This window comes from Hamadaea sp. (assembly GCF_013362815.1).
Lineage (GTDB): Bacteria > Actinomycetota > Actinomycetes > Mycobacteriales > Micromonosporaceae > Hamadaea.
The window spans coordinates 1-57,107 of the sequence record NZ_JABFVK010000052.1; the positions used below are offsets into that span (position 1 = coordinate 1).

A 57,107-nucleotide genomic window follows, 5' to 3' on the forward strand; every position below is an offset into this window, starting at 1 on the left:
AGAGGTCAGACGGGGTGCAGACCTATACGACATGCTCACCCACACCCACGGAAACCCTCGAAGAGCCCCGTTAGTTCATGATCGCGCGGAAAAGACGACGAGCGAAGCGAGGAGAAGCGCAGCGAAAAGAAGAGCCCAGTCCCCGAGCCCGAAGGGCGAGGGCCGGGCGACAGTACGAGGCGTACCGGAGTCGAACCCCCGAGCATCCATGGCTTGAGCAAGCCGGGTACCCCGGCGAATAGCCCCGACCAGCAGCCCGAACGCCGTTCCCGCGAACAGCGGGAAAAGGCGCAAGGGATTGCCGCCCGAGTCGATGCCCCGAGCGCGCCGGGCCATCGAGATGAGTCGCCATTCTTCGCTGAGCAGCCCGACCAGCCGGAACGCGGCGAGCGCCCCGATCGCGAACCGGGCCGGTGCCTTGACGTGCTGGATCAGCGAGTCGGCGAGGTCGGTCGGGTCGGTGGTGGCGTACACCAGGACCGCCGGCAATGCGAGGGCGAGCAGGCGCAGCGCGTAGCTCACCGACAGCGACAGGACCGAGCTGGTCACGAGGAACGGTCCGAAGTCGAGCAGCACGTCACCGCTGGGAGAAGCGGCGAACAGCGACAACGAGATCACGACGCTGGCCGCGCCCAGGAGTGCCGGCCAGGCCCGGCGCAGCAGCCCCCATGGTGTGAGCCCGAACAACGGCGTGATCAGCAACGTCAGCAGCACGATGCCGCCGAGCACCAAGGAGTCCAATGTGGTCAGCGCCGCCAGCGACAGCAACAATGCGGCGCCGAGTTTCGCGACCGGGGCACGCCGGGCAAGGATCACAGCGAGACCGTCCGATCGGCGAGCACCGAGACGAGCGAGGGGTCGTGGGTCACGGTCACGATGCCGTGCCCGGAGTCGCGCAGCGACGCGAGCAGCGCCACCAGCTCGATCCAGGTGCGCCGGTCCTGCCCGAAGGTCGGCTCGTCGAGAATCAGCAGCCGGGGCGCGGCGGCCAGCGCGGTCGCCACACTCAGCCGCCGCGCCTGCCCGCCGGACAGCGTGAACGGGTTCGCCCGGGCCAGCTGAGCCAGGTGCAGGCGGTCCAGCAGCTCGTCCACGCGGGCGGGCGGCGTACCGCCGAGGGCCAACTCGTCACGGACGGTCGAGGTCACGAACTGATGCTCCGGATTCTGGAACACCGACCCGATGCGCCGGGCCAGCACGGCCGCTCGCCACTTGTGCGGCGCGCCGTCCGGCGTCACCACCGCACCCGCCGCGGGCCGCAGCAAGCCGCCGAGGGCCAGGGCAAGCGTCGACTTTCCCACGCCGTTGGGGCCGGTCACGGCCACGGTTTCGCCCTCTCTGACTGCCAGATTCTGGTACGCCATAAGGCGTACCCGTAGATCCTGAGTGGAGATCAAGGCGCGACCGGGTGGCGCAGAAGCGCGCTGAGCCGGGACCGGATGGCCGGGGACCCACACGCCGGCGGCGGCGAGCTCGTCGCCGAGCCGACCCGTCAGCAGTGACGGGGGACCGTCCGCGCGGACGCCGCCGCCCGGATCGAGGACGACGACCCGAGTGATGAGCGGCAGGACTTCGTCGATGCGATGCTCGACCAGCACCACGGTGACCTCGGCCTCGACCGCCTCGCGCAGCGTCTGGCGCACCTGGGCCGCGCCCTGCGGATCGAGATTGGCCGTCGGCTCGTCCAGCAGGAGGAGATCGGGGCGGGGCGCGAGCGTTCCGGCCAGCACGAGCCGCTGCTGCTCGCCACCCGAAAGCTGATCCGTACGCCGATCCCGCCCATAGGGGAAGCCGACCGCCTGCATGACCTCGTCGACGCGCGGCCAGATCTTCTCGACGGGCCAGCCGAGGTTCTCCAGCCCGAAGGCGACTTCGTCACCGGAGCGCCGCATGACCAGCTGTGAATGCGGATCTTGGAAGACGATGCCCGGCCGGCCCTCGACCTTCAGTACGCCCTCGGACTCGCCCGAGGATGTCGGCAGCAGGCCGGCAAGTGCGGCGAGCAGCGTGGACTTGCCCGCCCCGGACGGGCCGAGCAGCAGCACCCGCTCGCCCCGTTCGATCCGCAGGTCGACGCCGCGGACCGCCCAGGCGCGGCGGCCGGCGTGCCGCCACCCGTACCCGTCCAGGGTCAGCATCAGACGAGCTCGCGCGTACGCCCGGAGGGGAACGGGTCCAGCACCCCGGTGCTGGACAGCCCCCTGGCCAGGGCGAACGAGCCAGCCCCCGCGATCAGCGCGCCGCTGGCGATCTGGATCAGCGCGTAGGTGATCTGCCACGACGCCGACCACTCGCCGTACGAGGTGGTGGTCAGATCGAGGATGGTCGCGGCGGCCCCGATGAGACCACCGGTGAGCAGCGCGTGCGGCAGCCCCCAGCGCTTGTAGCCACCGAGGGCGAAGCCCAGCTCGCCGGCCGCGCCTTGAGCGAGACCGTAGTAGAGCACCGTGACGCCCCAGGCCGAGCCGAGCAGCGCCGAGATGATCGCCGCCACGAGCTCGGCGAACAGGGCCGCGCCCGGCTTGCGGACGATCAGCGGGGCGAGCACGGCGGGCAGGAACCACACGCCGGTGATGGCCGCTCCGGCGGGCGGGAAGCCCGCGAAGGCGGCGCTGAACGGGCCGAACCACAGCTGGTTCCAGGCCCAGAAGACGACGCCGAAGGCGACGGCGACGACAGCGGTGACGACGATGTCGACCGTCCGCCACCGGTAGTTACTGCTGTTCATGACGACTCCTAGTTCGAGGGGGGAACCAGGAGAAGACGCACGCCATGCCCTCATGATCCCAAGTCGGGATTGATGGCATGGCGCAAACGATGAGGTGAAGACCGAACTCCCTACGCTGGCATCGGCGGCCCTCCCCAGGGCGACGCCTTGTCCAGATCAGGTTCGAGGGTCTGCGACCGCCTCCGATTTACGAGGCGGGACGCACTCTCAGCGCTGTGCGCTCCCCTGTCCGTCTGATGTTCAGTTGTATGTTCCGTTGTGGGGCGTAGGCTACACCGCTTTCGGGCCGGTAGCGTACGGGTTCGTGACGACCGTCTCCCCGACCCGGCCCCGAGCGCCGGAAGAAGCGCCGGCCGGACCGCGACGATGGCGGGTCGGCTCCGTCGAGGTGCTCGCCGTTCTCCTCGTGCTCCTGGTGCTGTTCCGTACGCAGGTCGCCGATCTGATCAACGGGCCGCGGATCAGCACTTGGACGACCGTTTTCGTGTCCGTGATGGTCCAGGCGACCCCGTTCCTCGTGTTCGGGGTGGTGCTCTCCGCCGTCATCGCGGTCTTCGTACCCCGGAGCTTCTGGGCGAAAGCCTTGCCGAAGCACCCCGCCTTGGCGGTTCCGGTAGCCAGTTGTGCTGGGGTGGTGCTCCCGGGCTGTGAGTGCGGCTCGGTGCCGATCGCGGGCTCGCTGATGCGCCGCGGGGTCACCCCGGCGGCGGCGCTCGCCTTCCTGCTGGCGGCCCCGGCGGTGAACCCGATCGTGCTCACCGCGACGGCCGTCGCGTTCCCCGGTCAACCGCAGATGGTGATCCTGCGCGCGGTCGGCAGCCTGATCGTGGCGACCGGGATGGGCTGGCTCTGGCTGCGGCTGGGCAAGCCGGAGTGGATCAAGCTCCCGGCCCGGCCCGACCTCGACGACGAGTCGAAGTCGCGGGCGTTCTGGGCGTCCTGCCGCCACGACATCATCCACGCGGGTGGCTTCCTCGCCGTCGGTGCGGCCGCGGCCGCGACGATCAACGTGCTCGTCCCGGAGAAGTGGCTGCTGGCGGTCGCCCAACGGCCGGTGCTGAGCGTCCTCGCGCTGGCGGTCCTCGCCGTGCTGCTGTCGATCTGCTCGGAGGCGGATGCCTTCGTGGCGGCCTCGCTCTCGCAGTTCTCGCTCACCGCTCGGCTGGCGTTCCTGCTGGTCGGGCCGATGGTCGACCTGAAACTGATCTCGATGCAGGCCGGGGTCTTCGGACGCCGGTTCGCCACCCGGTTCGCCCCGGCCACCTTCGCGGTGGCGACCGGGGTGGCCGGCGTCCTGGGGGTGATCTTCCTGTGAACCGGCAGGCCCAAGCCGTCATCATGCTGCTGCTCGGCGGGGCGGTGCTCAAGATCAGCGTAGGGGACCTCTATCTCCGGTACGTCAAGGAGGGGCTACGCCCGTTCTTGCTGCTCTCCGGAGCGCTGCTCGTCGTGGCGGCCGTCATGACGTTGTGGCACGAGTACCGCGTCCCCGAGTCGCATGCTTCCCACGAGCACGATGATCACGGGCACGCGCACGGGGGACCGCTCGTCGGCTGGATGATCATCGCGCCCGTGTTGGGCCTGCTGCTCGTCGCGCCGCCCGCCATGGGGGCGTACGCCGCCGGCCAGTCCGGCACCGCGTTGTCCACAGCGGCCGAGTCGGATTATCCGCCGTTGCCGCCGGGGGACGTCGTGCCGATCACCGTTCTCGACTACGCCTCGCGAGCGGTCTTCGACAAAGGCAAGTCGCTCGGCGATCGCCAGGTGAAACTGGTGGGCTTCCTGGTCACCAGCACCGACGGCAAGCAGGTCCTCGGCCGGATGATCCTGTCGTGCTGTGCCGCCGACGCCCGCCCGATCAAGGTGGCCTTCGCCGGGCAGGGCCCGACCGGGATGGCCGACGACTCGTGGGTCGAGATCGTCGGGACGTACACCGATCAGACCATGCGGGACGCGGTCAACGACGAGATCATCCCGTACATCTCCGTGGTCTCCTGGCGTCCCGTCGATCCCCCGAAGCAGCAGTACGAGTAGCTCTCCCCTCGTGCGTTATCCGGGATAACGTCCCCTCGGCGGGCGACGAGGCCGCGATATCCCGGGATAACGCACCCGAGTAAGACACCTACCGGCGGGTAAGACTGAGCAGTAACGTATAGGGCGACACCACTTGATCCCGTCCCACCGGGGGTGTACGCGAATGACCGCGACCGATGCCAAGCCGCAGGTGACCGCCGACCAGGCTCGGGAGATCCTCGAGTCCAGTCGCGACGAGTGGCGCAAGCCGAGTTTCGGCAAGCAGCTGTTCCTGGGCAGATTCCGGCTGGATCTCATCAGCCCCTGGCCGCAGCCGGATCCGGAGAAGGCCGCCCGGGCCGACGCGTTCCTGCCGAAGCTCCGGGAGTACCTCGAGAACAACGTCGACGGCGCGCAGATCGAGCGGGACGCCTTCATCCCGGACGACGTCTTCGCCGGGTTGGCCGGGCTCGGCTGCTTCGGCATGAAGATCGACCCGGAGTACGGCGGGCTCGGACTGTCCAATCTCCACTATTGCAAGGCGCTGATGCTGACCGGGTCGGCGAACCCGTCTCTCGGGGCGCTGCTGAGCGCGCACCAGTCGATCGGCGTACCGCAGCCGCTGAAGATGTTCGGCACGCCGGAGCAGAAGAAGCGCTTCCTGCCCCGGCTGGCGGCGGGCGAGGTCTCGGCGTTCCTGCTCACCGAGCCCGACGTCGGCTCCGATCCCGCGCGGATGCGCACCAGCGCCACTCCGGTCGAGGGCGGCTACAAGCTCGACGGCGTCAAACTGTGGGCCACCAACGGCACGGTCGCCACGCTGCTGGTCGTGCTGGCGCGCGTACCGAAGTCGGACGGGCGCAAGGGTGGCATCACCGCGTTCGTCGTCGAGAGCGAGTCGGCCGGGATCACCGTCGAACGCCGGAACGCCTTCCTGGGCCTACGCGGTCTCGAGAACAGTGTCACCCGCTTCCACGACGTCTTCGTCCCGGCGGAGAACCGGATCGGGGAGGAGGGCCGCGGCATGCGGGTGGCCCTCGGCACCCTCAACACCGGCCGGCTGTCGTTGCCCGCTTCCTGCGTCGGCGCCCTGAAGTGGTGCACCGGCGTCGCCCGGGGCTGGGTCAACGAACGCGTGCAGATGGGCGTACCGATCGCCAAGCACGAGGCCATCGCCACCAAGCTCGCCTTCATCGCCGCGACCACCTACGGCGTCGAGAGCATGCTCGACCTCTGCTGCATGCTGGCCGACGACGACCGCAACGACATCCGGATCGAGGCGGCGCTGATCAAGCTCTACGCGTCCGAGCTCGCCTGGCAGGCCGCCGACGAACTCGTCCAGATCCGGGGCGGGCGCGGCTTCGAGACCGCCGCCTCCCAGGAGGCCCGGGGCGAACGCGGGGTCGCCGCCGAGCAGATCCTGCGCGACCTGAGGATCAACCGCATCTTCGAAGGCTCGACCGAGATCATGCACCTGCTCGTCGCCCGCGAGGCCGTCGACCAGCACCTCAGCGTCGCCGGGGACATCATCGACCCCAAGGCCCCGACCGGCCGCAAGGTCCGCGCCGGTATGCGCGCCGCCGGGTTCTACGCCCGCTGGCTGCCCACGCTCGCCGTCGGTCGCGGTTCCTTCCACGGGTACGCCGATTACGGCGACCTGGGCCGGCACCTTCGGTACGTGGAGCGGTCGTCGCGCAGACTGGCCCGGCAGACGTTCCGGGGGATGGCCCGCTGGCAGGGCAAGATGGAGTTCAAGCAGAGCTATCTGAGCCGGATCGTCGACATCGGAGCCGAGCTGTTCGCGATCGCGGCGACCTGCGTACGCGCCCAGGCGTCGGGCCGGGCGGAAGAGCGGGAGCTGGCCGATCTCTTCTGCCGTCAGGCGCGGGATCGGGCCGAGCGGTCGTTCCGGCGGTTGCACCACAACACCGACGCCGACGACGTCCGGGGTTCGCGCCGCATCGCCGACGGCCGGTACGCCTTCCTCGAAGACGGCATCCTGCCCCCACCGGAGACGGGGGAGTGGGTCGCGACCTGGGAACCCGGCCCGTCCACCGAACCGGACGTACGCCGTCGCCTGCCCCACGTCCACCGACCTTCCCGTTGATCATGAACTAACGGTCGTGTTCGAGCGGTGTGTCGTGTCCGTCCGGCCCTGATCAACTCCGCGAGCGCGTGATCAACCCACGCGCCTGAGCCTGGGTGCGACGCTCCTCGCAATCGTCCTGGTCGGGCTGCTCTCGACCCCGGCGCAGGCCGCCGTCTGGTACTCGACCGACCGCTGGGGGACCTGGTCCAGCGGTGGTTACACGCTCTACAACAACGTCTGGGGCAACGGCTACGGCCCCCAGACGATCTGGGCCAACTCCGGCACGAACTGGGGAGTCTGGGCCAACCATCCGAACACCGGTGGGATCAAGGCGTACCCGAACTCGACGAAGTGGTCGGGCAAGAAGGTCAGTGCGCTCGGCACGCTCAGCAGTTCGTTCAACGTCTCCGTGCCGACCAGCGGCGTCGCCTTCACCAGCGCGTACGACGTGTGGTCGAGCGACAACGCGCACGAGATCATGCTGTGGATGAACAAGTACGGCGCGGTCGGGCCGCTTGGCTCCTTCCAGACCTCGGTCAGCGTCGGCGGCCACTCATGGAACGTCTACCGCGGCTCGAACGGCTCCAACCAGGTGTACTCCTTCGTGCGTACGAGCAACACCTCGTCGGGGACTGTCGACATCAAGGCGATCTGTAACTGGATCAAGAACCGGGGCTGGTTCGGTGACGTCACTATCGGCAACGTCCAGTTCGGCTACGAGATCACCTCGTCGTCCGGCGGCAAGGACTTCGTGACGAACAACCTCACCGTCACGGCTACCTGACCCTCCTTCGGACAACGCCGGCTCGGTCAGCGGATCCGTGTACGCAGACCGAGCCGGCGCAGCTCCAGTGCCGCCAGGCTGTCCATGGTGCCGGGATCGCCGGCCCGCCAACGGCTGGCGGTGTCATCGGGGAGGGTGGCGAGCCGACGCAGGGGGGCGCTCGTGAGAGCGCGCAGCGCCAGCAGTTCGACACCGCCCCGCCGACGGCGTAGCCGGCTCGCCGCGCTGGCGGTGCGAACCCAGCGGACGCGCAACGGTAGCCACAGCACGAGGGCCAGCAGGATGGGGATGCCGCCGATGGCCCAGCCCAGAATCAGAGCGAGGTCGTGCACCACGTCCTGCTGGCCCTGACCGGCTTCGGCGAGGGAACGGGCGGCCTCGGCCGCCTTGCCGAACGGGATGCCGAGCTTGTCGCCGACTAGCGGGATACCGTCCGCTTTGGACTGTGCGTCGGCGAGGTTGTCGGCCAGGCCGTTGCCGGCGTCCTCCATTTTGCGGCCGGGCGCGGCCAGCTTCATGATCAGCTCGAACACCCGGTGGCCCAGCCAGATCCACGCGACCGTCCAGGTCACCACGAAGAGGTCGGCGAAAAGCTGGCGGGCGAACCGGAAGGGCTTTTCCGCGTAGAGCTTCGGCATGCCGTCCATAGTGCCCATTCGGTACGTCGAATAGGCGTCACCGCGCGAGAGTGACACGGAACCGCGACCGGGGGAGGCGTCATGCTGATCGCGGAGCGGTTGATCATGGTGCTGCGGACGCGACACACCGGCCGATCACGACCGTTAGTTCATGATCAACGGGGCAGGGCGGGGTAAACGGGACGGGACGGGGGTCAACGGGACAGGGCGGGGTCAGCGCGACAGGGAGGCGCAGGCCGAGCAGGTGCCGAACAGTTCGAGTGTGTGGCTGACGTCGGAGTAGCCGTGCTCGGCCGCCACTTTGGACGTCCAGTTCTCCACGGCCGGGCCCTCGACCTCGACGGTCGCCCCGCATGAGCGGCAGACCAGGTGGTGGTGATGGGTGTCGCTGCACCGCCGGTAGAGGTGCTCGCCGCCGGGCGGCCGCATGACGTCGATCTCCTCGGCGTCGGCCAGCGCCTGCAACGTCCGGTAGACCGTGGTCAGGCCGATCGTGTCGCCGCGGTCGCGCAGCATCGCGTGCAGTTCCTGGGCGCTGTGAAAGCCGTCGACGTCCGCGAGCAGCGCGGCGACGGCGGTGCGCTGACGGGTGGTGCGCGGTGCGGTCATCAGCGGTCCACTTTCAGGAGCACGTCGGGCGGGTCGCAGGCCGGGTGACCGGTCGGGATCGACCGCCGCCGCCAGGCCCGCAGGCCTGCCGATCCTACCGCCACGACCAGGAACAACGCGATCGCGAAGAGCACGACCGTCGCACCCACGGCGGTGTCCGACGGCCCGGCGATCACGACGCCCAGGACCGCGCTGGTCAGCCCCAGCGCCATCGACAGCGCCATCGTCGTGCGGAAGCCGCGGGTGACCAGTTGCGCGGTCGCCACCGGCACCACCATCAGCGCGCTCACGAGCAACAGGCCGATCGAGCGCATGGCCGTGGTCACGGTCACGGCCGCGGTCACCGCGACGATCACATTGAGCGTACGCACAGGCAGGCCGGCGACTTTGGCATACTCCTCGTCCTGGCAGACCGCGAACAGCCAAGGGCGCAACCCGATCGAGACGACGAGGACGGCCACCCCGAGAACGGCGATGGTCACCATGTCGGCGTCGCTGATGGTCAGCGGCGAGCCGAAGAGGAACGCGTTGAGACCCTGACTCGCGCCGCTGAGCCCGATCAGGAAGACGCCGCCCGAGATGCCGCCGTAGAAGAGGATCGCCAGCGCGATGTCGCCGGAGGTCTTGCTCCGTTCCCGGATGATCTCGACCGCGACGGCGCCGATGATCGCCACCACCGTCGCGACGAGCACCGGCGACTTGTGCATCAGTACGCCGATCCCGACGCCGGTCAGCGCCACGTGCCCGATCCCGTCGCCGATGAGCGACAGCCGCCGCTGGACGAGGTAGACGCCGAGGGCGGGCGCGGTGAGCCCGGTGATCGCGGTGCCCAGCAGCGCGTACTGCATGAATTGATAGGCGAAGATGCTCATGCGATCACCGTCCTGCGGCCGGCGACCGCATGAGTGAGACTGTGCTTGCTGATGATCAGCCTGCGGCTGCTCATGGGGCTTCCCAGAGACTCGGCGGGGTGTGCGGCGGGTGCGGGTGCACGTGGTCGTGCTCCGGGTGGGCGTGGTGTCCCGCCGGTTCGGGCACCGGTCCGTCGTGCGCCACGAGCCCGTCGTGCAGGACGACTGCCCGGTCGATCAGCGGGGCCAGCGGACCGAGTTCGTGCGCGACGAGGGCCACCGAACCGCCTTTGGCCACGAAGTCGCCGAGCGCCCCGGCGAAGGTCTCCTGACTGGCGGCGTCCACGCCGGCCGTCGGCTCGTCGAGGATCAGCAGCTCCGGCTCCCCGGCCAGGGCGCGGGCGATCAACGTGCGCTGCTGCTGACCGCCGGACAACGTCGACACCGGATCGCGTACTCGATCAGCCAGACCGACCGACTCGATCGCCGCAGTCACCGCCGCCTTGTCCGCCGACGAGGCCGGGCGCCACCCCCGGCGGGCGAGCCGGCCCGCGGCGACGACCTCGCCGACGGTCGCCGGGACGCCGCCACCGGCCCCGAGCCGTTGCGGCACGTAGCCGATCCGCGGCCACTGGCGGAACCGGCGCAGCGGCGTGCCGAAGAGGCGGACCTCGCCGCCCGCCAGCGGCACGAGCCCGAGGGCCGCCTTGATCAGCGTGGACTTGCCCGATCCGTTCGCGCCGAGCAGGGCCACGACTTCGCCGCCGTGCACCGTCAGATCGACGCCGCGAAGGACGGGGCGATCGCCGTACGCGACCACCCCGTGCCGGACTTGCAGGACTTCCGTCACGAACACCCCAGTGCGCTCTGCAACGCCGTCAGGTTCTGCTTCATCACCGTCAGGTAGTCGCCGGTCGAACCGGACGGCAGTCCCTCGAGCGGGTCGAGGACGGCCGTCTTCGCGCCGACCTCCTTGGCGATCGTCTCGGAGATCTTCGGGCTCACCAGCGTCTCGGAGAAGATCGTAGTCGCGCCGTATTGCTTGGCCTTCGCCGCGATGTCCGCCAGCGCCTGCGCCGTCGGCTCTTGTTCGGGGTCGAGCCCGGTCAGCGCGATCTGCGTGAGGTGGTAGCGCTCGGCGAGGTAGCCGAAGGCGGCGTGGCTAGTGAAGATCTCCTTGCGCTGGCAGGTCTTCAGCCCGGTCGCGAACTCCATGTCCAGCTCGGCGAGGTCGGCCGCGAGTTTCGCCGAGTTGTCGGTGAACTGCGCCTGGTGCGCCGGGTCGGCGGCGGCGAACTTCGCCGAGACGGCCGCCGCGATGGTCGACAGCCGGGTCGGGTCGAGCCACACGTGCGGGTCCTTGCCTTGCAGCTCGGGGTGTTCGGCCGACTCCTCGCCGGTCGCGGTCAGCGTGGGGACCAGCGAGAGCACGTCGATCGCCTTGTCCTTGGCCTGCGCCTCGACCGCCTTGTCCACCTCGGGCTGCAGGCCCTTGAGGTAGACGACGACCTTCGCCTCCGCGATCTGGGCGAGCTGCTTGGGGCTGAGTTCGAGATCGTGCGGCTCGGCTCCGGGAGCGGTCAGATTGGTGACCTGCACGGCGTCGCCGCCGATGCGCTGGGCGACGAACTGAAGGGGGTAGAACGCGGCGACCACGGACAGCTTGCCGTCGGCGCCCGCACTGTCCTTCCCGCAAGCGGTCAGGCCCCCGGCGAGCAGTACGCCCGCCGTCGCGACCGTGAGGAGGTGGCGAAGTCTCATGGTCACCACTCTCCCCTAAATGAGAATGATTGTCAAAAGCGTTTTCATGTTGTGACCCATTACGCTGTACAACCGGAGGAGGACGATCTGGATGCTGGTCTTCAACAGGTTCGTGGTCAGCCCGGAGTCCGGCGACGGCGTCGAGGCTTTCGTCGGTCGTGCGCACGCTGCCCTGGAAGCGCTGGCGGCCCGGCCCGGCTACGTACGCGGGGAGCTGACCCGGTCGCTGGACGAGCCCGCGTCCTGGTGTCTCGTCACGGAATGGGCCAACGTGGGGGCGTACCGGCGGGCGTTGGGCGCGTTCGAGGTCAAGATGACCGCCACGCCGCTGCTGGCCGAGTCGCTCTACGAGCCGGTGGCCTACGAGACGCTCGCCTCAGCCCCGCCCGGCGGCCCCGTCGAGCCACGCACCAGCGATCGAGTTGTATAGAGTCGGTGACCGTGACGCAGCCCACGCTTGAGGGCGTCCCGCCCGGCCCCGGAGCCCGGCCGCCCTTCGTCGCGGCCCCGACCGAGGGGTCGTCCACGCGCCTCTGGTGGGGACTCGGCACAGGAGCGGCGGCCCTGCTGCTGTTCTGCGGCGGTGGTCTCGCCCTCCTCGTGGGGCTCGGGATCACCGGATACCGCGCGGCGGAGGACCAGGCCCGGCAGACCATGACGCGCTATCTCGACGCGCTGGAGCGAGGCAAGCCGGCCGAGGCGTACGACCTGGTCTGCGGTGACCTGCGGAAGCGTTACGACCTCGACGAGTTCCAAGCGCTGGAACGGGATGTGATCACGAGCACCGGCTACACCCTCGGCGACGTGAACGCGAACACGTTCGAGATGCCCGTGACCCTGGAGTACGCGTCCGGTCCCGACCGGAATGTGGTCTATCAGCTCGTGACGAACAGTTCGACGGGCCGGGTCGAGGTCTGCGGGACCACCTGATCCCTCGGCGCACGCGTCCCCGCGGCTCCAGTAGCGTTATTCGGGTGCCGGTCGCCGGACCGGCCCATATGGTCGTCTGGGTACGCCCAGCGGCAATCCCGCCGACATCCAGCCGGCGGCAGCCTCCATGGAAGGAGTCATTCTCATGCCTGCGGATCGCATCGACAAGGTCGTCAATCTCGCCAAGAAGCGAGGCTTCGTCTTTCCGTCCAGCGAGATTTACGGCGGCACCCGATCGGCCTGGGACTACGGTCCGCTGGGCATCGAGCTGAAGGAGAACGTCCGCCGGCAGTGGTGGCGGACGATGGTCCAGCTCCGCGACGACATCGTCGGCCTCGACTCGGCCGTCATCCTGGCCCGCCAGGTCTGGGAGGCGTCCGGCCACGTCCGGGAGTTCACCGACCCGCTGACCGAGTGCACCAAGTGCCACAAGCGGTTCCGGGCCGACCACCTCGAAGAGGCGTTCCTGGCCAAGAAGCCGGACGCGATCTTCGACCTCGCCGAGCTGAACTGCCCCAACTGCGGCAACAAGGGCACCTTCACCGAGCCGCGCATGTTCAACGGCATGATGAAGACCTTCCTGGGCGCCGTCGACAGCGAAGACGGCCTGCATTACCTGCGCCCCGAGACGGCACAGGGCATCTTCGTGAACTACAACAACGTCGCGAACTCGGCCCGCAAGAAGCCGCCGTTCGGCATCGCGCAGGTCGGCAAGAGCTTCCGGAACGAGATCACCCCGGGCAACTTCATCTTCCGGACCCGGGAGTTCGAGCAGATGGAGATGGAGTTCTTCGTCGAGCCGGGCAGCGACGAGCAGTGGCACGAGTACTGGCTTCAGGAGCGCTGGAACTGGTACACCGGCCTCGGCATCAACCCGGAGAACCTGCGCTTCTTCGAGCACCCGAAGGAGAAGCTCTCCCACTACGCGAAGCGTACGGTCGACATCGAGTATCGCTTCCAGTTCGGTGGCACCGAGTTCTCCGAGCTCGAGGGCATCGCCAACCGGACCGACTTCGACCTCTCGACGCACTCGAAGGCGTCCGGCGTCGATCTGTCCTACTTCGACCAGGACAAGGGCGAGCGCTGGTTCCCGTACGTCATCGAGCCGGCGGCCGGCCTCACCCGGGCGGTGCTGGCGTTCCTGCTCGACGCGTACGACGAGGACGAGGCGCCCAACACCAAGGGCGGCGTCGACGTGCGTACCGTGATGCGCTTCGACAAGCGGCTCGCGCCGGTGAAGGTCGCGGTGCTGCCGTTGTCGCGTAACGAGAAGCTGTCGCCGAAGGCGAAGGAGCTGGCCGCCACGCTCCGGCAGCGCTGGACCGTCGACTTCGACGACGCTCAGGCGATCGGCCGTCGCTACCGCCGCCAGGACGAGATCGGTACGCCGTACTGCGTCACCGTCGATTTCGACACGCTCGAGGACAACGCCGTGACGGTACGCGACCGGGACACCATGACGCAGGAGCGGGTGGGCCTCGACCGGGTCGAGAACTACCTTCTCGAGCGCCTTCCGGGCTGCTGACTCCTGTTTCTTTTGTTGCGTTATCCCGGGATATCGCGGTTATCGGCGTCGTCGAGGCCGCGATATCCCCGGATAACGCGAGCGGGAGCCATCCGACGCGGGCGGGAGCGCGCGCGGAAATCAAGGTGAGAGCGGGCCGGGGCAACGGATACCCTGGCAGTGCCATGAGCACATCCGAGGAGAGCCGGCCCGAGCGCCCGACGCAGCGCCGCGAAGACGGACAAACGCCGCGTAAGCCCGCTAATCGCCGCAGGGGGCCGCGCCGCCCGGAAAAGCGGGAGCGAAGGGGCCGTACGCCGGAGCAGCTCCAGCACCGGCGGGAGAGCGTACCGAAGATCCGGTATCCCGAGGAACTGCCGGTCAGCCAGCGCAAGGACGAGATCCTCGAAGCCATCCGCGACAACCAGGTCGTGATCGTCGCGGGCGAAACGGGTTCGGGCAAGACGACCCAGCTCCCCAAGATCTGCCTGGAGCTGGGCCGGGGCGTCGAGGGCATGATCGGGCACACCCAGCCGCGGCGGCTCGCTGCGCGTACGGTCGCCGACCGGATCGCCGACGAGCTCGGGGTGGAGCTGGGGGAGCAGGTCGGTTATCAGGTCCGGTTCGGCGGCAACGTCGGCGACCAGACCCTCGTCAAGCTCATGACCGACGGCATCCTGCTCGCCGAGCTGGCCCACGATCGGCGGCTCACGGCGTACGACACGCTCATCATCGACGAGGCGCACGAGCGCAGCCTCAACATCGACTTCATCCTCGGCTATCTCAAGCAGCTGCTGCCGAGTCGCCCGGAGCTGAAGGTGATCATCACTTCGGCGACCATCGAGACCGAGCGGTTCGCCCAGCACTTCGCGGGCGCGGACGGCAAGCCCGCCCCGATCATCGAGGTCTCGGGCCGCACCTACCCGGTCGAGCTGCGCTACCGCCCGCTCGTCGTCGAAGGGGATGAAGAGGACACCGACGAGGCCCGCGACCAGGTCACCGCCATCTCCGACGCGGTCGACGAGCTGGCCGCCGAGGGCCCCGGCGACATCCTGGTCTTCCTCTCGGGCGAGCGCGAGATCCGGGACACCGCCGACGCCCTCACGCGCCGTCAACTCCGCTTCACCGAGATCATCCCCTTGTACGCCAGACTCTCCACCGCGGAACAGCATCGAGTCTTCGCGCCGCATACGGGACGGCGGATCGTGCTCGCCACCAACGTGGCGGAGACGTCGCTGACGGTGCCCGGCATCAAATACGTCATCGACCCCGGCACCGCCCGGATCTCCCGGTACAGCCAGCGCTTGAAGGTGCAGCGGCTGCCCATCGAGCCGGTGTCGCAGGCGAGCGCCAACCAGCGGGCCGGTCGATGTGGCCGGACGAGCGACGGCATCGCCGTGCGGCTCTACTCCGAGGAGGAGTACCAGGCCCGGCCGGAGTTCACCGATCCGGAAATCCTGCGGACGAACCTCGCCTCGGTCATCTTGCAGATGGTGGCGCTGCGGCTGGGCGAGGTCGAGGACTTCCCGTTCATCGACCCACCGGACCGGCGCAACATCCGTGACGGCTACGACCTGCTCCACGAACTTGGCGCGCTGACCGCCGAGGGGACGCTGACCCCGGTCGGGCGGCGGCTGGCCCGGATTCCCGCCGACCCCCGATTGGGCCGGATGATCCTGGAGGCGGAGCGTACGGGCTGTCTGCGCGAGGTGCTGGTGATCGCGGCGGCGCTGTCCATTCAGGACCCTCGGGAACGGCCCCAGGACAAGCAACAGCAGGCGAGCCAGTCACACGCCCGGTTCGCCGACAAGGAGTCGGACTTCCTGGCGTACCTGAATCTCTGGAACTATCTGCACGAACAGCAGCAGGAACTCTCGGGCAACCAGTTCCGCCGGCTGTGCAAATCGGAGTACCTGCATTATCTCCGCGTACGCGAATGGCAGGACCTCTTCGGCCAGCTGCGCCGGGCGGTGGCGGAGAACGGGGATCGGCAGCAGGCGGTGACCGCAGCGCCCGACCCGGACTCCTCCGTCGACGGCGACGCGATCCACCAGGCGTTGCTGGCCGGTCTCCTGAGCCACATCGGTCTCTACGAGCAGGAGAAGCGCGAGTACGCCGGAGCCCGCGGCGCGAAGTTCGCGATCTTCCCGGGCTCGGTGCTCTTCAAACGATCCCCCCGCTTCGTGATGGCCGCCGAACTGGTGGAGACGTCCCGGCTCTGGGCCCGGACGGTCGCCAAGGTCGAGCCGGAGTGGGTCGAGAAGCTCGCCGGGCATCTGGTCAAGCGTTCCTACAGCGAGCCGCACTGGTCCCGGAAGGCCGCCGCCGTCCTCGCCTACGAGCGGGTCATGTTGTACGGCGTACCGCTGGTCGTGCAGCGCCGGGTGAACTTCGGGCAGATCGACGCGCCGCTGTCCCGGGAGCTGTTCATCCGGCACGCGCTGGTCGAGGGGGACTGGGACACCCGGCACGAGTTCTTCGCCAAGAACAAGGAGCTCCTGGGCGAGGTCGAGGAGCTGGAGAGCCGGGCTCGCCGCCGCGACATCCTCGTCGACGACCAGACGCTGTTCGACTTCTACGACGCCCGCATCCCGGCCGACGTGGTTTCCGGGCGGCACTTCGACAGCTGGTGGAAGGGCATCCGGCGGCAACAGCCCGAGCTGCTCACCTTCGATCCCGCCATGCTGGTCAACGCCGGAGCCGGCGGGGTCACCGAGGCCGACTTCCCGGACGTGTGGCGTACGGGGGATCACGAGTTCCCGCTGACCTATCAGTTCGAGCCGGGCACGGCGGCCGACGGCGTGACGGTGCACATCCCGCTTCCGGCGCTCGCGGGTCTCACGACCGAGGGCTTCGACTGGCAGATCCCGGGACTGCGTGAGGAACTGGTGACCTCGCTGCTGCGCGGGCTGCCCAAGGTGCTGCGGCGGCATTTCGTGCCCGTCCCCGATCACGCCAAGTACGCCTTGACCCAGCTCAAGCCGTACGAGGGAACACTGCTGGAGGGGCTCGGGCGGCACCTGCATCGGCTGGCCGCCGTCGAGATCCCGTATGACGCCTGGGATCTGTCGCGTATCCCCGACTACTTGCGGATGACATTCTCCGTGGAGGACGGCGGCAAGGTGCTCGCGACCGGCAAGGATCTGGTCGCGATCCAGGAACAGCTGCGTCCGAAGACCAAGGAGGTCTTCCACGAGGCAGTCTCCGATGTGGAGCAGTCCGGGCTGCGCGAGTTCCCCGAGACCGAGATCCCGCGATCGGTCGACCGCAAGCGCATGGGGTACACCGTCACGGCGTACCCGGCGCTGCACGACGAGGGCGACTCGGTCGGCGTACGCCTCTATGAAAGCGAAGCCGAGCAGCAGAAGGCGATGTGGCGAGGCACCCGGCGACTGCTGATGCTCAACCTGCCCTTCTCGCCGGTCCGTTATCTGTCGAGCCGCCTGGACAACGCCGCGAAGCTGGCGCTGAGCCGTGGGCCGCACGGCAGCGTCGCCGCCCTCCTCGACGACTGCGTCGCCTGTGCGGTGGACCGGGTCATCGCCGAGAGCGGCGGCCCGGCCTGGGAACCGCAGGCGTTCGCGAAGCTGCAGGAGACCGTCCGGGAGCGCCTGTTCGAGGCGTTCGAGGAAGTGGTCTCCAAAGTGCAGCTGATCCTCAAGGCGTCGTTCGAGATCGAGCGCCGGCTGAAGGCGGTGTCGAACATCGCGTACGTGGCGGCCGTCAACGACATCCGCAAGCAGCTCACCGGCCTGATCCGGCCGGGTTTCGTGGCGGAGACGGGCTGGTGGCTGCTGCCGCATCTCCAGCGCTACCTCAAGGCGATCGACATCCGGTTGGAGAAGCTACCCGGCAACATCCAACGCGACCGGTCCCACACGGATCTGATCCACGAGATCCAGCAGGAGTACGCCGACGTCGTCGCCCAGCTCCCGCCCGCCCGCCGGGCGGCCGACGCGGTCACCCAGATCCCCTGGATGATCGAGGAGCTGCGGGTCAGCTACTTCGCGCAGAGCATGGGGACGGCATATCCGATCTCGGACGTGCGCATCTTCCGCGCGATCGACGCCCTCTAACCGAATCGGGTGGGGGAGAACAGCGCGAGGTCGTAGGGCGGGACAGCGCCGGTGGCGAGGTCGGCCAGGATCTCCCCGACGACGGGCACGAACTTGAACCCGTGCCCGGAGAATCCGGCCGCGACCACCACCCGCTCGGAGAACGGGCCGATCACGAAGTTCTCGTCGGGAGTCAGCGTGTAGAGGCATTGCTTGCCGCCCAGGTATGCGGCGTCGGCCAGAGTGGGGATACGCGGTCGCAGCCAAGTGCGTACCGGCTGCTCTTCGTCGGGACGCGGAGGCGCGGCCCCGGCGTCGGCCTCGACCACCTCGGGCCGGGGCGTGGCATGGAAAGCGGCCTTGACCTGGCCCTGGTGCTCGGGCACCCCGTACGCCGTGAGCCCACCCGCCTCCCAGATCCAAGCCGGGAACTCGGCCGGAGTGAAGCCGGGACCCGGCTGCCAGAAGTGCTGCACGCGGCGCTCCACCCGCAGCGGCAACCCGGCGAGGAGGCCGGGAGCCCACCCGCCCGGCGCGATGACCAGGCGATCGGCGTGGAGTTCGTCGCCGTCGGCCAGCGATACCGATACGCCGGCCCGTGTCTCACGGTATGAGACGGCGACTGTGCCAAACCTGAGCTTCGCGCCCGACCGCTCGGCGAGCTCGAGAATCGTCGAGATCGCCGTCTCGGGGGTGAGGAACCCGGCGGCCGTGTCGAGCACCGCGACCTCGTCGTCGGCCGGATCGAACTGCGGGAACCGGCGGCGAACGGCCTCCGCGTCGAGCAGTTCGTACGCCAGCCCGTGCTCGCGGGCGCTGGTCAACGCCCCGCTCACAGTCGCACTGTCGGGCCGGCCGAGGTTGAGCCCGCCGGTCGGCGTGACGAGCTTCCGGCCGCTCGCCGCCTCGACGTCGCGCCATAACGCGTAGGTCCGGCGTAGGAGCGGAACGTACGCCGCGCCTTCGGCGTAGGTCATCCGGATGATCCGGGTGCCGCCCGCGTGCGCGCCGCGATCGTGCGGTGGCGTGAACCGGTCGACCCCCACGACGTCGGCACCGCGCACCGCCAGCGTGTACGCCGCCGCCGACCCCATGCTGCCCAACCCGAGAACGATCACTTCCGGCATCGGGTCACCTTAACCCCAGCGCTGACTGGGAGCGTTCCCACACTGTGACATCTGCATTGCTGGATCTTTATCGGCGTGATGCGCTTGCCGCACCTGTCCCCGTGCTGATCACCGGTCCGAAGGAGGAACAAGGTGAAGTTCAGACGCGCGACGGTGGGACACTCCATTGTGGTGGGATTGGTCGCGGCGGTCGTCGCGGCGCTCATCCCGGCCACGTCATGGGCACATGGTGCGCTGCTGACCCCGGGCAGCCGCACCTATCTGTGCTACAAGGACGGTCTCACTTCCACGGGCGAGATCAAACCGACCAATGCCGCCTGCCAGAACGCCCTCGCGGTCGGCGGCGCCCAGCCGTTCTACGACTGGTACGGCGTACTGCGGTCCGACGGCGCCGGGCGTACCACCGGGTTCATCCCCGACGGCACGCTCTGCAGCGGCGGCTTCTCGAAGTACGCGGGCTTCGACGCCCCCCGCAACGACTGGCCGCTCACCCACCTGACGTCCGGTGCGACCATCAACTGGTCGTACGCCGCCTGGGCCGCCCACCCCGGTTGGTTCTACCTGTACGTCACCAAGGACGGCTTCAACCCGAACCAGGCGCTGACCTGGGCCGACATGGAGACGACGCCGTTCTTGTCGGTGGACCACCCGCCACTCAACGGCTCCGCTCCGACCGGGAACTACTACTGGTCGGGCAAGCTGCCGAACAAGACCGGTAGGCACATCATCTACTCGGTCTGGAAGCGATCGGACAGCACGGAGACCTTCTACGGCTGCTCCGACGTCGTGTTCGACGGCGGCAACGGCGAGGTCACCGGCATCTGCCCCGGCTGCGGGGGCGGCAACCCGTCTCCGTCGCCTTCGGTGACGACCAGCTCGTCACCGAGCGCTTCGGCCTCGCCGAGCGCGTCCGCCTCGGTTTCGCCCAGCGCGAGTTCGCCCAACCCGACGGGCGCCTGCTCGGCCACCTATTCGATAGTGAACTCCTGGGGCGGTGGCTTCCAGGCCGAGGTGGTGGTCAAGGCCGGCTCAGCGGCCGTGAACGGCTGGACGGCGAAGTGGACCTTCGCCAACGGCCAGACCATCAGTCAACTGTGGAACGGCACCTACACCGCCTCGGGCTCCGGCATCACGGTCAAACCCGTGAGCTGGAACAGCTCGATCCCGGCCGGTGGATCCGTGAGTTTCGGCTTCCTCGCCTCATCCAGCGGGACGAACGCCGTTCCCACGGTGAGCTGCACCAGCCCGTAGCTCTGCTGACGGCTGCAGATCACGGTTACGCATGCCAAATCCGCTCACGGAAGCATGCGTAACCGTGATCTGCCGGGAACCTCAGACCGCGGAGCGCACCGCGTCGGCGAGCGAAGTCGTCGGCCGCCCGATCAGCCGGGCGAGGTCGCCGCTGTCCGAGGCGAGATCCCCGCGCGCGATGCCGAGGTCGGCGTCGGCGAGCGCGGCGGCGTAGCCGGCGTCGAGCCCGAAGCCGGTCAGTGCCTCGGCGTACGCGTCGGCCGGGAGATCCTGATAGCTGACCGGCTGGCCGGAGGCGTCAGCGAGTTCGGCGGCGTACTCGGCCATCGTGAAGGGTTCATCTGCGGCGAGTTCGTAGACCTGGCCCGCGTGCCCGTCCGTGGTGAGGACGGCGGCTGCGGCGGCGGCATAGTCGGCCCGCGGCACCGCACCGACGCGGCCCGTTCCGGCGCTGCCCAGCACCGCCCCGGCGGCGATCGCGGCGGCGGCCGAACCGGTGTAGTTCTCGGTGTACCAGCTGTTGCGCAGGAGCGCGTACGGCAGACCCGACGCGGCGAGGTACGCCTCGGTCTCCTTGTGCTCGCCCGCCAGCGCGACCCCGGTCGTGTCGGCCTTCAAGATGCTCGTGTACGCCAAGAACGGCACGCCCACGGCGACTGCGGCGTCGATGGCGTTCTCGTGCTGCGGTACGCGCCGGCCGACGACGGAAGCGGAGATCAGCAGGAGCTTGTCCGCCCCGGTGAACGCGTCCTTGAGCGACTGCGGGTCGTCGTAGTCCGCGTGGCGTACCTGGACGCCCTGAGCGGCCAGATCGGCGGCCTTTTCGGTGTCCCGGACGGCGGCGACGATCTGCGACGCGGGTACGCCGCGCTCCAACAGGTCCGCGACGACGAGGCGGCCGAGCTGTCCGGTGGCTCCGGTGACGACGATCATGATGTTCTCCTTAAGTAGCTCTCCAGCGATCCTGCACTAACTTTTGGAAAGTGCCAACTGATAGTGAGCGCCATCATGCCGGGTTGTGCTGCGTATGCGCGTACCGTGGAGGACATGACCGAGCGCCTCCCCGAGATCGAGCCGAGCGACGAGCTCATCGCCGACGTGTTCGCCCGCGGTTGCGACTCCCGCAACGCGCTGGAGGACATCGCCGGCAAGTGGGGGATCTTGGCGCTGGTCGCGCTCGACGAGGGGGCGTACCGGTTCAACGCGCTGCGCCGCCGGGTCGACGGGGTGAGCGAGAAGATGCTGGCCCAGACGCTCCAGACGCTCGAACGCGACGGCATGGTGAGTCGCGACGTCCAGGCGACCATCCCACCCCGGGTCGAGTACAGCCTCACTCCGCTCGGCAAGCAGGTGGCCGAGCGCATGCGCAGCCTGATCGACCTGCTAGAAGGTCACCTGCCGACCGTTCTCGCCGCCCAGGCCGCGTACGACGCGAAGAAGCAGGGGTGACCCCGACCCGGCTCACCGGTGTGCCGCTGCTCCCGGAGATCACCCTCTACCAGGCCGACGAGCAGGCCCGGCTCTTCGACGACGGCTACTCGAGCGAGCGCCCGCCGCCGTTCTGGGCCTTCGCCTGGCCGGGCGGCGTCGCCCTCGCCCGCCACGTGCTCGACCGGCCCGAGACCGTCCGCGGCCGCCGGGTGGTCGACCTCGGCTCGGGTTCCGGGGTGGTCGCGATCGCGGCTTCGCTCGCTCAAGCCCAAGTGGTACGCGCAGTCGACGCGGACCCGGCCGCGATCACCGCCATCGAGCGAAACGCCGCCGCCAACGGAGCCCAGGTCGAGGCGATCCCCGGCGAGGCGGACCCGGTCCGGCTCGCCGACGCGGAAGTCGTCCTCGTCGGCGACGCCTTCTACACCGCCTCGGTAGCGGCGGCGATGACGAAGCTGCTCAGCGCGGCGGCTCGCCGTGGAGTCGAAGTCCTCGTCGGTGACCCTGGACGCGGTTTCCTGCCCCGGCACCTCCTCACCGAAGTGGCGCGCTACGACGTCCCGGTACGCCCAGCGCTGGAGGACACCGGCGTCAAGCCGACCACGATCTGGCGCTTCCAGCGTTGATCATGAACCTAGGGTCCCCCTTTGCGGCGTGTCGCCGCCCCTGACCTCATGATCAATCGGTTCCCAGACGGCGGAGTCGTGGGCGAAGAGGACGCGCTTCGGGTCGAACTCCATCAGGCGGTCCAGCCACGGGCTGTGCGGCGCGGCACCGACCGTGCGGGCCATTTCGTCGTGGGAGAACTCCGACGCGAAGTCGTGCGCCTGACCGGCCAGCACGACCGTGCCGTCGGGACGGCGTACGACGAGGGACTGGTGACCGTCGGTGTGACCGGGTGTCGGGATGATCCACACGCCGGGCCACACCTCGGTCTCGCCGTCGAGTTCGGCGTACTGGACGCCGGTGAAGTCGATCAGCTCCGGGAGGGTGTATTCGGTGGTCCGGGCGGTGGTCAGCTCGGTCCGCTGAGCGAGGATCGGCGTACCGGGGAACAACGGGTTGCCACCGCAGTGGTCGAAGTGCAGATGGCAGTTGACCACCAGGCTGACCTCGTCGAGCGCGACGCCCGCGTCGGCCAACGCCGTACGCAGATCCCGGCGATGCGGCTGGTAATGCGCGTCGACCTCCGGGTCGGAGCCGATGCCGGTGTCGAACAGCAGCACCCCCTCGGGCCGTCGCACCACGTACGCCAGAATAGATTCGGCCCTTCCGCTTTGGGGGCGGGTGGTCGGGGCGGCAGCCGGGTCGACGCGGGGATGCTCGGTTCCCGCTTCGGAGGCGGGCCGGATGATGTGCCCGAGGTCGAGTCGTCGCAGCATGCGCGCACCCCTTAGGTTGGGAGCCGTGTCCGATCTTCGCTTCGAACCCGTCGAGTCCGACGAGGTGCTGCTGGACTGGCAGCACGCCCACAACCTGATCATCCCCACCGATCCGCTGTCGGTCGAGGAGATCCGGGTACGCGCTCAGCGGAACCGGCTGGCCGTGGCGTACGCCGAGGACACCCTGGTCGGCAACTACACCGTCCGGCCCCCGGCCGACGATCCGACCACGGCGACGGTGATCGCGCGGGTGCTCCCCGAGCATCGCCGCCACGGGCACGGCGAGCAGATCTACCAGTACGCCGTGGGCGTCGCCGCCGAGCTGGGCGCGACCGCCGTCGAGACCGTCGTACTGGAGTCCAACGTGGACGGCCTCCGGTTCGCGCTGCGGCACGGGTTCACCGAGATCGACCGGTACGTCCTTGACGGACACACCACCGCGTTCGTCGATCTGCGCCGCGAATCGCTCCGCTGAGCGGGACGACGACGCGAGTGGTACGCCATGCACGCTTCCTGAGCCGGGAGAGGTCGCTGACGTACCACTCGAGCGGCGTCCCGACCCGCCCACCGGCGTCCCGACGCCCCCGCCGCGATCAGCGGCCCGATCAGCGGGGGTCAGCGGGTGAGGCCCCCGAGCTTGTCCGGGTTCACCTGCATGCGTACGCCGGTGATCCGGCCGTCGGCGAAGTCGAAGCAGACCACGCCGACCGGCTGGCCGGCGACCCGCCCGAGGATGCCCAGTTCGCCGTTGATCTGGGTGAGCTCCATCGTGGCGTCCTGCGACTCCGGCTTGGCGAAGACCCCGATGAGCCAACGGGCGACGCTGTCGGCCCCTTCGAGCGGGCGGCGGGCCGCGGTGACCTTGCCGCCGCCGTCGGACCAGCACACGACGTCCGGGGCCAGCAGTTCCATCATCGCGTTCAGGTCGCCCCCGACACAGGCTTGCCGGAACCGGTCCACTGCTTGATCGCGTACCCCTTGGTCGACGTCGAAGCGAGGACGGCGGGCCGCGACATGCGCGCGGGCCCGGGCTGCGGTCTGCCGGACCGCGACCTCCGACTTGTCCAGAATGGCGGCGATCTCGCCGTGGTTGTAGCCGAAGACGTCGTGGAGCAGGAAGACCGCGCGCTCGGCCGGGCTGAGGGTTTCCAGGACGACGAGCATCGCCATCGAGACGGAGTCGGCCATTTCCGCCTCCTGTCCGGCGTCCGGCGCGGTGAGAATCGGCTCGGGGAGCCACGGCCCGACGTAGGTCTCGCGGCGGGCGCGGGCCGAGGTGAGCTGGTTGAGCGAGAGATTGGTGATCGTCTTCACCAGGTACGCCCGCGGGTTGGCGATCTGCTCGCCGTCCACGTCGCGGCTGCGCAGCCAGGCCTCCTGGACGATGTCCTCGGCATCGGCGACGCTCCCCGTCATCCGGTAGGCGACGTCGAAGAGCAGCCGCCGATGCTCGGCGAAGACCTGGGTGTCGATCATGCGGCCAGGCTAGCCGCCTCCGCTCGCAGACCGTCGGCGACGGTCGGGTAAGTCGGGGTCCAGCCCAGCTCACGGCGGGCCTTCTCGGTCGAGACGCGCAGGTTCGTCTTCAGCATGACGTGCAGGTACGGCATCACGACCATCGCCCAGACCGGCACGGTGAAAGGCTTGGGCGTGTGGAAGGCCGCCGCGATCTCCCGGGTGATACCGCCGAAGCCGATCTCGTCGTCGACGATGTTGTACGCCTCACCCGGCCGGCCCTTCTCGACGGCGGCGACGACGGCGTCGGCCGCGTCGGCGAGATGCACCCACGGCAGGACCCGGCCGTCGTCGTTGAACGCCGGCATCTGCCGCTTCCGCAGCATCTCCACCATGGTCTCGGTCCCGCCCGGTCCGTAGAACAGCCCGAACCGCAGCGAGATCGCCTCCAATCCCGACTCCAGCGCCAGCTGTTCCTTGGCACGCATGCCTTCCAGGTGCCGGTTGATGTTCGCGTCCGACTCCGGTACGCCGAACGGGTCGGCCTCGGTCAGCACCCGGTCGCCGAAGTCCCGGTAGCCGTAGCCGAAGGCGATGTTCTCGCCGACGAACCGGCGTACGCCGGCCAGCTTGGCCGCCTCGATCAGGTTCGCCGTTCCGGTGGTACGCAAGTCGTCGGTGCCGAACATGCCCTTGTGCGACATCGGCGGCTTCTTCAGCGCAGTCGCCGCGTGCACCACGGTGTCGGCCTGGACTCCGGCGAACGCCCGCAACAGGCCCTCCCGGTCGAGCAGGTCGCCCCGGATCTCGTTGCCCTCACCCCGGCCGAGCCCCAGCACGGTGTGCCCGGCCTCGGTCAGCGCGCGGCGGATGTGCCGGCCGAAGGCGCCACTGGCTCCGGCCACGATCACGGTCTGGTTCTTCATCTCGGTCATACCCATCAGACAGGGCAGCCTCCCGAAGCGTGACATACCCCGGTGTGAGCCCGGCCACTCCCCGCTGCTGAGTCAGACCGGCTCGACGGTGATGATCACGGACGGCGTCTCGTGCGGCTTCGTCAGCAGCACCCGGCCGCTGGGGTGGACCGTGATCGTCCAGCGTTCGTCCTGGCGGCCGGGGTCGGAGACGCCGAACATCAGCGGATCGCCGGTCCACGACGCCCGGAAGTCCCGCAGCAGCGTGGCGACGTGGAGGTAGCTCGCGCAGGAGGGGTCCGGGCAGCGTACGAGGCGGACGTCGACCTGGTCCGAGCCGGCCGGTTCGGTGACGACGGCGTAGAACCCGCCCTCCGGCCGGGCCGCCACCACGGCCGGCGTCAAGCCCCGGCACGACGAGAACGAGCACAGCGGCACTCCGGGGACCCGGGGCGCGCGGACGAGATCCTCGATCGCCGGCGCGTCCTCGTCGGTCTGACCTTGGGGGATCAGCTTCGTCTGCGCGCAATCGGGGCGTACGCACCAGCCGAGCCAGCCGTGCTTGGCGACATCGCGGTAGACGACGAAGAGCCGGCCGTGCCGGTCGACTCCGGCCGAGACGACGTCGTCACCGCTGATCGCCGCCGACGGGAATCGGCCCAGCTCGACTATGGTCGCCGTACGGCAGGACTCGTCGCGGCAGCGCAGCAGTCGCAGCGAAATCGTCGCCCCCGCGGACGGCGTGGCCTGGGCGAGGACGATTTCGCCTTCGTCATTGGCGATGACGGCGGCGGCCGAAGCGTCGCGGAGCAGTTCGACGCGGCCCGCCGACTGCCCGCCGACGCAGTGCCGGGCGGGATCGCAGACCGTCAGCAGCCCGTCGGACAACACGGCGACTGTGCCGTCCCGGCGTACGGTGGCACTGGCGGTCGACATGATCCAGGGCAGACGGGTGAGGCGCGTCGCCGAGCAGCGATCGTCGAGGCAGTCCTCGATCCCGATCGTCGTGACCAGCACCGGATGGTGCGTGGGCGGCCAGCCGACCGCGAGCACCGACCCGCCGGTCCGGTGCTCGTGGTGCACCTGCGTGAGTAGGTGGCTGGACACGATCGCACCTGTGACTGCGGTGGGCAGCAGGAGAAGCATCGCCGCGCCGACCAGCGCCACCCGGCCCGGCCGCACCGTCGACCGGGGTGCGAGTTCCGGGATGGGACGCGTACGCCGATAGATCTCCAGCAGCGTGATCGACGGAAGCACCACCGCCGTCGCGGCGACCAGGGTCAGCAGCAGGTCGACGGCCAGCCCGGTCGGCGTGGACGCCGCATGGAGATACCGATCCGGCAGGCCGAGCGCCACGACGGGAGCCACCACGCCGAAGGCGAACAGCACTCCCATGTCCCAGCGTTTGCCGCGCAGTTCGGCGTACGTGGTGAAGGCGGCGAAACCGGCCTGCTCGACGACGGCGACCGTGGCCGACAACGCGAAGTTGGTGGCGACTCCAATGAGGATGATCGCCACGAGGGTCACGACGAGGACGACCACCATCGGCTCGCCGGGCAGCAGCGTACCGGCCAGGAATCCGCAGATGATCAACGGCGCCACGTACGCCGCCACCCCGAGCAGGGCCACCGGCAGCGCCCGGATCGCGCGGCGAACCGGACGGGGGCCGCCGTCGAGCAGGGCGATCCCGGTCAGCGTGGTGATCGTCCAGCCGAGCGCGAGAACGATCGTGATGAACCAGTCGTCGCGAGCGAAGACCAGTACGCCGTCGGCCACCCGGGCGTCGGCGTCGGCGAGCAGATGCCACCCCGTACGCACGAGCAGCAGGGCGACCACCGCCGGGGTCAGTCGCAACGCGCGCATGGCCGACAGCGTATGCGCTCGGCGCTGGATCAGGGTTCCCGGTCGAATCACGCTCCAAGATTCGACCCAGAACCCTGATCCAGCCCCAAAAAACGGGGGGTTAGGGGAGGGAGTTCAGATAAGGCTCGTGGCTGTTCATGAACTCCCAGCCGTAGTAGCGGTCCCAGTTGATGGACCAGGTCATGAGGCCCCGCAACGCGGGAGAGGTTCCGCCACGCAGGGTGTAACCGCCGCAGTTCGTTCCGCGTACCAGACAGTCCAAGGCCTGATGGATCGCGGCGGGTGAGGTGAACCCGTTGCCTGCGCTGACCGCGGCCGGGGTGCCGAAGGCGATCTGGTCCTCGCGCAGCGCGGGGAAGGTGAAGCCGGTGCCCGCGACCGGGAAGCTGGCGGCGAGCATGTCGGTCATCGCGATGTGGAAGTCCGCGCCGCCCATGGTGTGGTACTGGTTGTCCAGGCCCATGATCGGTCCCGAGTTGTAGTCCTGCACGTGGAGGACGGTGATGTCGTTGCGCAGCGCGTAGATCACCGGCAGGTACGCGCCCGCGCGACGGTCACAGCCACCGCAGTTGCCGCCGTAGAACTGGTAGCCGAGCTGCACGAAGAACGTCTCCGGTGCCATCGTCAGCACGAATCCCGAGCCGTAGCGACTCTTCAGCGTGCGCAGCGCCGAGATGAGGTTGACGATGACCGGCGTGGTCGGGCTGGCCACGTTGTTGTCGCCCGCGTTGAGGGTGAGCGAGTGGCCCTCGAAGTCCACGTCGAGCCCGTCGAGTCCGTACCGGTCGATGATCGCGCTCACCGAGCTCACGAAGGTGTCCCGCGCGCCCGTCGTGGTGAGCTGGACCTGGCCGTTCTGCCCGCCGATGGACAGCAGCACCTTCTTGCCCGCGGCCTGCTTGGCCCGGATCGCCGCGATGAACTGCGCCTCGGTTTCGACGCCGGGGCATTCGCTCGCCGGGCACAGCTGGAAGCGGATGTCGCCCGAGGTCACCGAGGTCGGCTCGCCGAAGGCCAGGTTGATGATGTCCCAGGCGTCCGGCACGTCGGCCATCTTCATATACCCAGACCCGTTCGCGAAGCTCGCGTGAAGATAGCCGATCAGCGCGTGTCGCGGCAGGCCCGTCGAACATCCGGTGGTCGTCCCGCTCACGGCCGCGCTTTTCGCGCTCTCGCCATTCGAGTTGTACGCCGAAAGGCTGTAACTGTGACTGCTACAAGCGCCGAGGCTCCCGATGGTCGCAGTCGTGCCCGTCACGGTGGTCACGAGGGAAGTGCCCTCGTAGACCCGGTACCCGGTCGCACCGGCGGCGGCCGTCCAGCCCAGCGAGATTGAGTTCACCGTGGTGGCGGTGACGTTCAGTCCACTGGGGACGGGCGGCACGGTCGTGCACCCCGTCGTCGTGGCGCTCGCCCCGGCGCTCTTGGCGCTCTCGCCGACCGAGTTGTACGCCGCGACCGTGTAGGAGTGGCTGGTGCACTTGGTCAGCCCGCTGATCGTGGCGCTCGTCCCGGTGACCGTCGTGACCAGGGTGCCGCCTTCGTAGACCCGGTACCCGGTCACCGTGCCGGAAGCGGCGGCCCAGGACAGGGCGATCGAGGTGTCGGTGACCGTGCCGATCGTCGGGGTGCCCGGCGTACCGGGGACGCTGGAGCCGCCCGGTCCGTCGAGGGAGATGTCGTCGGCGTAGTAGGTGCCCTGGCCGTACCAGCCGTGGGTGAACACCTGCACGCTCGTTTGCGCCGCGGTCGTCGTGAAGTTCACCGTGAGCTGCGTGTACGCCGCGGCCGACGGTGTCCACGTCGACGCACCGCCGACGATGCCGAGGTAGACGTAGTTGCCCCGGACCCACCCGGTGAGCGAGTACACCGTATTCGGCAGCACGGCGACGGTCTGCGTGCACTGCGCGTTGTCGCTGCTGCTAGCCGCGCCCGCGAGGGCATGACCGCCGCTGTGGACGGGAGTGCTGACAACCGAACCCGCGCTGCAAGTCCAGGGGGAGAGCGTCCCGGTCTCGAAGCCGGGGTTGCTCAGCAGATTCGCCGCGTACGCCGGGGTGCTGACCGACACCGTCGCCCCCACGACGGCGAGGACTCCGGCAACCGCGATAGATCGAAGTCTCTTCATTCGATAATTATTAGTAAACCTTACTGAGAATGTAAATGCCTACGCGTGCCGGTCACGTGAAGCTTCAAATCCGCTGCGAATGTCGCACCCGGTCGGCAGAATCCCGTCACATGGCACTTTTCATTCCAGACACATTCCGTGGCGAGGTCGTGCGGCCCGAGGATTCTGCGTACGACGAGCTCCGGCAGGTCGTGGCGGGGGACGTCGACAAGCGGCCCGCGGTGATCCTGCGGCCGGTCGACGCCCCGGACGTGGCGGTCGCCGTCGCCGTGGCCCGGGATTCGGGGCTGCCGCTGGCGGTGCGGTGCGGGGGGCACAGCGGTGCCGGGCACAGTGCCGTCGACGACGGCGTCGTCCTCGACGTTCGCAAGCTGAAGACGCTGGAGATCGACGCGGAAGGCAAGACGGCGTGGGCCGGGGCCGGCCTGACCGCCGGGGAGTACACCAAGGCGGTCGGCGAGCACGGGCTCGCCACCGGCTTCGGCGACACCGGGTCGGTCGGTCTCGGCGGCATCACCCTCGCGGGCGGCGTCGGCTTCCTCGTCCGCAAGTACGGCATGACCATCGACAACCTGCTCGCGGCCGAGGTCGTCACCGCCGACGGCGAGATCCTGCACGTCGACGAGACGTCGCATCCCGAGCTCTTCTGGGCGATCCGTGGTGGCGGCGGCAACTTCGGCGTCGTCACGAAGTTCCAGTACCGCCTGCACGACGTCGGCGAGTTCGTCGGCGGCATGCTCATGCTGCCCGCGACGCCGGAGGTGATCACGGGTGCGATCGAGATCGCCTCGTCGGCGCCGGAGGAGCTGTCGGCCATCATCAACGTGATGACCGCGCCACCCGCGCCGTTCATTCCCGAGGAGGTGCGCGGCAAGCTCGTCGTGATGGCCCTGCTCGGGTACGCCGGTCCGCCCGCCGAGGCGGAGAAGGTGCTCGCCCCGCTGCGGGCGTTGGCCACCCCGATCATGGACTCCGTCCGGCCGATGGCGTACGCCGAGATGTTCCCGCCGGAGGACGCCTCGTACCGCCCGACCGCCGTCGGTGAGAACATGTTCGTGGACACTGTGGACGGTTCGGCCGTCGAGGCGATCCTCAAACGGCTCACCGAGAGCGACGCTCCCATGCGGGTCACCCAGATCCGGCCGCTCGGCGGGGCGATGGCCCGAGTGGCTTCCGACGCCACCGCGTTCGCGCATCGGGACGCGGCATACATGGTGAACCTGGCGGCGTTCTACACCAGCCCGGCGGATCGGATCGCCAAGCACGAGTGGATCACGTCGTTCCGGGACCAGCTTGAGACCGGCATGCCGCGGGCGTACGTAGGGTTCGTGGCCGACGCGGACAACCCGGAGCGGGTGCGGGCGGCGTACCCGGCGGCGACCTACGACCGGCTCGTTGCGGTCAAGCAGCAGTACGACCCGGCGAACCTGTTCCGGCTGAACCAGAACATCCCGGCCTGACAGCTGTCGATCGACCCGGCCCTCGTTCGCGGCGGGCCGGGTTGATCGTGCATGCCACCCTGATCGTGTGACCGCGGTCGATCGGCTTCCGGGTCCGTTCCCGTTCGGCCGGGCGGACCTGGAGCCCGAGCGGCTCGGCCACGGCATCGCGCATACGCTGGCCGACTTCGCGCGGTGGAAATCGGCCCACCCCGCGACCATCGCCGCCCACGTCGACCGGTACGCCGACCACCTCGCCGCGATGCGTAGGGCTCCACAAAGGACGTTTTGGGGTCGCAAGCGAACCCGGTCGCCGGAGCAGACCGCGCGGGAAGTCGCCTACTTCGCCGTCTACGACATGAGCGAGATCCCCGACGAGCGGACCATCGCGGAACTGGTCGCGGTGGTGCACGACCGGATGGCCACCGGCCGGCGGATCGCCGCCGACCTCGACCGGTCCCGGGGCGTCAGCGGAGTGCTGGACGCGCTGGAGGCTCGTCTTCCGCTGCTGAGCGGGCTGCCGGAACGGCAGTGGCTGATCGAACGGCTCGACCGGTTGCACCGCAGCCTCCCCGAGACGGTGGTACGCGCCGGCGGCCTGGGCAAGGTCGTGCGGACGATGACCGGCGTGCTCGCGATCGCGGCGTACGACACGTTCGCCGACGGACCGGAGGTGCAACGGGCGCACCTGACTCGGGTCCTGCCCGGGGCGTACGCCTATGGCGCGGCGTACGCGATCGTCGACGACACCCTCCAAGACTTGGCCGGCGACCACCTTCCGGCAGCTGACCGGGATCGGTGCGATCGTCTGCTGCGGCACGGGCTGGCGACCGGCAAATCGATCCCGTACGCCGACGTTCCCGACCATCCGCTGGCCGAACAACTGCACGAACTGTTCGGCGAAGCGCTGCTCTGCTATCCGTACGCCGAGTTCAGGCACCTCTACCACGCCGCTGAGGCGATGTATCTCGCCCAGCACCGCGACGCCGCCCGGTCGATCGCCACCGCCGGACCGGGCGGGCTGGCCGAGATCTACCCCGACGTGTTCGGCAAGGCCGGGATGAGCCGAGTCGTGGCCAACATCCTTGGACGCCGGCACCTGCCCGAGCGGTTCTACGCCCGGTGCCTCAACACGATCCTCGTCAGCCAGTTCAAGGACGACCTGGTGGACCGGGCCGAAGACGGCCGGGCCGGGCGGGTCACCCCGTTCACGGTGCCGCTCGCCGACGGCGACAACCCGTTGTACGACCTGTTCGCGTACGAGGCGTATGTGGGGGAGCAGGTGTTCCAGGGCGACCCCACGGCGGTCGGGGCGTTGACGTACTTCGGCGCGCTCAAACTCGCCACCCACCTCGGCTCCGATCCCGGGCACGTGCCGGAACTGGTGCGCCGCTTCGATCCGACGCCCGAGATCGTGCGCTGCCTCCGCGTCGCCGGGGCCATGCCGCGTACGGTGACCGGGCGGCTCACCCCGGCCGACATGGCCCTCAAACGCACCGCCGGTCGGGTGCTGGCCCGCCGAGATCCCGGCTCGGTCGAGCCCCGGGCGTACGTCCTCGATCGGCTCGGCTACATCGACGAGGTGATCCGGCGGCACCGGCATCCGGGCGAACCGCCGAGCGACGTGGACCGCGTCATCGCGTACACGATGGATGGTGGCGGCAAGCGACTGCGGCCCGCACTGACCCTCATGCTGGCCGACTCGCTGGCCGTGGCGTACCACCGGATCGAGCCCTTGCTCGCCGCGGGCGAGCTGTTCCACACCGCGAGCCTGGTCTTCGACGACCTGCCGGCCCAAGACGACGCGACCTTGCGCCGCGGGCGACCGGCCGCGCACCTGGTGTTCGACGAGGGCCTGGTGCAACTGGCCGGGATCGCGATGCTGTCGGCGGGCTTCGGGGCGCTCGCGAAGCTCGACCGCGAGTTCCCGGCCGCGCGGGTCACCGAGATCGTCGAGTACGCCGGAAGCGTCCTCGGCCCGAGCCGACTCTGTCGAGGTCAGGCGCTCGACCTCCGGCCGGTCGAGCCGGTGACCGCCGAACAGGTGCTGGAGGTGTACGAGCTGAAGACGTCGACCATGCTCGAAGCCGCGCTGGTGCCGCTGATGATGCTGACCGAGCGGCCGGAACCGGAGATCGGCCTGATCCGCGAGTACGCCCGCCACGCCGGAGTGGTCTTCCAGCTGCGCGACGACCTCCTCGACGCGACGTCGGTGGCCGAGCGGTTGGGCAAAGACACTGGTCAGGACGCTGACAAAGCCACCCTCGTACGCCTTCTCGGCGAGCCCGGCGCCGCGCGCGTGATGCTGTCGCATTTGGACGCTGCGGTGGCCGCGTGCGCGGCGCTGCCCTTCGACACCCGGCTGCTCAGCGGGGTCGCTCGGCACTTCGCCTTCCGGCGCGCCTGACTTCTTCGCTTCGGCGCTTTCGCTTCGGGCGCGTGGGTCAGCCGCCGGAGTCGTCGTGCTCGGCGTCCTCCGGCACGGCGTCGGAGTCGCGATCGTCGAGCCAGCCGTAGGGGAGCACGACCTTGGCGGGCGAGTTCGTCCGGCCGCGCGGCTGCCCCAGGTTCGCCTCGGGGAACGGGTGGTTGAAGTCGAGCTTGCCCAGCAGGTCGTCGAGCTCCATCAGCGACGACGACATCGCCATCGCCTGCCGCAGCTGCGGCCCGACCGGGAAACCCTTGAGGTACCAGGCGACGTGTTTGCGGAAGTCGGTGACCGCCTCGCGCTCGGCGCCCCACCACTGGACGAGCAGCTCGGCGTGGCGGCGCATGATGGTCGCGACTTCGCCGAGGTTGGGCATGACCCGCTCCGGCCGTCCCATTGCTCCGGCGGCGTGCGCTGCTCCGGCGGCGTGCGTTTCTCCGGCGGCGTGCGTTTCTCCGGCGGCGTGCGCTGCTTCGGCGGCGTGTGCGCGGAACGCGGCTTCCAGATCCGCGAACAGCCACGGACGGCCGAGGCAACCGCGCCCGACGACGACCCCGTCGCAGCCGGTCTCGCGGACCATCCGGAGCGCGTCCTCGGCCTCCCAGATGTCGCCGTTCCCCAGCACCGGGACGTCCAGCGCCTCCTTGAGAGTCGCGATCGCCTCCCAGTCCGCCTCACCGGAATAGCGCTGCGCAGCAGTACGCGCATGCAGCGCGACCCATTTGGCGCCGGCCTCCTGAGCGATGAGTCCCGCCTCGACGTAGGTCAGGTGGTCGTCGTCGATGCCCTTGCGCATCTTCACGGTCACCGGTATGCCCGCCGGAGCGGCGGCGTCCACCGCGGCCTTGACGATCGACCCGAAGAGGCGGCGCTTCCAGGGGATGGCCGAACCGCCGCCCTTGGACGTGATCTTCTTGACCGAGCAGCCGAAGTTCAGATCGATGTGGTCGGCCAGGTTCTCGTCGACCACCCGGCGTACGGCCTTGGCGGTGATCTCCGGGTCGACCCCGTAGAGCTGCATGCTGCGCGGCTGCTCGTCCGGGGCGAACTCGATCATCTTCTCGGTCTTCGGGTTACGCACCGCGAGCGCGACCGTGGTGATCATCTCGCAGACGTAGATGCCCCCGCCCTGCTCACGGCAGAGCTGGCGGAACGCCACGTTGGTGATGCCCGCCATCGGGGCGAGCACCACGGGCGGATCCACCGGATAACGGCCGAGCTGCAAGGTCACCCGTCAAGAATCCCACATGCGAGGGCTGTGGCCGGAACGCGTATGCGCCGCATCACGCTCTCGGCCCGGCTTTGTCGGCCGGTGGTACGTCACCGACGTGATCATGGTGCGGTTACGTCGGTGACGTACCACCGGCCGCCCGGCGCGCACGCCGATGGCGCCCGCCCGGCGCTCACGCCGACGCCGCGCGCTCGGCGCCGATGGCGCCCGCCCGGCGCATACGCTGGCGGCATGACCTCGCTCGCATGTGACATGGCGCAGGGCCTCGTCCCCGCCGAGACCGGCGACCGTACGCTCGTCGCCGTCTTCGCCTCGCCGGTCGCCGAGTTCCTCCTGCACTTCGGGCAGGACCTGGGCTACCGGACGGTGCTCGTCGAGCCCGATCTGACCCGGATCGGCGGCGTGCATCAGCTGGCGAGCAGCGTCGACCCGTCGTTCGCCGATCCGGCCGCCGACGTCGTCGTGACCGACCACGATCGGCCCGAACTCGGCCCCATCCTCAAGGCGGCGTTGGACACCCGAGCCCGTTGGATCGGGGTGATGGGCAGCGTCCGGCATGCCGCCCAGCACATCCCCGCCCTTCGTGCGCTCGACGTCTCGGAAGAGCAGATCGCTCGCGTACGCCGCCCGATCGGGCTCAACATCGGGTCGAAGTCGCCGGCCGAGATCGCGATCTCGACGCTGGCCGGGTTGATCGCCGATCGCAACGGGCGGCCCGGCGGCTTCACCTTCTGACGGTACGGATGCAAGCAGATCAGGGATACGCATGCCTCGGGTGCCCAAGATCGCATGCGTATCCCTGATCTGCAGCTAATCCCAGCGCCCAAGCGGCGCCGAGCCCCAAGCGTCAGGCGGTCTTGATCGCTGAAAGCTCGAACTCCAGGGTGACCTTCTCGCTGACGAGTACGCCACCAGCCTCGAGGGCGGCGTTCCAGTTCACGTTCCAGTCCTTGCGGTTGACCGTGACGGAGCCCTCGAAGCCGACCCGGGTGTTGCCCCACGGGTCGACAACCGAGCCCTCGAACGAGAACGGGACGGTGACGGGCTTGGTCACGTCCTTGATCGTGAGGTCGCCGGTCAGCTCGAAGGTAGTGTCGTCCACCTGGCGCGCGGAGGTCGAGACGAACTTGATCTCCGGGTACGTCTCCATGTCGAAGAAGTCGTTGCTGCGCAGGTGGCCGTCGCGCTGCTCGTTGCGGGTGTCGATGCTCTTGGCCTGGATCGTGACGGCGACCGTGGAGTTGGCCGGGTTCGACCCGTCCAGGAAGCCGGTGCCCTCGAACTCGTTGAACGCGCCGCGCACCTTGGTCACCATCGCGTGGCGAGCGGTGAAGCCGATGCGCGAGTGGGACGGGTCGAGGGCGTACTGTCCGGTCAGCTCGGCGAGGGAAGCGGTAGCGGTGGTCATCTCTACTCCTTGATAGTTGAACTCTCAACCAACGGGTACAGCCTACCCAAGGTCTTTGAATCGTCAACTATTCCCACGCGCTCGGTCACATGTGAGCTACGCCACACGTACCCACTCGAACCGGTCATCATTCGCCAGAACGGCCGAGAAGTCGTAGCGCACACCATCACGCCGCACCGCCACCAGCGACACGGAGCTGCTGCCCCAGATCTCGCCCGCGCCGAACTCGCGCCGCACGATGAGCGCGCGCGAATCTTCGCGAGCCAGCCCCGCGCCGGTCAGCAGCGGCAGCCACTCACCCCACGCCGCCGCCACCGGCCCGTCGCCCGGTTCCGGTCGCGTCGCCGCCAGGCGCGGGCGGAAGTACTCCAGCCGCTGCCGGATGTCCGTCACAGCCAGCTCGGGCGCGTCCCGCTCGCGGGCGCCGTCCAGGCCCATGTTCGTCACGATGTGCAGGCCCGCGGACAACTCCTGGCCGTCCAGCTCACGACCGTCCCATGACCACACGTGTACGCCGAGAGCAGTGGCCCGGACGAGATGGAACGGGTCGTAGTGCTCCGGATGCTCCAGGGGTGCACCGAGCGGGAGGTCGCCGCGGGAGCGGCGGCCGTCCGCGCCGGCCGACGGGCCGAAGCCGTTGAGCACGCAGGACACCGAGGGCTGCGCTGGATCGACGGCCAGCCAGGTGCCGCCCGCCTGCAAGTCCTGACCGCCGAGGACGCCCGGCCGATCCGGCCAGTACGCCCCGGGAAACCGCCACGGGCGTTCGAGGAACTCGTCGCGTACGCCGACCAGCAGCAACGGAACGACGGAGTCGGGTTCGAAGCTGACGACGACGGTGCACATCAGAAGGCCAGCAGCTCGTCGAAGCCCTGCTGAGCGAGCTTCTCCAACGTGTCGAGGGCCAGTTCCGCCTGGGCGGCCGCGGCCGGGTCGCGCTCGGCCAAGCCGCTGTCGGCGTACTCGTCCTCGTCGAGCCGCAGGATCTTCGTCCCGTCGGCCGACCGCCACAGGTCGAGATCGAGATCCTCGGCCACCACCGACGCCAGCCCTGACGCCACCGCCGAGTCCCCGTCGACGACAGCCGGCCGGCAGATGTCGCAATACCAGCCCTTGCGTACGCCGTCGGCCCCGACGACCTCCTTCACCGAGTACCACCGGTCGCGCCAGTAATGCTCGGTGAACACGTCACCCGGCTCGAACCAGACGTACCCCAGATCCTTCGGGCCGTCCCCGGCGAACTCGGCCCGTACGGCGAGATGCGTGCCGTCGTCGTCGACCACCGTCGCCGCGTACGCCAGCTTCTCGCGGCCGTATTTGACCAACCGAACCATGACTTCCCGACCCGGAGCAAGCCTCATGATCCGAAGGCTACGCGCTCGGCCGGCGGCCCGACTTCCGCAGGCACTTCTGGGCGGCGATCCGGGCCTGCTGCGCCTCGCCGGCGGCGTCGGCCGCCTCGTCGGTCAGCGCCCGGGCGGCGACCTGCGCGATCTCGTACGCCTGCCGCGCCGAGCGCTCCAGGAGAGCGGCCGCGTCGTACCGGCGTCGCGCCTCGACGTCTTCGGCCCGAAACCGAGTGAGCTCGTGCGACTGCTCTTCATGCGTGGCATCCCAGCCGTCGATCTGCTGCCAGAGGGTCTGCAGCTGTTCCACGGAGATCACACCTTGCCGGTACGCCACCATCGCCGCCCGGGACGCCTCGCCGACCGGCTCTCGAGCCGATCCGGTGCTCTCCTCAATGGACAATCGTTGGAGCGCGTCCGCCAGCGCCTGCGCCGCCCCGACTTGGAGCCGATCGCAGTCGTCGCGGTGGTTCTCCGCGTTCTCGAGTTCGACGCTCCTACGGGCGGCCGTGTCCGCCGCCTCCAGTGCTTTGGTGAACGCCGCAGCAGCGATCGCTTCCAGCTCACGGGCTTCTTCGACCAGCGCACGGCAGTCCGGGGCGGACTTGCGGCCGCCCGAACCACTCGACACGAGGAGAGCGAGTGCGGCGACGGCGAGCAGAGCGGCGGCGAAGATCCCACCCCAGACGGTGAACGCCGACTCCGACACGCGCTGAGCGTATCGGGGGTACGGCGAAAGTTCGACCGTTAACTATGTCCGCGCCTTGTCGATCAGGAGCGGGGGAGAGAGACAGGTCAGCGCGTGAGGAGGGCGAGGCCGTCGTCTTCGGTGCGTACCTGCCAGCCGAGGCGAGCGTAGAACGCCATGGTCGCCGTGGCGGCGGTCCGGGTGACCAGCCATGCCGGGTGGTCGCCGACGATGGCGGTCAGCAGCGCCCGGCCGAGTCCCCGGCCCCAGGCGTCGGGGCGTACGGCGAGCTCGACGACTTCGGCGGAGCCGGCCAGCTCGGCGACGACGTCGCTGCCGAACCGGTCGCCGAGCAGCCCGTAGAAGCCGTCGGCCGGCACCGGGGCCGGGGTGCGTACGCGGAAAGCGAAACCGGCGATCCCGGATTCGTCGTGCGCCCAGGCGGCGGTGAATCCGTCGCGGCCGACCCAGCCGGGCACCGCGGCGACGAACGTACGCACCTGATCAGCGGATTCGTCCCAAGGTGGGCCGGCGAACGCGGCGCGATAGACCTCGGCGAGCTCGTCGAGGGCGGCGAGGAACGGGGCGGGTGGGGCGTACTCCACCGAGGGGTGCGGCATCCAGTGATCTTAAGAGCGGAAAAACACCGTTGCAGCGGTGAAGATCGCGTGGGTAGATTCTGTCGTACACGGGAAAGGAGGTGGTCCAGCTGTATAGCAACGGGACTCGTGAGGTGGCTGTCCGCTAGCCGCTGTCCTTGACTGCTTCGTCAGGGCCGTGTGACAACGGTGTGGCGAATACCAGGCAGCTACCCGACCCCCAGGGCTCTTCCGGCTCAGTCCAGCCGGTCCGCACCAGCGGAACCCTGGGGGTCGCACCATTTCTCCGCTAGGCGGGCAGGCGTACGACGTTGTAGGTGACGTCCGGCGCCGGGTCGACGTCGAACCGGGCGTTCACGGCGTACACGGAGGACCCGAAGAGCGCGATCGTCGCCGGGACCTGCAGACGGGGATCGGTGATCTCGTCCAGCAGCATCGCCGTGTCGCCGTGCAGCTCGAACTTCGAGATGATGTTGTCGGAGTTGCGGCAGATGTAAAGCGTCCGGCCCCGGCGGATCATGCCGTCGCCGTTGAGCAGGCTGGCCCCGCCGACGTCGATCTGCGTGGCCGTGCCGTGCCGCGGATCGAAGGCGAACAACCGTCCGGCCACCATCTGCACGATCAGCAGCCGGCGGCCGTCCGGGGTGGTCTCGATGCCGTTGTTGAACGCGTCGGACTCGCCGAGCCCGCCCGGCAGCGTGATCGCGTACGCCGCCGACGGGTCGGGCAGCCGGCCGCCCCGGCCCAGCGGCACCACGAAGAGCTGGTCGCTGGGCGAGTCGGTGAAGTAGACGGCGTCCTCGGTCGCGATCGCGTCGTTCACGAAGCCGCCGCCGAACTGGTATTCGGCGAGTTTGGCGCCGGTGCCGGCGTCGTAGACCACGGCACCGCCGTTCGGGCCGGTGCAGGCCCAGATCCGGTTGTATCGGTCGATCTCCAGCCCGATCAGGTGGCCGTCGGCCGGGCCGGGGATGAACACGCCACCCCGTCCGGTCAGCAGGCTGCCGCGATAGATCGAGCCGGTCGCGATGGAGCCGACGTAGAAGTTCGTGCCCGAGACGGCGATCCCTTCGGGATTCCAGCCGTCGGGCAGGTCGATGACCTCCGGCAGGGTGGCGTGCCCGCCGGCGGCCTCGGCGGAAGTCCCGCCGAGCAGTCCGGCCAGCGGAGCGGCCGCGAGCGCGGCCACCATCGTCCTTCTGCGCATGGACAGTCCTCCTTGGACGGCGGGCCCCCTGCCCGCCAGCAAGGAAACCGGCTGGCCGCACCGATCGGTTGTCAGTCGCTGAAGACGAGTCCTTCCGCGTGCGCGGTGACCTCGGCCGGGGTCGGCGGCGTGAGCAGGTATCGGGTGATCACGTCGCCGCGGGGATCGCCGGTGTCCGCGCACGCCCGCACGGCCTCCTGAACGTCGTACCGGGTGGAGCGCAGAGCGACGTCCGGCCCGAGCAGAGCCCAGTACGCCGTGCCGGGTTCGCCGAGGTGGTAGGGCAGGCCGACGCTGCCGGAGTTGACGCTGCGCCGATCGGCGACCGCCCGGTCGAACTGGATGTGCGTATGCCCGGTGACGATCACCTTCTCCGGTACGCCGGCGGAGAGTTCGGCGTACCGGGCCTCCGGGGTCTCCGGTGTCACGAGTTCGGTGTCCTTGCGGGGCGAACCGTGGCAGAACAACACGTCGCCGAGCCCTTCGACGGCCACCACGACGGTGAACGGGAACGACTCGAGGAAGTCGATCGCCTCGGCGGAGTGCTGCTGGGGCAGCCAGACGTCGCGGTCGCCGGACGGTTCGCGACCTCGGCGGGCGAGCTCGTAGACGGCCCGGTCGGCGTTTCCGCGTACGCACACCGCCCGGTCGCCCAGCTCGCGGATGAGGTCGACCGTCCGCTGCGGTTCGGGTCCCCAGGTGACGTCGCCGGGGAAGACCAGCAGGTCGGCTGATCGGACGTCGGGTTCGGCGAGGACCGCCCGGAGGGCGGGGACGTTCCCGTGGACGTCGGCGAGGACGGCGACTCGGCGTACCGGTCCGTAGCGGGGGGTCATGCCGCGATCATGCCGCGTCACCGGCGTTGACGCGAGGTGCTCGGCGGTGGAGACTCCTGACCACAGTGGACTGACGAGGGCGGCCGGGGCGATGCGTAGACGGGTGGTGCTGAGCGCCGTGGCAGCCGTGTCCGGCGTACTGCTCCTCGCGGCGGCCGGGGTGGCGGCGTGCTCGGTCGCGACCCGGGACACCGCGCCGACCAGCCAGGAAGCCGGCATCGCCGGTGTCGAAGGCGCGTCCGCCGATCCGAGTGCGAGCGGCAGTCCGAGCGCCGGCCCCAGCGTCGTGCCACCCACCAACTGTGGCCGGTACGCCTTCACGAAGGCGTCCACGAGCACCCTGCGGTCGTCGAAGAAGAAGGCGTTCGCGTTCTACTTCCCGCCGTACCCGATCTCGATCGACAACAAGGATCCGAGTGGCGACTATTGGGCCAAGTGGACGACCGAGGCGGACCGCCTCGCCAGCGGGACGAAGCAGGGCGAGGAGATGCTCGACCGCCCCCTGACCCGGGCTCCGTTGTCGGGCGACTGGCGGCAGAAGGATTTCGAGACCGAGATCCGCCAGGCCATCGACATCGGCCTCGACGGGTTCATCTGGGAGTACCACAGCGTCAGCTCGGATGCCCGATGGACCCAGTTGCCCGTCATGCTGGCGGCGGCCAAGGCGGTCGACCCCGGATTCCGCATCATGCTCAGCCCCGATCTCCAGCAGGGCGCGAGCACCACGCAGACGTCGATCGTGGCCGACGTCCTCAAAGTGAAGAACGAACCGGCGATCTACCGGGTCGACGGCAAGATCGTGCTGGCCCCGTTCTATCCGGAGCGGGTCGCCGCGTCCTTCTGGGACGGCGTACGCACGACGCTGGCGAGCAGCGGAGTGCCGAGCGTCCTCGTGCCCATCTTCCTGTCGGGCTCGCCGAACTCGCGCGCGCCCGCCTGGAACGCCAGCGTCTACGGCTACTCGCTGTGGGGCAACCGGTGGGTCTCCGGCGCGGACACGGTCCGAAAGGGTGCGGTCGAGGCGCATGCCAACGGCCGCAAGTACATGGCGCCGATCGCGTTCGAGGACACTCGCATCTACGACGGGCGCTACTGGGAGGCGTCCAACAGCGGCGCGCTGCGGGCGACGCTGGAGAAGGCGATCGCCGGTGACGCCGACTGGATCGCGCTCATCACCTGGAACGACTACACCGAGTCGTGGATGGCTCCCTCGAAGGGCCGCGGATACGCCGTCGCCGACACGGTCGCGTACTACACGTCGTGGTTCAAGACGGGCAGGCGGCCGAGCCTCGTCCGCGACGCGCTCTACTACTTCCACCGCAGTCACCGCACCGACGCGCCCTACGACACGAGCAAGCAGCAGATCGCCATGCACATTCCGTACGGCGACAGCGCCTCGAACAAGGTCGAGCTGCTCGCCTTTCTGAGCGCACCGGGCAAGCTGGTGATCAAACAGGGGAATACGGTGTCCACGAAGGACGTGACGGCAGCCGGAATGGTGTCGTTCTCGGTGGCGATGGTGCCCGGCACGACACCTTCCTTCGAACTGCAACGGAGCGGCAAGATCGTCCAAGCTCTGCAAAGCAAGGTGCCGATCAAGGCCAAGGTGACCCACCAGGACATGATGTATCGCGCCGGTGGCGGCACTTCCTGCGGTGGCAAGGCCTAAGCGAGCAGGGCTTCCGCGCGATCGGTCCGCAGGTGCAGCACCGTGCGGCCGTCACGGCTCGTCGACACCAGCCCAGCCCCGCGCAGCACGCCCAGGTGCTGCGAAACCGCGCCCGCGGTCACGCCCAACCGGGTGGCGAGGTCCGTCGTCGTCGCGGGCTGCGCGAGCGTCGTCAGAATCTCCGCTCTGGTACGCCCGAAGAGGGCGGCCAAGGCGTCCGACACCGGTTCGGGCCGCTCCCACAGGGTCGCCACCCCGCGAGCGGGGTACCGCAGCGTACCGGCCGCGACCGGGCGGACCGACGCGGTGACGCGCGGCCAGCAGAAGACGCTCGGGCACAGGATGAGCCCGTTTCCGTTGAGCTGCACCGGCTTCTTGTCGTACGGCGGGCGCTGTGGATGGACGTGGAGCACTCCGTCGGCGAACCGGACCTCGTCGTGCAGACCCGCGAAGAGCCCCTCGAAACCGCCCTGGGCCAGCAGACCCGCCCGGTACGCGATGTCGGCCTCCAGCACCCGTCGCATACGAGTCCAATGGGGAGCGATGAGAGCCTCGAAACAGGCTTCGAGGGCGCCGGCCGCGGCGCGCACGCCCTCGCGCGGGTGCTCCGCCAAGCGCCGGGTCCTCGAAGTGTCCACTTGCAACGTCTGCAGCTCTTCGCGTACCCGTGAAGCCGAAACGGCCTTGATCCGACGCAGCTCGTCGCTGAGCGCGGGCAGCCGGACGTCGGGCGCGGGCAGCAGGAACGCGGGCTTGAAGCGGTCGTTCGCGGCCAGATCGAGCAGCAGGTCCACCCCCGGACCGGCGGGTACGCGCGGCCGAGCCCACCGGGTCCACGGCAGGTGGACGGCATGGACCCCGGGCCGCCGCAGTGCCGCGAGCGCGAACACCGTCTCGTAGGCGGGGGAGACGGCGAAGCGCACGCGGGCGAGTTCGAGCCCGCCCAACGGGATTCGCAGAGCCATGCTTTCAATTTAGCGCTCGCTAAATCGTGGCGACGTCCGGCCAGGTCGCCGCAGCATCCCCGGCATGACGGTTCTTGTGGAAGCGGCGACCGGCCGCTCGCGGCGCGACTGGCGCCTGCTGTGGAGCGCGGGGGCGATCTCGAGCCTCGGCGACGGCGCGTTCCTGGCCGCCCTGCCGCTGCTCGCGGCGACGATGACCAGCGATCCGCGGCTGATCGCGGGAGTGACCGCCTGGGGGACGCTGCCCTGGCTGCTGGCGGCGCTGCCGATGGGGGCGCTCGCCGACCGGCTCGATGCGCGCCGGGCGTTGGCGCTGGTCCAGCTCGCCCAGGCGGCCCTGATCGGGGTGCTCGCGGTGCTGGTCATGCTGCGGTCGGGCGGCATCGTCGCCGTGTACGCCGTGGCGTTCGCCGTCGGGCTGGCCGAGACGCTCGCCAAGGTGTCCGGGCAACGGCTGATTCCGGCCGTCGTCGAACCGGCCGACCTGGAGAAGGCGAACGGGCGGCAGAACGCGGCGCTCTTCGCCAACCGGCAGTTTCTCGGTCAGCCGCTCGGCGCCTTCCTCTTCGCGTACGCGGCCGGGCTGCCGTTCTGGGTGGACGTCGCTTCCTTCCTGCTCTCCGCGCTGCTCGTGTCGGGGCTTTCGCGGAGTGCCCCGGCGGTGTCCACTCGGCGGGCACTGCTTTCGGACATCGCCGCCGGGGTGCGTTGGTTGGCCTCGAATCGGCTGCTGCGTACGCTGTCTTTGCTGGCCGGCGTGGCCAACCTCGCCAACTTCCTGGCGATGGCGACCTTCGTGCTGTTCGTGCGTGACCGGCTCGGCGTTTCCGACGCGGCGTACGGAGTGGTCGTCGCACTGACCGGGGTCGGCGGGGTGCTCGGCAGCCTCCTCAGTGGACGGATCGTCGGCCGGTTCGGCGGGCGGCGTACCGTGACGACGACGCTGTTCGTGACGCCGATCGCGATGATCCTCCTCGGCCTGTACGCCCGCGACATCGTCACCCTCACAGCACTCGCCTCGATCACCACGTTCAGTGCGTCGCTGTGGAACGTCGCCGTGTCCTCCCTGCGTCAGCGCACCGTCCCGGCCGAGCTGATGGGCCGGGTCAGCAGCGTCGGCCTCCTCCTCGCCTTCGGTACGCAGCCGCTCGGCGCGCTGCTCGGCGGCCTTGTTGCGGGGTGGTGGGGGCTGGCCGCCCCTTGGCTGGTCGCCGGGGTTGTCCGGCTTGTCGCCGCCGTCGCTTCGCTCCGGCCGCTCGCCTCCTGGCCTCGCGCGCTTTCGCGCTGACCCTTTCCGCGCGTGATCATGGGCGGCCATGATCAGCGGAAGATTCGCGGTGCCATAGCCCCACATTTTCTCCGTTGATCTCCGCCATGATCAGCGGCGAATGCGGTGGGTGGGAGGCGGGGACGGGTCCAGACGCACAAAAGCGGCTGTCTGGCCGGGAAGTTCGCCCGGACCAGACAGCCGTTGTGCCCCTCCGGATACCCCCGTCGCTCGGCTGAGCGCCATCCGGCCTGGTCTCCCGGCAAATCCTGAGCTGCGCGCTGCATAAACTGCCGCTATAGTCCTAGCTCAGGCCTTCTCAACGTCAGTTGAAAACAAGGAGCTTGAAGTATCGCGGGGACGGCATACAAGTGTCAAGAGTTTATGTTTCAAGGCATTGCCGTAAGCTGATGTTGAGAACGGGGGTGGTGATCAAGTGACTTTCGCCGATCGGTTGGATCACCTGTTCGGTGCCGTGCGCCCGGCCGGCCGGGGTGAATACACCTACGAAGAAGTCGCGGAGGCCATCCGCGCGACCGGCGTGATGATCTCGCACACGTATGTGTGGCAGCTACGGAAAGGCAAGCGGGACAACCCGACCAAGCGCCATCTCGAAGCGCTGGCCGAGTTCTTCGGAGTGCCGCCGGCGTACTTCTTCGACGATTCGGTCGCCCAGGCGACCAACGCCCAGCTCGATCTGCTCGCGGCGATGCGCGACAGCTCGGTGCGGGCGCTCGCGCTGCGGGCAGCCGGGCTGTCCGCGTCCAGTTTGCAGGCGATCCGGGGCATGATCGAGCAGGCTCGGCGGATCGAGGGGTTGCCGGCCGAACCACCCGCGTGAGCGCCGGCAGCGCCGATATGAGCGCTGAGAACCCCAGCGTGTGGGCCGAAAGGTTGACCGCTACCGGGCGGCTGCATGACGATGCACCAATGCGTCTACGCCGCCTGCGCAAGGAGTGCGAAGCGCGGCTGTCCGGGCTCCCGGTGCCGCGCCCGTTCGACGTGCGCGCCTTCTGCGAGCATGTCGCGCAGTGGCGGGGCCGCCCGCTCCACCTCCACGAGCTGCCCGTCGACGACGTGGCCGACCTGCCGTGCGGTATGTGGATCGCGACCGACCACGCCGACCACGTCTTCCATCTGCCGGGCGGCAGCAGCCTGCACCGCGACCACATCGTGCTGCACGAGATCGGCCACATGCTGTTCGACCACACCGTCGCGGCGGAGTCGTCGGACGAGCCGGATGCGCTCGACCGGCTGCTGCCCGACCTCGATCCGGCCATGGTCCGGCGGGTGCTGCGCCGCGGTGGCTATTCGACCGAGCAGGAGCGGGCGGCCGAGATGATGGCATCGCTCATCCTGCAGCGGGCCGCCACGGCCGCGCCGGCCGGCCTCGACGAGGTCTTCGGCCGTGCCCGCCGGGCGGACGCGGTTCTCGCCGAAACCTCCGGGCGGTGACCGTCGCCGACGTCGCCGTCCTCGCTCTTCTGTGGAGCGTGGGCCTCGTCCGGCTGGTCCGGCGGCGGCCGTCGGCGCATCACCGGGTGATGACGTTCAGCCTGCTGGCCATCGCAGTTGCAGCGACCGCGCACGAACCGGCGATCGCACAGGCCCTCGACTCGATCACCGGCGTCGCGGACCTGGCGGTCGGAGTGCGTACGCTCAGCGGCGTCGTCGCAGCCGCCTCAGTGTGGGTGTTCGCCGAGGCCCTGTCGGGTCCGGCGGAGCCGCGGGCGTATTGGCGGCCCCGGCTCTATGTGATTCCGGCGGTCGTCCTGGGCTGCCTCACCGTGCTCTTCTGGACGGCCGTTCGGCTGCCCGGTCCCGGCTCGTTCACCGACGAGCAGTCCGGTCATCTTCCGGTCGTCCTCTTCGGCGTCTTCTCCTATCTCATGTACGCCGCCGCGGCCGGCCGCGGAGCGGTGCTCTTCTGGACGCAGGCCCGCACCGTCGGGCGGACGCTGCTGCGTACCGGGCTTTATGTGCTGTGCGTGGCGGCGGGACTGTTCTTGGCGTACGTGGCGCTGCGGGCGCTCTGGCTCGTCGGGGAGAGCCTCGGAAGACGACCTCCGCCGTGGCTCGCCGAAGCTCAACAGGGTGAGCTCACGCTGGGCTTTCTCCTGCTCGCCGTCGGATGCGGCCTGCCGGGTCTCGCCGTTGCGAGGGATTACGTCGCCGACTACGCCGCCTTGAACCGGCTGCATCACCTGTGGCACACCCTGCAGCGGGCGGTGCCGGGGTTCGTCCTCGGCCGTACGCCGTCGCGCCTCGGTGATCAGCTGAACCCGCTCAACGTCAAGATGCGCCTCTATCGGCGGGTCATCGAGATTCGCGACGCGCAGTGGAGCCTGGGCGCACCGGTGGACCCCGACCCCACGACCGAGGCGGCTCTGCTGCTCATGGCGTTGGCGGTGGCGGGCAAGTCGGCGGCGAAGGGCACCTCGAATCCCCGGGTGCGGATCGCCTGGCCCCGCAACAGTGCCGATCCCGGCGACGCCGTCAACCGGGAGGTCGCTCATCTGCTCCTGGTCGCGGAGTACTTCGCCAGCGCGTTCCCGCCGCTGTTGCTGCCACCGCGGCAGCTGCCGCGGCTACCGGACGAGGACGGTGAACAGCCGTTCGAGTTCGGCCGCCGGGTCCTCGGTGAGTCCCGTGTGGACCGCTCCGGGCTGCACGATGGTGCTGCGGGGTGAGGTGAGCCACCGGAAGCGCTCGCCCAGCGTCATCCGCTGCTCTTCGTCGCAAGCCTGCCGGTAACCGAGGAGGACGGCCTCCACCGCTTCGAGGTCGGCCCCGGGGTCGAGCGCGCGCAGCCGGTCCACGTCGAGGTGCGTACGCACGGCGAGGAAATCCCGGCTCCGGCAGTAGACCACCAGGCCGACGTTCATCATCTCGCCGCGCTCGATCCGGGGGACGAGCCGGATCAAGGCGTACTCGAAGGCCACCCGGGTCACGCGACACCTTCCCGGGACGGCAACCATGCGGCCGGCTGCTCGACCCGGGCGAGCAGATGCGCGATGTACGCGGCTCGCGCCGCTGCCGGAGTCTCGAAGTCGGTCGTCCAGGAGTTCGGATCAACCAGCCATTCGTCCGGCACCAGGTCGAGCACCTCGGTCAGCAGCTCCGGCGTGACGAGCGGAGCCAGCGCCTCGTGCGCGCTCTCGACCGAGGTCGACTGCCCGGCGAGCACATGATCGGCGGCTTTGAACGGCCGCAGCACATTGTTGGCGGCGCTCGCCCAGTTGTGGTGGAAGTACAGGCTGGCGCCGTGGTCGATGAGCCACAGCGAACCGTGCCACATGAGCAGGTTCGGGTTACGCCAGGTGCGGTCGACGTTCTCCACGAGCGCGTCGAGCCAGACGACGCGGTCGGCCAGCCCGGAGTCGACCTTGTGCACGCGCGGATCGAAGCCGAGCGAGCCGGGCAGGAAATCCATGCCGAGGTTCGACCCGGCGCTGTTGAGCAGCAGTTCCTGTACCTCGGGGTCGGGCTCGGCGCGGCCCAGCACCTCGCCGAACTCCATCTGGGCCAGGTCCGGCATGGGCAGGCCGAGGCGGCGGGCGAGCTCGCCCACGATCACCTCGGCGACGAGCGCTTTCGGGCCTTGGCCGGCGCCTCGGAACTTCACGACGTACGTGCCGAGGTCATCGGCCTCGACGACGCCGGGCAGCGAGCCGCCTTCGCGCAACGGGGTCACGTACCGCAGCGCGGTGACCGACGGAAGGTGCATAGCGCTAGACGATACGGGTTGGCGTCGCCGGGATTGATCAGGTACCTGCGGAGTCGATCAGGGCGGCATGGACGCGCCACGCCGGTCGAGCACGCCCGAAAGTTCATGATCGCGCGGCAGAGCGGGGGGAGGGGCGCGGCAGAGCGGGGGGAGTGGTGTGCGAAAGAGCTCGATGGAGCGTGCCCACGGACTAGTATGAACTGGACAACGGTCAATATATGTGCCATTTCTCACGACCGGTTTCAACCTGGTCGCGACGAGGAATACGGTGCGGCCTGAATGAGCGTTCAGGAGCGTTCGGCCGACTGGAGGATCCCGGGATGACCGAGAAGTTCGTCTATGCGTTCGCGGAGGGCAACAAGGACCTCAAGGATCTCCTCGGTGGCAAGGGAGCCAACCTCGCCGAGATGACCAACCTCGGTCTTCCGGTGCCGCCCGGGTTCACGATCACGACCGAGGCGTGCCGGGTGTACCTGCGGGACGGCAAGACCCCGGATTCCCTGGACGCGGAGATCACCGAACACCTGGCCGCGCTCGAACAGGCGATGGGCAAGACGCTCGGCGACCCCGAGGACCCGCTGCTCGTCTCGGTACGCTCCGGCGCGAAGTTCTCGATGCCCGGCATGATGGAGACGGTCCTCAACGTCGGGCTCACCGACGCGAGCGTGCCCGGCCTGGCCCGGCAGTCGGGTAACGTCCGGTTCGCCTGGGACTCGTATCGCCGGTTGATCCAGATGTTCGGCAAGACCGTCTGCGGCGTACCGGGGGATGCTTTCGAGCACGCCCTCGAGGCGGCCAAACGGGTCAAGGGTGCGTACGCCGATGTCGACCTCGACGCCGACGATCTCCGCTCGCTCGTCGACGCGTACAAGCAGATCTTCAAAAAGCACACGGGCCGTGACTTTCCCCAGGAGCCGCGGGAGCAGATGGAGCTGGCGATCCGCGCCGTGTTCGAGTCGTGGAACGCCGAGCGCGCGATCCTGTACCGCCGTCAGGAGCGCATTCCGGGCGATCTCGGCACCGCGGTGAACGTCGTGGCGATGGTTTTCGGCAACCTCGGCGACGATTCCGGGACCGGCGTGGCCTTCACCCGCGATCCCGCGACCGGCGAGCCCGGCGTCTACGGCGACTACCTGCAGAACGCGCAGGGTGAGGACGTGGTCGCGGGCATCCGCAACACGGTGCCGTTGCAGGACCTCGAAGGTCTGGACGCCACGAGCTTCACCGAGCTGATGCGGATCATGTCGGTGCTCGAAAGTCACTACAAGGATCTGTGCGACATCGAGTTCACCATCGAGCGCGGCAAACTCTGGATGTTGCAGACGCGCGTCGGCAAGCGGACAGCGGCCGCAGCGTTCATCATCGCGGGGCAGCTGGTCGACGAGGGCATGATCGATTCCGACGAGGCGCTGCGGCGGGTCACCGGGGCTCAGCTGATGCAGCTGATGTTCCCGACCTTCGCCCAGACCGACGTCGAACCGCTGGCCAAGGGCATCGCAGCCTCGCCGGGCGCGGCGGTCGGCAAGGCGGTCTTCGACTCCGCCCGGGCCGCCGAGTGGGCGGCGAACGGCGAGAAGGTGATCCTCGTCCGCCGTGAGACGAACCCCGACGACCTGCCGGGCATGATCGCCGCCGCCGGCATCCTGACCAGCCGCGGTGGCAAGACGAGCCACGCCGCGGTGGTCGCTCGTGGGATGGGCCGGACCTGTGTCTGCGGCGCGGAGGAGCTCGACGTCACCGACGACAGCTTCAAGATCGGCACCACGACCGTCCGCGAGGGCGACGTCATCTCGATCGACGGCACCACTGGCAAGGTCTACCTGGGCGAGATCCCCGTCGAACCCAGTCCCGTGGTCCAGTACTTCGAGGGCGAATCGGTGAACAGTCCGCTGGTCAAGGCGGTCGATCGGCTGCTGGGTCAGGCGGACGAGCGGCGTCGCCTCCAGGTGTGGACGAACGCCGACACCGCCCCCGACGCGGCCCGGGCCCGCCGGTTCGGCGCTCAGGGCATCGGCCTGTGCCGGACCGAGCACATGTTCCTCGGCGACCGCCGCGAACTGGTCGAGGCGCTGATCCTCGCGTCCACACCGGACGAACAGGAGCGGGCGCTCGCGGCGCTGCTTCCGTTGCAGCGCGCGGACTTCGCCGAGATCCTCCAGGCGATGAACGGGCTGCCGGTCACCATCCGGCTCATCGATCCGCCGCTGCACGAGTTCCTGCCGCCGTTGGAGGACCTCGCGGTCCGCGTCGCCACCGGCCAGGCGTCCGATCGGGAGAAGGAACTGCTCGCGGCGGTTCGGCGCACGCACGAGCAGAACCCCATGCTCGGGCTGCGCGGCGTACGGCTCGGCCTCGTGATCCCAGGCCTGTTCGCGATGCAGGTCCGCGCGATCGCCGAGGCCGCGCGCCAGGTCAAGCAGGCCGGTGGCGACCCCCGGCCCGAGGTGATGGTCCCGCTGGTCGGTGCGGTTCAAGAATTGGAAGTGGTACGCACACAGGCGCTGGACGTCATCCGTGACGTGGATCCGGGCGTATCGATTCCGATCGGCACCATGATCGAGGTGCCCCGGGCGGCGCTCACCGCGGGTGAGATCGCCGGAGCGGCCGAGTTCTTCTCCTTCGGCACCAACGACCTGACCCAGATGGGCTGGGGCTTCTCCCGGGACGACGTCGAAAGCGCGTTCTTCGGGCGCTACCTGGAACTGGGTGTCTTCGGGGTGTCCCCGTTCGAGACGCTGGACGCCGACGGCATCGGCCGGCTCGTCCGCATCGCGGTCGAGGAGGGCCGGGCGGCCCGGCCGGATCTGCAGATCGGCGTCTGCGGCGAACACGGCGGCGACCCCGATTCGGTGCACTTCTTCGACCGGGTCGGGCTGGACTATGTGTCGTGTTCGCCGTTCCGCGTACCGGTCGCCCGGTTGGAGGCTGGTCGAGCGGCGCTGACGACCGGAGATTCGGACACGCGATGATCAGTCGGTGAGGGTTCGCCGACTCTATGTTGGCGACGCCGCTCCACGTAGCCTGTATGGATGGGACTGCGGTGGTATGGCGTGGTTGTCGATGCGGCCGATCCGGCCAGGCTGGGCCGCTGGTGGGCCGAGGTGCTCGGCTACCCGATCCTCGACGAGCGTAACGGTGAACTGACCATCGGGCCCGACCTCGGCCTGCAATGCCTGCATTTCACGCCCGCCCACGAGGGTAAGGCCGGGAAGAACCGGCTGCACCTCGACCTGGTCCCGGACGACCAGGCCGCCGAGGTCGAGCGCCTGATCGACATGGGGGCCCGGCACGTCGACATCGGGCAAGGCAAGGTCAGCTGGGTCGTGCTCGCCGACCCGGAGGGCAACGAGTTCTGCGTACTGCGGGAGAAGGCCGAAGAGTAGTGACCGCGCGGGAGAGCGACGCCGACCGCTGGGTCGCCGAAGTCCGCAAGGACACCGGCGAGGAGCGCAACCCGTTCGAGCGCGACCGCGCCCGGGTGCTGCACTCGGCGGCCTTCCGTCGGCTGGCGGCCAAGACGCAGGTGCACACCGCCGGGTCCGACGACTTTCTGCGTACGCGGTTGACGCACTCGCTCGAGGTCGCGCAGATCGCCCGCGAGATGGGCGAGCGGCTCGGCTGCGATCCCGATGTGACCGACGTCGCGGGGCTGGCTCACGATCTCGGGCACCCGCCGTTCGGTCACAACGGCGAAGACGCGCTGGACGAGGTCGCCGCGGACTGCGGGGGATTCGAGGGCAACGCGCAGACACTGCGAGTGCTGACCCGGCTGGAGGCGAAGATCCCGGGGGCGGGACTCAACCTGACCCGGGCCTCCCTCGACGCGACCTGCAAATACCCCTGGCCCCGGCGGCCGGGCACCCGCAAGTTCGGGGTGTACGCCGACGACACGCCGATCTTCGACTGGCTGCGCTCGACCACACCGGACCCCGCCCGGCGCTGCCTGGAGGCGCAGGTCATGGACTGGGCCGACGATGTGGCGTACTCGGTGCACGACGTCGAGGACGGGATCTTCTCCGGCTTCGTGCTGGTGGGCCGGCTGATCGACGACGCCGACGAGCAGGCCGCCCTGTGTGCCGACGTGGCGGCGATCTACTCCGACGAACCCGCCGACGTCCTGCGGGAAGCGCTGGCCGAACTGCTCGCCGATCCCGTGCTGGCCCGGCTCTCGGCGTACGACGGATCGCATCGGGCGCAGGCGCTGCTCAAGGACAGCACCTCCGTGCTCACCGGCCGGTTCGTGGCCGCTGCGGTGACCGCTACGCGTCAGGCGTACCCGGGGAAGTCGAGCCGCTATGACGCGGACCTGGTCGTGCCCCGCTCGGCCCGGATCCGCTGCGCCCTGCTCAAGGGCCTCGCGCTGCGCTACGTCATGCGCCGGCGCGGCATGGAGCCCTGGTACGCCCGCCAGCGCGAGATCCTCGCGGACCTGGTCCGGGTGTTGTGCGAGCGCGCCCCGACCGAGCTGGACCCGGTGTTCGCTCCACTGTGGAAGGACGCCGCCGACGACGCCGCCCGGCTCCGGGTGGTCGTGGATCAGGTCGCCTCGCTGACCGACCCCGCCGCCGTCGCCTGGCACGCCCGCCTCCTCGGCCCCTGACCCACCCTCCTTCCCGTCACCCCACCCCTATCCCGTCACGCCACCCCCTTCCCGTCGCCCCCGCCTTTTCCGCGCGATCATGAACCTTCCGTCTTGATCGACCGGCGCGTCGTGTCCGGGAGACCCTGATCGTTCCCGCACAGGCCTGATCGACTCGCGCTCAATTCACGGACTCGGGCGTGGTGAACGACGTCGGTGGCTCGCCCTAGGATGGGAGGCATGGCCGGACGGATCCGCGACGAGGACATCGCGCTTGTGCGCGAGCGCACTTCCGTCGTCGACGTGATCTCCGAGCACGTGACGCTGAAGGGCGCGGGTGGGCGCAACCTGAAGGGGTTGTGCCCGTTCCATGACGAGAAGACCCCTTCGTTCACCGTGGCCGGCGACCGCAATGTCTACTTCTGTCACGGCTGTGGCAAGGGTGGCGACGCGATCAACTTCGTCATGGAGATCGACCACCTGCGGTTCACCGAGGCGGTCGAGAAGCTGGCGGCGCGGGCCGGCATCCAGCTGCGCTACATCGAGGGCGGGTCCGCCCCGGTCCGCCAGCAGCAGGGTCAACGGCAGCGGCTGATCGCCGCGCACGCCGCGGCCGCCAAGTTCTACGCGGAACAGCTCATGACGCCGGGCGCTCGCGCGGCCCGGGAGTTCCTCGCCCAACGGGGCTTCGACCGCACCGCCGCGGAGACCTATGGCTGCGGGTTCGCCCCCGACTCGTGGGACGCCCTCACCAAACATCTGCGGCAGCTCGGCTTCACCGCCGAGGAGCTGACCGTCGGCGGTCTGGCGAAGCCGGCCCGGTCGGGCAGCTTGATCGACCGGTTCCGGCGGCGGCTGATCTGGCCGATCCGCGAGACCGGTGGCGACGTCATCGGGTTCGGCGCGCGGAAGCTGTTCGACGATGACGACGGCCCGAAATACCTGAACACGCCGGAGACCCCGCTCTACAAGAAGTCGACCGTGCTCTACGGGATCGACCTGGCCAAGCGGGAGATCGGCAAGCGTGGCCAGGCCGTGGTGGTCGAGGGCTACACCGATGTGATGGCCTGCCACCTGGCGGGCGTACCGACTGCCGTGGCGACGTGTGGGACCGCCTTCGGCTCCGAGCACATCTCGGTGCTACGCCGGATGTTGATGGACACCGACACGTTCAAGGGCGAGATCATCTTCACCTTCGACGGCGACGCCGCCGGGCAGAAGGCCGCATTGCGGGCGTTCGCCGACGATCAGCGGTTCGTGGGGCAGACCTTCATCGCCGTCGGCCCGGACGGGATGGACCCGTGTGAGCTGCGGCTGGACAAGGGCGACACCGCCGTCCGCGATCTGGTGGCGAGCCGGGAGCGCCTGGTGTCGTTCGTTCTGCGTACGACGATCGCCGGGTTCGATCTCGACTCCGCCGAGGGCCGAGTCGGCGCGCTGCGTGCGGCGGCACCACTGGTGGCGCAGATCAAAGACCGGTCGCTGCGCCCCGAATACGGGCGCATTCTCGCCGGCAAGCTCGGCATGGAGGTCGAGGTCGTCCAGCGCGCGGTGAACTCCGCCGTCAAGGGCGAGCCGGTCGACGCCCGCCCGCCCCGGCCGCGGCTCAGCCCGGACGATCCGCAGATCCTGGTCGAGCGGGAGGCGCTCAAGCTCGCCATCCAGGTTCCGGCGCTGGCCGGGCACGTCTTCGACAACGCCGAAGCCGACTGCTACTCCGATCAACTGCACGTCCAGATCCGGCTGGCCATCGCGGCCGCCGGCGGCGCGGCCCGGGGCGTGTCCGGGCCGAACTGGATCGCGGCGATCACCGACGGCTGCGGTGACTTGATGGCGCAGTCGCTGGTCAACCAGCTCGCTGTCGAGGAACTGCGCTACGACGGCGACGCCGATCCGCACTACGTGACGGTCACGCTCGCGCGGTTGCAGCTCGCTGCGGTCGACCGCCGGGTGCACAACGTCAAGTCGAAGCTTCAGCGCATCAACCCGGTCACGCAGAAGGACGAGTATTTCGGGCTCTTCAGCGACCTCGTCTCATTGGAGACCACCGCTCGCGCCCTGCGCGACCAGGCATCGAGCGGGTTGTGATGGCGTTCTGGGCGCGGCGGATGCTGCCGAAGGCGTACCGGGAGTTGTTCGCCCCGGGGGAGCGGACCTTGGCCTGGGCGGCGCGGCCCGAAGGCAGCCTGGTCGTGGCCACCAACCTCGGGCTGTGGGTCGATCGGGCCCGGATCGGCTGGCACGAGATCACCAAGGCGGTGTGGGACGGCTCGACCCTGGTCGTCACGGTCAGCGAGATCGTCGACGACACCGCCGATCCGATCGTGGTCGCCGACTCCGCCCATCTGAAGCTCGTCCTAGTGGACCCGGGGCATCTGCCCAACCAGGTGCGGCTGCGGGTGACCGGCTCGATCGTGAGCTCCGAGGAGCAGCCTGACGGCTCTCGCCTAGTCGCGCGGCGGATGCCCGGCGTCGACGGCATCGCCGCGACGCGCTGGGTTCCGCACCGCTGACCGAGCGGTCCCAGGAGTAGTGCCTCACAGAGGTGTCCCCCGGAGCAGGGGGGAAGGCTCCGGGGGACGTTGGGTGTGAGGCTCAGTAGACGTGGACGCCGTACACCGAGAGCGGCTCGGTCACGGGCTGGAAGAACGTCGTCCCGCCCGAGGTGCAGTTGCCGCTGCCGCCGGAGGTGAGGCCGTAGGCGGTCGTGCCGTAGAAGAGCGAGCCGCCGCTGTCGCCGCCCTCGGCGCAGACCGTCGTCCGGATCAGGCCGTAGACGGTGCCTTCGGCGTAGTTGACGGTCGCGTTGAGCGCCGTCACCGATCCGCTGTGTACGCCGGTCGTGCTGCCACTACGCCGGACAGTCTGGCCTACGCTCGGCGTGGCCGCCGAGGCGATGTCCTGGCTGCCGCTGTAGAGGTACACCGAACCGGGGTGGCTGGTGTAGCTCGTCGAGTAGCGCACGATGCCGTAGTCGTTGCCCGGGAAGCTGGTGCCGGTCCTGGTGCCGAGCAGCGTCGTGTGCGACGAGTTGGCGTACCAGCTGCTGGCGATGTTGGTGCAGTGCCCGGCGGTGAGGAAGTAGTAGTTCCCCGCCGAGTCCTGCACGTTGAAGCCGAGCGAGCAGCGGTACTGGCCGCCGTAGATGGCCTGCCCGCCCGCGATCGTCTTGTGCAACGCGCCGGACAGGTACTCGACGCGTACGGCGTCGCCGTGGCGAGCGACCGCCGACGTGATCTTCGCGAGCGCCGCGCCCGTGACGGTCGGGTCGATCGAGACGACCACCTGACCGGTCGTGGGGTCGGTGGCCCACGCGGTGCCGGCTACCGTCGCGGTCGCGTTCAGATCCGCGGTGACGCCGGCGAGGTCGGCCGAACCGTGGCGGACCAGCTGGGCGATTCCGCCGGACCGGCGTACCTGGGTGGCGGCCGCTTCGTCGGTGACGCTCACGACGCTCTTGCCGGTGGTCTGGTCGATGTACGCCCCGGCGCTGCGCGCGCCCAGTCCGGCCGCGAGTGCTTCGGCGCGATCGGGGCCGAAGACCTGGCTCGGTGGGGCGGCGTGCGCCGACGGCGCGACGGCCAGCGCGAAGAGCAGGGCGGTAACCCCGCTCGCCAGGGCTGCCCTTCGGGTGGGGGGCCTGGAGTTGATCACAGTGACCTCCTGGGGGTCGGAGTTCGGTGATGCTCGATATTCTCACTCATCTGTTTGGAGGGCAAGGCATAGGGCGAAAGTCATCGATGAATTCGCGAAAGGTTGGCAGGTCGTAGCCGTTCGGTTCGTAATCCGGTTTCGAATGTCAGACCCGGCCAGTAGGGTCGGGCCGTGACTGATCAGTCCCTTATTCGCGCCCGCGGCCTGGTGAAACGCTTCGGTGACTTCACCGCGGTCGACGGCATCGACCTCGACGTCGCCCGGGGTGAGGCCTTCGGCTTCCTCGGCCCGAACGGAGCCGGCAAGAGCTCGACGATGCGGATGATCGGCTGCGTGTCGACGCCGACCGCCGGCGAGCTGAGCATTCTCGGCCTGGACCCGGTCAAGGACGGCACCCGCATCCGCAGCCGCCTCGGCGTCTGCCCACAGCTCGACAACCTCGACCCCGACCTCACCGTCCGGGAGAACCTGACCACCTACGCGCGCTACTTCGGGATCTCCCGGGCGGCCGCCAAGCAGCGCGCGCTGGAGCTGCTGGAGTTCGTGCAGCT

General features: G+C 69.3%; 52 protein-coding genes, 2 pseudogenes and 1 riboswitch (1 of these 55 running past the window's edge). Of the genes and pseudogenes, 26 read left to right on the forward strand and 28 right to left on the reverse strand.

Annotation, left to right across the window (positions count from 1 at the left end):
* Positions 1-75: 75 nt before the first annotated feature.
* The 3 genes from HOV77_RS23695 to HOV77_RS23705 are packed head-to-tail and all read right to left on the reverse strand — an operon-like array spanning position 76 to position 2,728.
* Positions 76-816, reverse strand: coding sequence for an energy-coupling factor transporter transmembrane component T (locus tag HOV77_RS23695; protein ID WP_290865178.1), 741 nt, complete (start codon positions 814-816; stop codon positions 76-78).
* Entirely contained in the window at positions 813-2,138 is a 1,326-nt protein-coding gene (locus HOV77_RS23700; RefSeq protein WP_290865180.1) for an ABC transporter ATP-binding protein, read from the reverse strand. The genes HOV77_RS23695 and HOV77_RS23700 overlap by 4 nt, the downstream gene beginning before the upstream one ends.
* Positions 2,138-2,728 carry an ECF transporter S component gene (locus tag HOV77_RS23705; protein ID WP_290865182.1) on the reverse strand — a complete coding sequence of 197 codons (591 nt, stop codon included), beginning with the start codon at positions 2,726-2,728 and terminating at the stop codon, positions 2,138-2,140. Before HOV77_RS23705 ends, HOV77_RS23700 begins: the two co-directional genes overlap by 1 nt.
* Before the next feature lie 90 nt (positions 2,729-2,818).
* Positions 2,819-2,965, reverse strand: a riboswitch (TPP riboswitch).
* A 67-nt stretch (positions 2,966-3,032) separates the two neighbouring features.
* Between HOV77_RS23705 and HOV77_RS23710 the strand changes: the two genes are divergently transcribed.
* From HOV77_RS23710 to HOV77_RS23725, 4 genes are all read left to right on the forward strand, one after another.
* Positions 3,033-4,043: a permease gene (locus tag HOV77_RS23710; protein WP_290865184.1), complete on the forward strand. Its 1,011-nt coding sequence runs from the start codon at positions 3,033-3,035 to the stop codon at positions 4,041-4,043.
* Positions 4,040-4,762, forward strand: coding sequence for a TIGR03943 family protein (locus HOV77_RS23715; protein WP_290865186.1), 723 nt, complete (start codon positions 4,040-4,042; stop codon positions 4,760-4,762). Before HOV77_RS23710 ends, HOV77_RS23715 begins: the two co-directional genes overlap by 4 nt.
* 163 nt (positions 4,763-4,925) lie before the next feature.
* On the forward strand, positions 4,926-6,848 hold the full coding sequence (locus HOV77_RS23720; RefSeq protein WP_290865188.1) for an acyl-CoA dehydrogenase family protein: 1,923 nt from the start codon (positions 4,926-4,928) through the stop codon (positions 6,846-6,848).
* Between the two features lie 127 nt (positions 6,849-6,975).
* Positions 6,976-7,614 (forward strand): hypothetical protein, encoded by a 639-nt coding sequence (locus tag HOV77_RS23725; RefSeq protein ID WP_290865305.1) that lies wholly within the window; start codon positions 6,976-6,978, stop codon positions 7,612-7,614.
* Positions 7,615-7,640: 26 nt separating this feature from the next.
* On the opposite strand, the gene HOV77_RS23730 is transcribed toward HOV77_RS23725, so the two are convergent.
* From HOV77_RS23730 to HOV77_RS23750, 5 genes are all read right to left on the reverse strand, one after another.
* Positions 7,641-8,252 carry a hypothetical protein gene (locus HOV77_RS23730; protein WP_290865190.1) on the reverse strand — a complete coding sequence of 204 codons (612 nt, stop codon included), beginning with the start codon at positions 8,250-8,252 and terminating at the stop codon, positions 7,641-7,643.
* Positions 8,253-8,465: 213 nt separating this feature from the next.
* On the reverse strand, positions 8,466-8,861 hold the full coding sequence (locus HOV77_RS23735; protein ID WP_290865192.1) for a transcriptional repressor: 396 nt from the start codon (positions 8,859-8,861) through the stop codon (positions 8,466-8,468).
* Positions 8,861-9,733 carry a metal ABC transporter permease gene (locus HOV77_RS23740; protein ID WP_290865194.1) on the reverse strand — a complete coding sequence of 291 codons (873 nt, stop codon included), beginning with the start codon at positions 9,731-9,733 and terminating at the stop codon, positions 8,861-8,863. The genes HOV77_RS23735 and HOV77_RS23740 overlap by 1 nt, the downstream gene beginning before the upstream one ends.
* Before the next feature lie 70 nt (positions 9,734-9,803).
* Positions 9,804-10,562 carry a metal ABC transporter ATP-binding protein gene (locus HOV77_RS23745; protein ID WP_290865195.1) on the reverse strand — a complete coding sequence of 253 codons (759 nt, stop codon included), beginning with the start codon at positions 10,560-10,562 and terminating at the stop codon, positions 9,804-9,806.
* The gene (locus tag HOV77_RS23750; protein ID WP_290865197.1) at positions 10,559-11,473 is read right to left on the reverse strand and encodes a metal ABC transporter substrate-binding protein; all 915 of its coding nucleotides are present in this window, start codon (positions 11,471-11,473) and stop codon (positions 10,559-10,561) included. Before HOV77_RS23750 ends, HOV77_RS23745 begins: the two co-directional genes overlap by 4 nt.
* A 91-nt stretch (positions 11,474-11,564) precedes the next feature.
* On the opposite strand from HOV77_RS23750, the gene HOV77_RS23755 reads away from it, so the two are divergent.
* The 4 genes from HOV77_RS23755 to hrpA all read left to right on the forward strand — a co-directional run bounded on the left by HOV77_RS23755 (position 11,565) and on the right by hrpA (position 17,983).
* A complete protein-coding gene (locus tag HOV77_RS23755) occupies positions 11,565-11,903 on the forward strand; it encodes an antibiotic biosynthesis monooxygenase (protein ID WP_290865199.1) in 339 nt (112 codons plus the stop codon).
* Between the two features lie 11 nt (positions 11,904-11,914).
* Positions 11,915-12,403, forward strand: a complete 489-nt coding sequence (locus HOV77_RS23760) for a hypothetical protein (RefSeq protein ID WP_290865201.1) — start codon at positions 11,915-11,917, stop codon at positions 12,401-12,403.
* 145 nt (positions 12,404-12,548) lie between these two features.
* A complete protein-coding gene (locus HOV77_RS23765) occupies positions 12,549-13,928 on the forward strand; it encodes a glycine--tRNA ligase (protein WP_290865202.1) in 1,380 nt (459 codons plus the stop codon).
* A gap of 164 nt (positions 13,929-14,092) precedes the next feature.
* The gene (gene hrpA, locus HOV77_RS23770; protein ID WP_290865204.1) at positions 14,093-17,983 is read left to right on the forward strand and encodes an ATP-dependent RNA helicase HrpA; all 3,891 of its coding nucleotides are present in this window, start codon (positions 14,093-14,095) and stop codon (positions 17,981-17,983) included.
* Here the strand turns inward: hrpA and solA are convergent.
* The gene (gene solA / locus HOV77_RS23775) at positions 17,980-19,089 is read right to left on the reverse strand and encodes an N-methyl-L-tryptophan oxidase (RefSeq protein ID WP_290865206.1); all 1,110 of its coding nucleotides are present in this window, start codon (positions 19,087-19,089) and stop codon (positions 17,980-17,982) included. The two genes, hrpA and solA, sit on opposite strands and share 4 nt — an antisense overlap.
* A gap of 132 nt (positions 19,090-19,221) precedes the next feature.
* On the opposite strand from solA, the gene HOV77_RS23780 reads away from it, so the two are divergent.
* The gene (locus tag HOV77_RS23780; RefSeq protein WP_290865209.1) at positions 19,222-20,340 is read left to right on the forward strand and encodes a lytic polysaccharide monooxygenase; all 1,119 of its coding nucleotides are present in this window, start codon (positions 19,222-19,224) and stop codon (positions 20,338-20,340) included.
* Positions 20,341-20,421: 81 nt separating this feature from the next.
* Here HOV77_RS23780 and HOV77_RS23785 read toward each other — a convergent pair whose 3' ends face one another.
* Positions 20,422-21,273: an SDR family oxidoreductase gene (locus HOV77_RS23785; protein WP_363260834.1), complete on the reverse strand. Its 852-nt coding sequence runs from the start codon at positions 21,271-21,273 to the stop codon at positions 20,422-20,424.
* Between the two features lie 114 nt (positions 21,274-21,387).
* Between HOV77_RS23785 and HOV77_RS23790 the strand changes: the two genes are divergently transcribed.
* Both HOV77_RS23790 and HOV77_RS23795 read left to right on the forward strand, forming a co-directional pair.
* A complete protein-coding gene (locus HOV77_RS23790) occupies positions 21,388-21,789 on the forward strand; it encodes a helix-turn-helix domain-containing protein (protein WP_290865211.1) in 402 nt (133 codons plus the stop codon).
* The gene (locus HOV77_RS23795; RefSeq protein ID WP_290865213.1) at positions 21,786-22,397 is read left to right on the forward strand and encodes a 50S ribosomal protein L11 methyltransferase; all 612 of its coding nucleotides are present in this window, start codon (positions 21,786-21,788) and stop codon (positions 22,395-22,397) included. The genes HOV77_RS23790 and HOV77_RS23795 overlap by 4 nt, the downstream gene beginning before the upstream one ends.
* Here the strand turns inward: HOV77_RS23795 and HOV77_RS23800 are convergent, their stop codons facing one another.
* Positions 22,398-23,153 (reverse strand): N-acyl homoserine lactonase family protein, encoded by a 756-nt coding sequence (locus tag HOV77_RS23800; protein WP_290865215.1) that lies wholly within the window; start codon positions 23,151-23,153, stop codon positions 22,398-22,400.
* A 25-nt stretch (positions 23,154-23,178) separates the two neighbouring features.
* On the opposite strand from HOV77_RS23800, the gene HOV77_RS23805 reads away from it, so the two are divergent.
* Positions 23,179-23,628, forward strand: coding sequence for a GNAT family N-acetyltransferase (locus tag HOV77_RS23805; RefSeq protein WP_290865217.1), 450 nt, complete (start codon positions 23,179-23,181; stop codon positions 23,626-23,628).
* A 140-nt stretch (positions 23,629-23,768) separates the two neighbouring features.
* Here HOV77_RS23805 and HOV77_RS23810 read toward each other — a convergent pair whose 3' ends face one another.
* The 5 genes and pseudogenes from HOV77_RS23810 to HOV77_RS34820 form a co-directional block, all read right to left on the reverse strand.
* The gene (locus HOV77_RS23810) at positions 23,769-24,629 is read right to left on the reverse strand and encodes an RNA polymerase sigma-70 factor (protein ID WP_290865219.1); all 861 of its coding nucleotides are present in this window, start codon (positions 24,627-24,629) and stop codon (positions 23,769-23,771) included.
* A complete protein-coding gene (locus HOV77_RS23815; RefSeq protein WP_290865221.1) occupies positions 24,626-25,543 on the reverse strand; it encodes an NAD-dependent epimerase/dehydratase family protein in 918 nt (305 codons plus the stop codon). The genes HOV77_RS23810 and HOV77_RS23815 overlap by 4 nt, the downstream gene beginning before the upstream one ends.
* A gap of 72 nt (positions 25,544-25,615) precedes the next feature.
* Positions 25,616-27,385, reverse strand: a complete 1,770-nt coding sequence (locus tag HOV77_RS23820; RefSeq protein ID WP_290865223.1) for a hypothetical protein — start codon at positions 27,383-27,385, stop codon at positions 25,616-25,618.
* A gap of 100 nt (positions 27,386-27,485) precedes the next feature.
* Positions 27,486-28,508: pseudogene (locus HOV77_RS34815) on the reverse strand (chitinase); the annotation flags it as partial.
* A gap of 309 nt (positions 28,509-28,817) precedes the next feature.
* Positions 28,818-29,513 (reverse strand): annotated as a pseudogene (locus HOV77_RS34820) (carbohydrate binding domain-containing protein); the annotation flags it as partial.
* 110 nt (positions 29,514-29,623) lie between these two features.
* Between HOV77_RS34820 and HOV77_RS23830 the strand changes: the two are divergent.
* A complete protein-coding gene (locus HOV77_RS23830; RefSeq protein WP_290865227.1) occupies positions 29,624-30,973 on the forward strand; it encodes an FAD-binding oxidoreductase in 1,350 nt (449 codons plus the stop codon).
* Positions 30,974-31,040: 67 nt separating this feature from the next.
* Positions 31,041-33,359: a polyprenyl synthetase family protein gene (locus HOV77_RS23835; protein ID WP_290865230.1), complete on the forward strand. Its 2,319-nt coding sequence runs from the start codon at positions 31,041-31,043 to the stop codon at positions 33,357-33,359.
* Between the two features lie 37 nt (positions 33,360-33,396).
* On the opposite strand, the gene dusB is transcribed toward HOV77_RS23835, so the two are convergent.
* Complete coding sequence (gene dusB / locus HOV77_RS23840; protein ID WP_290865231.1) at positions 33,397-34,611, reverse strand: tRNA dihydrouridine synthase DusB; 1,215 nt, start codon at positions 34,609-34,611, stop codon at positions 33,397-33,399.
* Between the two features lie 231 nt (positions 34,612-34,842).
* On the opposite strand from dusB, the gene HOV77_RS23845 reads away from it, so the two are divergent.
* Entirely contained in the window at positions 34,843-35,346 is a 504-nt protein-coding gene (locus HOV77_RS23845; protein ID WP_290865233.1) for an XdhC family protein, read from the forward strand.
* Between the two features lie 112 nt (positions 35,347-35,458).
* Here the strand turns inward: HOV77_RS23845 and HOV77_RS23850 are convergent, their stop codons facing one another.
* The 7 genes from HOV77_RS23850 to HOV77_RS23880 all read right to left on the reverse strand — a co-directional run bounded on the left by HOV77_RS23850 (position 35,459) and on the right by HOV77_RS23880 (position 40,695).
* Complete coding sequence (locus HOV77_RS23850; RefSeq protein ID WP_290865234.1) at positions 35,459-36,019, reverse strand: YceI family protein; 561 nt, start codon at positions 36,017-36,019, stop codon at positions 35,459-35,461.
* Positions 36,020-36,115: 96 nt separating this feature from the next.
* The gene (locus HOV77_RS23855) at positions 36,116-36,865 is read right to left on the reverse strand and encodes an NRDE family protein (RefSeq protein WP_290865236.1); all 750 of its coding nucleotides are present in this window, start codon (positions 36,863-36,865) and stop codon (positions 36,116-36,118) included.
* Positions 36,865-37,380 carry a DUF402 domain-containing protein gene (locus HOV77_RS23860; RefSeq protein WP_290865238.1) on the reverse strand — a complete coding sequence of 172 codons (516 nt, stop codon included), beginning with the start codon at positions 37,378-37,380 and terminating at the stop codon, positions 36,865-36,867. Before HOV77_RS23860 ends, HOV77_RS23855 begins: the two co-directional genes overlap by 1 nt.
* Positions 37,381-37,390: 10 nt before the next feature.
* Positions 37,391-38,074: a hypothetical protein gene (locus HOV77_RS23865; RefSeq protein ID WP_290865240.1), complete on the reverse strand. Its 684-nt coding sequence runs from the start codon at positions 38,072-38,074 to the stop codon at positions 37,391-37,393.
* 86 nt (positions 38,075-38,160) lie between these two features.
* On the reverse strand, positions 38,161-38,673 hold the full coding sequence (locus HOV77_RS23870; RefSeq protein ID WP_290865242.1) for a GNAT family N-acetyltransferase: 513 nt from the start codon (positions 38,671-38,673) through the stop codon (positions 38,161-38,163).
* A gap of 268 nt (positions 38,674-38,941) precedes the next feature.
* A complete protein-coding gene (locus HOV77_RS23875) occupies positions 38,942-39,859 on the reverse strand; it encodes a superoxide dismutase (protein ID WP_290865244.1) in 918 nt (305 codons plus the stop codon).
* Between the two features lie 71 nt (positions 39,860-39,930).
* Positions 39,931-40,695 (reverse strand): metallophosphoesterase family protein, encoded by a 765-nt coding sequence (locus HOV77_RS23880; RefSeq protein ID WP_290865247.1) that lies wholly within the window; start codon positions 40,693-40,695, stop codon positions 39,931-39,933.
* Between the two features lie 46 nt (positions 40,696-40,741).
* Here HOV77_RS23880 and HOV77_RS23885 point away from each other — a divergent pair, with 46 nt between their 5' ends.
* Positions 40,742-42,364, forward strand: a complete 1,623-nt coding sequence (locus HOV77_RS23885) for a glycoside hydrolase family 71 protein (protein ID WP_290865248.1) — start codon at positions 40,742-40,744, stop codon at positions 42,362-42,364.
* On the opposite strand, the gene HOV77_RS23890 is transcribed toward HOV77_RS23885, so the two are convergent.
* Positions 42,361-43,329 carry a DUF5937 family protein gene (locus tag HOV77_RS23890; protein ID WP_290865250.1) on the reverse strand — a complete coding sequence of 323 codons (969 nt, stop codon included), beginning with the start codon at positions 43,327-43,329 and terminating at the stop codon, positions 42,361-42,363. The genes HOV77_RS23885 and HOV77_RS23890 overlap by 4 nt on opposite strands.
* A 64-nt stretch (positions 43,330-43,393) precedes the next feature.
* Between HOV77_RS23890 and HOV77_RS23895 the strand changes: the two genes are divergently transcribed.
* From HOV77_RS23895 to HOV77_RS23910, 4 genes are all read left to right on the forward strand, one after another.
* Positions 43,394-44,617: an MFS transporter gene (locus HOV77_RS23895; RefSeq protein ID WP_290865252.1), complete on the forward strand. Its 1,224-nt coding sequence runs from the start codon at positions 43,394-43,396 to the stop codon at positions 44,615-44,617.
* Between the two features lie 415 nt (positions 44,618-45,032).
* Positions 45,033-45,437, forward strand: coding sequence for a helix-turn-helix domain-containing protein (locus HOV77_RS23900; RefSeq protein ID WP_290865254.1), 405 nt, complete (start codon positions 45,033-45,035; stop codon positions 45,435-45,437).
* A gap of 89 nt (positions 45,438-45,526) precedes the next feature.
* Positions 45,527-46,051 carry a hypothetical protein gene (locus HOV77_RS23905; protein WP_290865256.1) on the forward strand — a complete coding sequence of 175 codons (525 nt, stop codon included), beginning with the start codon at positions 45,527-45,529 and terminating at the stop codon, positions 46,049-46,051.
* Positions 46,048-47,286: an MAB_1171c family putative transporter gene (locus tag HOV77_RS23910; RefSeq protein ID WP_290865258.1), complete on the forward strand. Its 1,239-nt coding sequence runs from the start codon at positions 46,048-46,050 to the stop codon at positions 47,284-47,286. Before HOV77_RS23905 ends, HOV77_RS23910 begins: the two co-directional genes overlap by 4 nt.
* Here the strand turns inward: HOV77_RS23910 and HOV77_RS23915 are convergent.
* Positions 47,185-47,547, reverse strand: coding sequence for a DUF3037 domain-containing protein (locus HOV77_RS23915; RefSeq protein ID WP_290865260.1), 363 nt, complete (start codon positions 47,545-47,547; stop codon positions 47,185-47,187). The two genes, HOV77_RS23910 and HOV77_RS23915, sit on opposite strands and share 102 nt — an antisense overlap.
* Positions 47,544-48,323, reverse strand: coding sequence for a HipA family kinase (locus tag HOV77_RS23920; protein ID WP_290865262.1), 780 nt, complete (start codon positions 48,321-48,323; stop codon positions 47,544-47,546). The genes HOV77_RS23915 and HOV77_RS23920 overlap by 4 nt, the downstream gene beginning before the upstream one ends.
* A gap of 320 nt (positions 48,324-48,643) precedes the next feature.
* Between HOV77_RS23920 and ppdK the strand changes: the two genes are divergently transcribed.
* The 5 genes from ppdK to HOV77_RS23945 all read left to right on the forward strand — a co-directional run bounded on the left by ppdK (position 48,644) and on the right by HOV77_RS23945 (position 55,415).
* On the forward strand, positions 48,644-51,292 hold the full coding sequence (ppdK, locus tag HOV77_RS23925) for a pyruvate, phosphate dikinase (protein WP_290865264.1): 2,649 nt from the start codon (positions 48,644-48,646) through the stop codon (positions 51,290-51,292).
* Positions 51,293-51,352: 60 nt separating this feature from the next.
* Positions 51,353-51,706 carry a VOC family protein gene (locus HOV77_RS23930; RefSeq protein ID WP_290865266.1) on the forward strand — a complete coding sequence of 118 codons (354 nt, stop codon included), beginning with the start codon at positions 51,353-51,355 and terminating at the stop codon, positions 51,704-51,706.
* Positions 51,706-52,923, forward strand: coding sequence for a deoxyguanosinetriphosphate triphosphohydrolase (locus HOV77_RS23935; RefSeq protein WP_290865268.1), 1,218 nt, complete (start codon positions 51,706-51,708; stop codon positions 52,921-52,923). Before HOV77_RS23930 ends, HOV77_RS23935 begins: the two co-directional genes overlap by 1 nt.
* Positions 52,924-53,133: 210 nt before the next feature.
* Positions 53,134-54,990 carry a DNA primase gene (gene dnaG, locus HOV77_RS23940; RefSeq protein WP_290865270.1) on the forward strand — a complete coding sequence of 619 codons (1,857 nt, stop codon included), beginning with the start codon at positions 53,134-53,136 and terminating at the stop codon, positions 54,988-54,990.
* Entirely contained in the window at positions 54,990-55,415 is a 426-nt protein-coding gene (locus HOV77_RS23945; RefSeq protein ID WP_290865272.1) for a hypothetical protein, read from the forward strand. The genes dnaG and HOV77_RS23945 overlap by 1 nt, the downstream gene beginning before the upstream one ends.
* A gap of 82 nt (positions 55,416-55,497) precedes the next feature.
* Here the strand turns inward: HOV77_RS23945 and HOV77_RS23950 are convergent, their stop codons facing one another.
* Positions 55,498-56,487 carry a S1 family peptidase gene (locus HOV77_RS23950; protein WP_290865309.1) on the reverse strand — a complete coding sequence of 330 codons (990 nt, stop codon included), beginning with the start codon at positions 56,485-56,487 and terminating at the stop codon, positions 55,498-55,500.
* A gap of 240 nt (positions 56,488-56,727) precedes the next feature.
* Between HOV77_RS23950 and HOV77_RS23955 the strand changes: the two genes are divergently transcribed.
* Positions 56,728-57,107: the beginning of an ATP-binding cassette domain-containing protein gene (locus tag HOV77_RS23955; protein WP_290865274.1), read on the forward strand. It continues 550 nt past the right edge of the window; the window shows 380 of its 930 coding nt (coding positions 1-380); the start codon lies at positions 56,728-56,730; its stop codon lies off the right edge, out of view.

Coding starts and splice junctions, on each gene's coding strand:
- HOV77_RS23700 (WP_290865180.1), bottom strand. CDS start 2,138: ATGCTGACCCTGGACGGGTACGGGTGGCGGCACGCCGGCCGCCGCGCC.
- HOV77_RS23705 (WP_290865182.1), bottom strand. CDS start 2,728: ATGAACAGCAGTAACTACCGGTGGCGGACGGTCGACATCGTCGTCACC.
- HOV77_RS23720 (WP_290865188.1), top strand. CDS start 4,926: ATGACCGCGACCGATGCCAAGCCGCAGGTGACCGCCGACCAGGCTCGG.
- HOV77_RS23730 (WP_290865190.1), bottom strand. CDS start 8,252: ATGCCGAAGCTCTACGCGGAAAAGCCCTTCCGGTTCGCCCGCCAGCTT.
- HOV77_RS23735 (WP_290865192.1), bottom strand. CDS start 8,861: ATGACCGCACCGCGCACCACCCGTCAGCGCACCGCCGTCGCCGCGCTG.
- HOV77_RS23740 (WP_290865194.1), bottom strand. CDS start 9,733: ATGAGCATCTTCGCCTATCAATTCATGCAGTACGCGCTGCTGGGCACC.
- HOV77_RS23750 (WP_290865197.1), bottom strand. CDS start 11,473: ATGAGACTTCGCCACCTCCTCACGGTCGCGACGGCGGGCGTACTGCTC.
- HOV77_RS23755 (WP_290865199.1), top strand. CDS start 11,565: ATGCTGGTCTTCAACAGGTTCGTGGTCAGCCCGGAGTCCGGCGACGGC.
- HOV77_RS23765 (WP_290865202.1), top strand. CDS start 12,549: ATGCCTGCGGATCGCATCGACAAGGTCGTCAATCTCGCCAAGAAGCGA.
- hrpA (WP_290865204.1), top strand. CDS start 14,093: ATGAGCACATCCGAGGAGAGCCGGCCCGAGCGCCCGACGCAGCGCCGC.
- solA (WP_290865206.1), bottom strand. CDS start 19,089: ATGCCGGAAGTGATCGTTCTCGGGTTGGGCAGCATGGGGTCGGCGGCG.
- HOV77_RS23785 (WP_363260834.1), bottom strand. CDS start 21,273: ATGATCGTCGTCACCGGAGCCACCGGACAGCTCGGCCGCCTCGTCGTC.
- HOV77_RS23790 (WP_290865211.1), top strand. CDS start 21,388: ATGACCGAGCGCCTCCCCGAGATCGAGCCGAGCGACGAGCTCATCGCC.
- HOV77_RS23800 (WP_290865215.1), bottom strand. CDS start 23,153: ATGCTGCGACGACTCGACCTCGGGCACATCATCCGGCCCGCCTCCGAA.
- HOV77_RS23810 (WP_290865219.1), bottom strand. CDS start 24,629: ATGATCGACACCCAGGTCTTCGCCGAGCATCGGCGGCTGCTCTTCGAC.
- HOV77_RS23815 (WP_290865221.1), bottom strand. CDS start 25,543: ATGACCGAGATGAAGAACCAGACCGTGATCGTGGCCGGAGCCAGTGGC.
- HOV77_RS23820 (WP_290865223.1), bottom strand. CDS start 27,385: ATGCGCGCGTTGCGACTGACCCCGGCGGTGGTCGCCCTGCTGCTCGTG.
- HOV77_RS23830 (WP_290865227.1), top strand. CDS start 29,624: ATGGCACTTTTCATTCCAGACACATTCCGTGGCGAGGTCGTGCGGCCC.
- HOV77_RS23845 (WP_290865233.1), top strand. CDS start 34,843: ATGACCTCGCTCGCATGTGACATGGCGCAGGGCCTCGTCCCCGCCGAG.
- HOV77_RS23850 (WP_290865234.1), bottom strand. CDS start 36,019: ATGACCACCGCTACCGCTTCCCTCGCCGAGCTGACCGGACAGTACGCC.
- HOV77_RS23855 (WP_290865236.1), bottom strand. CDS start 36,865: ATGTGCACCGTCGTCGTCAGCTTCGAACCCGACTCCGTCGTTCCGTTG.
- HOV77_RS23860 (WP_290865238.1), bottom strand. CDS start 37,380: ATGAGGCTTGCTCCGGGTCGGGAAGTCATGGTTCGGTTGGTCAAATAC.
- HOV77_RS23870 (WP_290865242.1), bottom strand. CDS start 38,673: ATGCCGCACCCCTCGGTGGAGTACGCCCCACCCGCCCCGTTCCTCGCC.
- HOV77_RS23875 (WP_290865244.1), bottom strand. CDS start 39,859: ATGCGCAGAAGGACGATGGTGGCCGCGCTCGCGGCCGCTCCGCTGGCC.
- HOV77_RS23880 (WP_290865247.1), bottom strand. CDS start 40,695: ATGACCCCCCGCTACGGACCGGTACGCCGAGTCGCCGTCCTCGCCGAC.
- HOV77_RS23890 (WP_290865250.1), bottom strand. CDS start 43,329: ATGGCTCTGCGAATCCCGTTGGGCGGGCTCGAACTCGCCCGCGTGCGC.
- HOV77_RS23895 (WP_290865252.1), top strand. CDS start 43,394: ATGACGGTTCTTGTGGAAGCGGCGACCGGCCGCTCGCGGCGCGACTGG.
- HOV77_RS23905 (WP_290865256.1), top strand. CDS start 45,527: ATGCGTCTACGCCGCCTGCGCAAGGAGTGCGAAGCGCGGCTGTCCGGG.
- HOV77_RS23920 (WP_290865262.1), bottom strand. CDS start 48,323: ATGCACCTTCCGTCGGTCACCGCGCTGCGGTACGTGACCCCGTTGCGC.
- ppdK (WP_290865264.1), top strand. CDS start 48,644: ATGACCGAGAAGTTCGTCTATGCGTTCGCGGAGGGCAACAAGGACCTC.
- HOV77_RS23930 (WP_290865266.1), top strand. CDS start 51,353: ATGGGACTGCGGTGGTATGGCGTGGTTGTCGATGCGGCCGATCCGGCC.
- dnaG (WP_290865270.1), top strand. CDS start 53,134: ATGGGAGGCATGGCCGGACGGATCCGCGACGAGGACATCGCGCTTGTG.
- HOV77_RS23945 (WP_290865272.1), top strand. CDS start 54,990: ATGGCGTTCTGGGCGCGGCGGATGCTGCCGAAGGCGTACCGGGAGTTG.